Origin of the sequence: Bradyrhizobium sp. INPA03-11B (assembly GCF_040446015.1) — a bacterium.
Classification (GTDB): domain Bacteria; phylum Pseudomonadota; class Alphaproteobacteria; order Rhizobiales; family Xanthobacteraceae; genus Bradyrhizobium; species Bradyrhizobium macuxiense_A.
The window spans coordinates 57,086-105,297 of the sequence record NZ_JASGSR010000012.1 but is presented as its reverse complement, the minus strand read 5'-3'; the positions used below and the strand labels follow the sequence as shown (position 1 = coordinate 105,297).

General features: G+C 64.8%; 44 protein-coding genes. 20 read left to right on the top strand and 24 right to left on the bottom strand.

The window, feature by feature from the left end; all coding sequences use genetic code 11:
- Nucleotides 1-872 (top strand): IS4 family transposase (locus QMZ05_RS07525; protein ID WP_353700214.1); only part of this gene is annotated, 872 nt, incomplete at its 5' end.
- 139 nt (nt 873-1,011) lie between these two features.
- On the opposite strand, the gene QMZ05_RS07520 is transcribed toward QMZ05_RS07525, so the two are convergent.
- Nucleotides 1,012-2,556, bottom strand: a complete 1,545-nt coding sequence (locus tag QMZ05_RS07520) for an acyl-CoA synthetase (RefSeq protein WP_353700213.1) — start codon at nt 2,554-2,556, stop codon at nt 1,012-1,014.
- Nucleotides 2,557-2,687: 131 nt separating this feature from the next.
- Entirely contained in the window at nt 2,688-3,497 is an 810-nt protein-coding gene (locus QMZ05_RS07515) for a crotonase/enoyl-CoA hydratase family protein (RefSeq protein WP_353700212.1), read from the bottom strand.
- 101 nt (nt 3,498-3,598) lie between these two features.
- On the opposite strand from QMZ05_RS07515, the gene QMZ05_RS07510 reads away from it, so the two are divergent.
- Nucleotides 3,599-4,474 (top strand): SDR family oxidoreductase, encoded by an 876-nt coding sequence (locus tag QMZ05_RS07510; RefSeq protein WP_146985002.1) that lies wholly within the window; start codon nt 3,599-3,601, stop codon nt 4,472-4,474.
- A gap of 240 nt (nt 4,475-4,714) precedes the next feature.
- Nucleotides 4,715-6,295 carry a fatty acid--CoA ligase gene (locus tag QMZ05_RS07505; RefSeq protein ID WP_353700211.1) on the top strand — a complete coding sequence of 527 codons (1,581 nt, stop codon included), beginning with the start codon at nt 4,715-4,717 and terminating at the stop codon, nt 6,293-6,295.
- A gap of 158 nt (nt 6,296-6,453) precedes the next feature.
- Here QMZ05_RS07505 and QMZ05_RS07500 read toward each other — a convergent pair whose 3' ends face one another.
- Nucleotides 6,454-6,873, bottom strand: a complete 420-nt coding sequence (locus QMZ05_RS07500; RefSeq protein WP_353700210.1) for a GFA family protein — start codon at nt 6,871-6,873, stop codon at nt 6,454-6,456.
- 136 nt (nt 6,874-7,009) lie between these two features.
- Nucleotides 7,010-8,284 carry an acyl-CoA dehydrogenase family protein gene (locus tag QMZ05_RS07495; RefSeq protein ID WP_353700209.1) on the bottom strand — a complete coding sequence of 425 codons (1,275 nt, stop codon included), beginning with the start codon at nt 8,282-8,284 and terminating at the stop codon, nt 7,010-7,012.
- Nucleotides 8,285-8,505: 221 nt separating this feature from the next.
- Here QMZ05_RS07495 and QMZ05_RS07490 point away from each other — a divergent pair, with 221 nt between their 5' ends.
- Nucleotides 8,506-9,285 (top strand): enoyl-CoA hydratase-related protein, encoded by a 780-nt coding sequence (locus QMZ05_RS07490; RefSeq protein WP_353700208.1) that lies wholly within the window; start codon nt 8,506-8,508, stop codon nt 9,283-9,285.
- A 172-nt stretch (nt 9,286-9,457) separates the two neighbouring features.
- On the opposite strand, the gene QMZ05_RS07485 is transcribed toward QMZ05_RS07490, so the two are convergent.
- From QMZ05_RS07485 to QMZ05_RS07475, 3 genes are read right to left on the bottom strand one after another with little or no spacing between them, the layout of a single operon-like run.
- A complete protein-coding gene (locus QMZ05_RS07485; RefSeq protein ID WP_353700207.1) occupies nt 9,458-9,829 on the bottom strand; it encodes a DUF6285 domain-containing protein in 372 nt (123 codons plus the stop codon).
- A gap of 60 nt (nt 9,830-9,889) precedes the next feature.
- Nucleotides 9,890-10,873: a phosphotransferase family protein gene (locus tag QMZ05_RS07480; RefSeq protein WP_353700206.1), complete on the bottom strand. Its 984-nt coding sequence runs from the start codon at nt 10,871-10,873 to the stop codon at nt 9,890-9,892.
- Nucleotides 10,870-11,664, bottom strand: coding sequence for an enoyl-CoA hydratase/isomerase (locus QMZ05_RS07475; RefSeq protein WP_353700205.1), 795 nt, complete (start codon nt 11,662-11,664; stop codon nt 10,870-10,872). The genes QMZ05_RS07480 and QMZ05_RS07475 overlap by 4 nt, the downstream gene beginning before the upstream one ends.
- Before the next feature lie 151 nt (nt 11,665-11,815).
- Between QMZ05_RS07475 and QMZ05_RS07470 the strand changes: the two genes are divergently transcribed.
- The 5 genes from QMZ05_RS07470 (at nt 11,816) to QMZ05_RS07450 (ending at nt 15,964) form a co-directional block, all read left to right on the top strand.
- Nucleotides 11,816-12,598, top strand: coding sequence for an SDR family oxidoreductase (locus QMZ05_RS07470; RefSeq protein WP_050406764.1), 783 nt, complete (start codon nt 11,816-11,818; stop codon nt 12,596-12,598).
- Nucleotides 12,599-12,949: 351 nt separating this feature from the next.
- Complete coding sequence (locus tag QMZ05_RS07465; RefSeq protein WP_074125505.1) at nt 12,950-13,327, top strand: VOC family protein; 378 nt, start codon at nt 12,950-12,952, stop codon at nt 13,325-13,327.
- A 163-nt stretch (nt 13,328-13,490) separates the two neighbouring features.
- Nucleotides 13,491-14,765 carry an acyl-CoA dehydrogenase family protein gene (locus QMZ05_RS07460; RefSeq protein WP_018270539.1) on the top strand — a complete coding sequence of 425 codons (1,275 nt, stop codon included), beginning with the start codon at nt 13,491-13,493 and terminating at the stop codon, nt 14,763-14,765.
- 292 nt (nt 14,766-15,057) lie between these two features.
- Nucleotides 15,058-15,675: a flavin reductase family protein gene (locus tag QMZ05_RS07455; RefSeq protein ID WP_353700204.1), complete on the top strand. Its 618-nt coding sequence runs from the start codon at nt 15,058-15,060 to the stop codon at nt 15,673-15,675.
- 13 nt (nt 15,676-15,688) lie between these two features.
- Nucleotides 15,689-15,964, top strand: coding sequence for a GNAT family N-acetyltransferase (locus tag QMZ05_RS07450; protein WP_353700203.1), 276 nt, complete (start codon nt 15,689-15,691; stop codon nt 15,962-15,964).
- 216 nt (nt 15,965-16,180) lie between these two features.
- Here QMZ05_RS07450 and yghU read toward each other — a convergent pair whose 3' ends face one another.
- Nucleotides 16,181-17,062: a glutathione-dependent disulfide-bond oxidoreductase gene (gene yghU / locus QMZ05_RS07445; protein WP_353700202.1), complete on the bottom strand. Its 882-nt coding sequence runs from the start codon at nt 17,060-17,062 to the stop codon at nt 16,181-16,183.
- 277 nt (nt 17,063-17,339) lie between these two features.
- Here yghU and QMZ05_RS07440 point away from each other — a divergent pair, with 277 nt between their 5' ends.
- Both QMZ05_RS07440 and QMZ05_RS07435 read left to right on the top strand, forming a co-directional pair.
- Nucleotides 17,340-18,473, top strand: a complete 1,134-nt coding sequence (locus QMZ05_RS07440) for a nitronate monooxygenase (RefSeq protein ID WP_353700201.1) — start codon at nt 17,340-17,342, stop codon at nt 18,471-18,473.
- 142 nt (nt 18,474-18,615) lie between these two features.
- Entirely contained in the window at nt 18,616-20,127 is a 1,512-nt protein-coding gene (locus tag QMZ05_RS07435; protein WP_353700200.1) for an acetyl-CoA acetyltransferase, read from the top strand.
- A gap of 163 nt (nt 20,128-20,290) precedes the next feature.
- On the opposite strand, the gene QMZ05_RS07430 is transcribed toward QMZ05_RS07435, so the two are convergent.
- The 7 genes from QMZ05_RS07430 to ltnD all read right to left on the bottom strand — a co-directional run bounded on the left by QMZ05_RS07430 (nt 20,291) and on the right by ltnD (nt 31,812).
- Nucleotides 20,291-21,496 (bottom strand): efflux RND transporter periplasmic adaptor subunit, encoded by a 1,206-nt coding sequence (locus QMZ05_RS07430; protein ID WP_279705062.1) that lies wholly within the window; start codon nt 21,494-21,496, stop codon nt 20,291-20,293.
- The gene (locus tag QMZ05_RS07425) at nt 21,483-24,662 is read right to left on the bottom strand and encodes an efflux RND transporter permease subunit (RefSeq protein ID WP_353700199.1); all 3,180 of its coding nucleotides are present in this window, start codon (nt 24,660-24,662) and stop codon (nt 21,483-21,485) included. Before QMZ05_RS07425 ends, QMZ05_RS07430 begins: the two co-directional genes overlap by 14 nt.
- Nucleotides 24,663-25,042: 380 nt before the next feature.
- Nucleotides 25,043-26,749, bottom strand: a complete 1,707-nt coding sequence (locus QMZ05_RS07420; RefSeq protein ID WP_353700198.1) for a HAMP domain-containing methyl-accepting chemotaxis protein — start codon at nt 26,747-26,749, stop codon at nt 25,043-25,045.
- Nucleotides 26,750-26,949: 200 nt separating this feature from the next.
- Nucleotides 26,950-28,641: a methyl-accepting chemotaxis protein gene (locus QMZ05_RS07415; protein WP_353700197.1), complete on the bottom strand. Its 1,692-nt coding sequence runs from the start codon at nt 28,639-28,641 to the stop codon at nt 26,950-26,952.
- Between the two features lie 190 nt (nt 28,642-28,831).
- Nucleotides 28,832-30,109 carry a 3-oxo-tetronate kinase gene (gene otnK, locus QMZ05_RS07410; protein WP_353700196.1) on the bottom strand — a complete coding sequence of 426 codons (1,278 nt, stop codon included), beginning with the start codon at nt 30,107-30,109 and terminating at the stop codon, nt 28,832-28,834.
- Complete coding sequence (gene otnI, locus QMZ05_RS07405; RefSeq protein WP_353700195.1) at nt 30,106-30,888, bottom strand: 2-oxo-tetronate isomerase; 783 nt, start codon at nt 30,886-30,888, stop codon at nt 30,106-30,108. Before otnI ends, otnK begins: the two co-directional genes overlap by 4 nt.
- 12 nt (nt 30,889-30,900) lie before the next feature.
- Nucleotides 30,901-31,812, bottom strand: coding sequence for an L-threonate dehydrogenase (gene ltnD / locus QMZ05_RS07400; RefSeq protein WP_353700194.1), 912 nt, complete (start codon nt 31,810-31,812; stop codon nt 30,901-30,903).
- Here ltnD and QMZ05_RS07395 point away from each other — a divergent pair.
- The 4 genes from QMZ05_RS07395 to QMZ05_RS07380 all read left to right on the top strand — a co-directional run bounded on the left by QMZ05_RS07395 (nt 31,811) and on the right by QMZ05_RS07380 (nt 33,547).
- The gene (locus QMZ05_RS07395) at nt 31,811-32,017 is read left to right on the top strand and encodes a hypothetical protein (RefSeq protein ID WP_353700193.1); all 207 of its coding nucleotides are present in this window, start codon (nt 31,811-31,813) and stop codon (nt 32,015-32,017) included. The two genes, ltnD and QMZ05_RS07395, sit on opposite strands and share 2 nt — an antisense overlap.
- Nucleotides 31,995-32,660 carry an aldolase gene (locus tag QMZ05_RS07390; protein ID WP_353700192.1) on the top strand — a complete coding sequence of 222 codons (666 nt, stop codon included), beginning with the start codon at nt 31,995-31,997 and terminating at the stop codon, nt 32,658-32,660. Before QMZ05_RS07395 ends, QMZ05_RS07390 begins: the two co-directional genes overlap by 23 nt.
- Nucleotides 32,641-33,156 carry a GNAT family N-acetyltransferase gene (locus QMZ05_RS07385; protein ID WP_353700191.1) on the top strand — a complete coding sequence of 172 codons (516 nt, stop codon included), beginning with the start codon at nt 32,641-32,643 and terminating at the stop codon, nt 33,154-33,156. Before QMZ05_RS07390 ends, QMZ05_RS07385 begins: the two co-directional genes overlap by 20 nt.
- Before the next feature lie 103 nt (nt 33,157-33,259).
- On the top strand, nt 33,260-33,547 hold the full coding sequence (locus QMZ05_RS07380) for a hypothetical protein (RefSeq protein WP_353700190.1): 288 nt from the start codon (nt 33,260-33,262) through the stop codon (nt 33,545-33,547).
- Nucleotides 33,548-33,728: 181 nt separating this feature from the next.
- Here the strand turns inward: QMZ05_RS07380 and QMZ05_RS07375 are convergent, their stop codons facing one another.
- From QMZ05_RS07375 to QMZ05_RS07350, 6 genes are all read right to left on the bottom strand, one after another.
- A complete protein-coding gene (locus QMZ05_RS07375) occupies nt 33,729-34,433 on the bottom strand; it encodes an ABC transporter ATP-binding protein (protein ID WP_353700189.1) in 705 nt (234 codons plus the stop codon).
- Complete coding sequence (locus QMZ05_RS07370) at nt 34,417-35,148, bottom strand: ABC transporter ATP-binding protein (RefSeq protein ID WP_076862475.1); 732 nt, start codon at nt 35,146-35,148, stop codon at nt 34,417-34,419. The genes QMZ05_RS07375 and QMZ05_RS07370 overlap by 17 nt, the downstream gene beginning before the upstream one ends.
- The gene (locus QMZ05_RS07365; protein ID WP_353700188.1) at nt 35,145-36,122 is read right to left on the bottom strand and encodes a branched-chain amino acid ABC transporter permease; all 978 of its coding nucleotides are present in this window, start codon (nt 36,120-36,122) and stop codon (nt 35,145-35,147) included. The genes QMZ05_RS07370 and QMZ05_RS07365 overlap by 4 nt, the downstream gene beginning before the upstream one ends.
- The gene (locus QMZ05_RS07360) at nt 36,122-37,000 is read right to left on the bottom strand and encodes a branched-chain amino acid ABC transporter permease (protein ID WP_353700187.1); all 879 of its coding nucleotides are present in this window, start codon (nt 36,998-37,000) and stop codon (nt 36,122-36,124) included. Before QMZ05_RS07360 ends, QMZ05_RS07365 begins: the two co-directional genes overlap by 1 nt.
- A 191-nt stretch (nt 37,001-37,191) precedes the next feature.
- Nucleotides 37,192-38,439: an ABC transporter substrate-binding protein gene (locus tag QMZ05_RS07355; protein WP_353700186.1), complete on the bottom strand. Its 1,248-nt coding sequence runs from the start codon at nt 38,437-38,439 to the stop codon at nt 37,192-37,194.
- Nucleotides 38,440-38,524: 85 nt separating this feature from the next.
- A complete protein-coding gene (locus tag QMZ05_RS07350; protein WP_353700185.1) occupies nt 38,525-39,358 on the bottom strand; it encodes a putative hydro-lyase in 834 nt (277 codons plus the stop codon).
- A 119-nt stretch (nt 39,359-39,477) separates the two neighbouring features.
- Between QMZ05_RS07350 and QMZ05_RS07345 the strand changes: the two genes are divergently transcribed.
- From QMZ05_RS07345 to QMZ05_RS07335, 3 genes are all read left to right on the top strand, one after another.
- Complete coding sequence (locus QMZ05_RS07345) at nt 39,478-40,395, top strand: LysR family transcriptional regulator (RefSeq protein ID WP_095733565.1); 918 nt, start codon at nt 39,478-39,480, stop codon at nt 40,393-40,395.
- Between the two features lie 122 nt (nt 40,396-40,517).
- Complete coding sequence (locus tag QMZ05_RS07340) at nt 40,518-41,768, top strand: Zn-dependent hydrolase (protein ID WP_353700184.1); 1,251 nt, start codon at nt 40,518-40,520, stop codon at nt 41,766-41,768.
- A 31-nt stretch (nt 41,769-41,799) separates the two neighbouring features.
- A complete protein-coding gene (locus QMZ05_RS07335) occupies nt 41,800-42,711 on the top strand; it encodes an NAD(P)-dependent oxidoreductase (RefSeq protein ID WP_353700183.1) in 912 nt (303 codons plus the stop codon).
- 196 nt (nt 42,712-42,907) lie between these two features.
- Here QMZ05_RS07335 and QMZ05_RS07330 read toward each other — a convergent pair whose 3' ends face one another.
- Complete coding sequence (locus QMZ05_RS07330; RefSeq protein WP_353700182.1) at nt 42,908-43,981, bottom strand: tartrate dehydrogenase; 1,074 nt, start codon at nt 43,979-43,981, stop codon at nt 42,908-42,910.
- A 168-nt stretch (nt 43,982-44,149) separates the two neighbouring features.
- Between QMZ05_RS07330 and QMZ05_RS07325 the strand changes: the two genes are divergently transcribed.
- The gene (locus QMZ05_RS07325; protein ID WP_353700181.1) at nt 44,150-44,926 is read left to right on the top strand and encodes an SDR family oxidoreductase; all 777 of its coding nucleotides are present in this window, start codon (nt 44,150-44,152) and stop codon (nt 44,924-44,926) included.
- Between the two features lie 103 nt (nt 44,927-45,029).
- On the opposite strand, the gene QMZ05_RS07320 is transcribed toward QMZ05_RS07325, so the two are convergent.
- A complete protein-coding gene (locus tag QMZ05_RS07320) occupies nt 45,030-45,884 on the bottom strand; it encodes an alpha/beta hydrolase (protein WP_353700180.1) in 855 nt (284 codons plus the stop codon).
- A gap of 88 nt (nt 45,885-45,972) precedes the next feature.
- Here QMZ05_RS07320 and QMZ05_RS07315 point away from each other — a divergent pair, with 88 nt between their 5' ends.
- A complete protein-coding gene (locus QMZ05_RS07315) occupies nt 45,973-47,394 on the top strand; it encodes an amidase family protein (protein ID WP_353700179.1) in 1,422 nt (473 codons plus the stop codon).
- 6 nt (nt 47,395-47,400) lie between these two features.
- Here the strand turns inward: QMZ05_RS07315 and QMZ05_RS07310 are convergent, their stop codons facing one another.
- A complete protein-coding gene (locus QMZ05_RS07310) occupies nt 47,401-48,033 on the bottom strand; it encodes a TetR/AcrR family transcriptional regulator (protein WP_074125527.1) in 633 nt (210 codons plus the stop codon).
- Nucleotides 48,034-48,212 lie beyond the last annotated feature (179 nt).

The following is a 48,212-nucleotide window of genomic DNA, read 5'->3' as shown; positions in this document are numbered from 1 at the left end:
CCAAGCCGCTGCTCGCAGGCGCCGCAATGGTGACCTTGCTTGGTGACCGCGAGAGCGACATCTTTGCTCTTTATGCCAGCGCGGCCGAGCAAGACCTCCACGTGATCGCCCGCAGCATGCATGATCGCAAGTTGGCCGACGCGACCGGTCTGTACGGGGCCATCGACGCCATGGCGCCGGTGCAGCGTCGCACCATCCAATTGCCCGCGCGTGCGCAACGGCCTGCACGTCAGGTGGACCTCGAACTTCGCTTCGGCGCGATCGAGCTTGCCCGACCTCAGAGCAAGTTCCTCCGCCATTTGCCAGAAAGCTTGCCGTTGGCCATCGTCGACGTCCGCGAGATCAATGCCGGTCCCGACGTCGAGCCGCTGCACTGGCGTCTGATCACCTCGCATAAGGTCGCCAGTGCGGACGACGGTTGGCGCATCGTCGAGTGGTACAAGCAGCGCTGGATCATCGAGCAGTTCTTCCGCGTGCTCAAGACACAGGGCTTCAGGCTCGAAGACAGCCAAATCGGCATCGCCGAGCGGCTTCTCAAATTGGTCGCCATCGCAGCCAAGGCCGCGGTCATTACCATCCAGCTTCTGCAAGCGCGCAACGGTGGCCAGCAGAGCATCTCCACGGCCTTCACCAGCAATGAGATCGCCACCTTGACGGCCCTCAATCAGCAGCTCGAGGCCAAAACCAAGCGGCTGAAGAACCCGCACCCGCCCGACACCCTCGCTTGGGCCGCCTGGATCATCGGTCGCCTCGGCGGCTGGGACGGCTACCCGTCGTCCAAGCCGCCAGGCCCCATCACCTTCAAAACCGGCCTCGAACACTTCCACGCCGTCGCCGCAGGATGGAGCCTCAGAGATCTGTGCATGCCCTAGTGCGAAAGCAGGGACCCATAACCACAGACGACTGCGGTTGAAGCGAGCTGGGGCCACAGCCGTGGGCAGCTCGGAGATTTGTGGTTATGGGTCCCGGGTCGCGCTTCGCTTGCCCGGGACGACGGGTTTCTTTGCGGCCCTAGATCCTCCGCCCCGCCCGCTCCCAATAGGGGTCACGCAGCCGGCGCTTGAAGATTTTTCCGGAATCCTCGCGCGGCAGGTTGGTCTGGATCTCGATGTGCTTGGGCACCTTGTAGTCGGCAAGCGCGATCTTCAGCTGCGCCCGGACCGAGGCGATGTCGAGCGCGACGCCCGGTTGCGGCTCGACCACCGCCATCAGCGCCTCGCCGAATTCGGCGTCGGGAATGCCGAACACCGCGCAGTCGTGCACGCCGGGCACCGCATGCAGCACCGCCTCGATCTCGGCCGGATAGATGTTGACGCCGCCGGAGATCACCATGTCGCGCTTGCGGTCGCAGATGAAGACGTAGCCGTCCGCGTCGATATAGCCGACGTCGCCCGAGGTGATGAATCCCTGCCGGTCGATCTCGGCGCGCTTCTCGGACTTGTTGTGATAGGTGAAATCGGGATTGCCCGCGATCCGCGAATAGATCTCGCCGATCTCGCCCTGCGCCACCTCGCGGCCGTCGTCGCCGATGAAGCGAAGCTCGGCGCCGGGCGAGATCTTTCCGACCGTTCCCGGCTTCTTCAGCGCATCTTCCGACGTCGCGAACGTCACCGCGCCCGACTCGGTCGAGCCGTAGAATTCGTAGATCACTGGCCCCCACCATTCGATCATGGCGCGCTTGACATCGGCCGGGCATGGCGCGGCAGCGTGGATGATGTGGCGCAGCGACGACATGTCGTACTTCTTCCGCACGTCCTCGGGCAGTTTCATCAGGCGGATGAACATCGTCGGCACCATGAAGATGGTGTCGATCCTCTCGCGCTCGATCAGCGCCAGAAATTCCTCCGCGTCGAACCGCGGCATCAGCACCAGCGCGCCGCCAAGCTTGCCCGAGCGCAGCCCGAAGGAGTTCGGCGCCGAATGGTAGAGCGGTCCGGGCAGGATCGCGCGCGCACCCGGCTTCAGGCCGTAGATCATCGCGCGCATCGCTTCAGCATTCGCGGTCTGCTCCGGCGTCGGCGCGAAGCGGCGCACGCCCTTCGGATGGCCCGTGGTGCCCGAGGTGTAGATCATGTTCTGCGGCTGCGGCACCACGGGTCCGTCATAGCGCGGGAATTGCGCCAGCCAGGATTCGAAATCGATCGCGAAGTCGGGCGTCGCGAGGTGGTCGGGATTGATCTTGTAGCTGGCGAGGATTTCCGGCGGCGTCGGCACGCTGAGCAGGGTGACGTCGGCGGGGATTGCGCCGCGCAGCGGATGCAGCATGTCGGCGTGGCCGATCAGGACGCGCGTGCCGGAATCCGTCAGCACGTAGTTGATCTCCTCCGGCTTGAAGTGCCAGTTGATCGGCACGCCGTAAGCGCCGAGCCGCATTGCGGCATAGGCGGCCTCGATGAAGGCGATGTCGTTGCGCATCAGCATGCAGACACTGTCGCCCGGCCTGACGCCGAGTTTGTTCAGGCCGCTGGCGATGCGCTCGGTGCGCTCGGCCACCGCAGCGTGATCGCGCCGGCGCTCGCCACTGATGACGCCGAGGAAGGGTTTGGACGTTTCCATTGTCGTTGTCCGATCTTTCGTCGGTTCGAAGTTAAGTCGTCATTCCGGGGCGATGCGAAGCATCGAACCCGGAATCTCGAGATTCCGGGTCTGGTCCTTCGGACCATCCCGGAATGACGCTGCGGCCACTCTCACACATCCGCAAATTTCGGCGCGCGCTTCTCCAGATTGGCGCGCACGGATTCGGTCTGGTTCGGGCTGCCGAGCAACTTCTGCTGCTCGACGGACTCGGCGAGCAGTGCGGCGGCCGGATCGACCGACAGATTGTTCAGCATGCGCTTGGCGGCACGGATCGCATCCGGGCTCTTGCCGGCGATCTCGCGCGCGACGTCGAGCGCGGCGGCGCGCGGATCGTCACAGACGCGGGTGGCAAGGCCGTAGCTCTGGGCTTCCTGCGCCGAGAAGATGCGCCCGGTATAGGTGAGCTCGCGCAGGATGTCGTCGCGCACCAGGCTCGCGAGGATCGGCGTGCCCGCCATGTCGGGGATGAGACCCCATTTGATCTCCATGATCGACATCCGCGCATCGGCCGAGAGGAAGCGCATGTCGGCGCCGAGCGCGAGCTGGAAGCCGCCGCCGAACGCGACGCCATGGACCGCGGCGATGACAGGCACCGGGAGCTGGCGCCAGCCCCAGACTGCCTGCTGCGGAAAATTGGCCTTGCCGTGGGTCCGAATGGTGAGATCGCGCTTCTCGCCGCCCGGCACCCCGTTACCGCCATCCTTCATGGCGGCGAACCGGCCCATGTCGAGGCCGGCGCAAAATGCCCGGCCCTCGCCTGATAGCACGACCACCCGAACGGATTTTTCCTTGGAAAGACGGTCGGTTGCCGCGACCAATGCCTCGAACATCGCAGCATCGAGCGCGTTCATCTTGTCGGCCCGCACCAGGCGGACATCGGCGATACCGTCTGAAATCGATATCGAAACGCGATCTTCCATCATTCCCTCCGCTTTGTTCCTTGAGTTGACGCTTTACAGAAAGGCCGTTGTCCGCTTTTAGTCAATCGACCAATTAACTGACAACCCCCGTGGAGGAAACGATGTTCTCTGATCAGCTTCTTGCCGGGCGGCGCATCCTGGTAACCGGTGGTGGCACCGGCCTTGGCAAGGCCATGGCCGAGCGGTTCCTGCAACTCGGCGCCGAGGTGCATATCTGCGGCCGCCGCAAGAGCGTCTGCGACGAAACCGCCACCGAGCTGATGGCCGAGCATGGCGGACGCGTGGTCAGCCACGGCGTCGACATCCGCAACGCCATGGCGGTCGACGAGATGATCGACGCGATCTGGACCACCAGCGGTCCCCTCACCGATCTGATCAACAACGCCGCCGGCAATTTCATCTCGCGCTCGGAAGAGCTTTCCGCGCGGGGATTTGACGCGGTGGCCAACATCGTGATGCACGGCACCTTCTACGTCACTCACGCGGTCGGCCGGCGCTGGATCGCCGGCGGCCATCGCGGCAACGTGATTTCGATCACGACGACCTGGGTGCGCAACGGCTCGCCCTATGTGGTGCCGTCGGCGATGAGCAAATCGGCGATCCATGCGATGACCATGTCGCTCGCGGTCGAATGGGGCCGCCATGGCATCCGCCTCAACACCATCGCACCCGGCGAGATCCCGACCGAGGGCATGAGCAAGCGCATCAAGCCCGGCGACGAGGCCGGTGCGCGCACCAAGGCGATGAACCCGATGGGCCGCGTCGGCACCATGGAAGAGTTGCAGAACGTCGCGGTGTTCCTGATCTCCGGCGGCTGCGACTGGATCAACGGCGAGACCATCGCCATGGACGGCGCGCAGGCGCTCGCGATGGGCGGCAATTTCTACCAGCTCCGCGACTGGAGCGACGACGACTGGACCAAGGCGCGCGAGTCGATCAAGGCGCAGAACGAGAAGGACCGCGCGGCGCGGGGTTAAGGCCCGCGCTTGCGCTACAACCACTGCCGTCGTCCCTGCGAAAGCAGGGACCCATAACCACCGTTGCGCGTCGTTAAGCTCGCTGCGGCCCCAGCGTCGCGCCACATTAACATTCGTGGTTATGGGTCCCGGCTTTCGCCGGGACGACAATGTTGAAGCAGCGCGTGTACTTACCCCGTATTGTTTTTCCCGCGCGATGCCGTCACACTCCGCGCAAACAAAAAGCATCACGGGGGAAACGTGTCCGACGCGCCGAAACTGAACGACCTTGCCGACATGGTGCGCGACCGCGCGAGCAGCCGCGGCGCTGCGCTGGCCTATGAGTTCGAGGGCCGGCAAACAAGCTTCGCCGAGTTCGACATCAAAACCAACCGCGTCGCCAACGCACTGATCGCGATGGGTATCAAGAAGGGCGAGCGTATCGCCTATCTCGGCAAGAACAGCGATTTCTATTTCGAATTGCTGATGGGCGCGATGAAGGCCGGCGTGGTGATGGCGCCGGTGAACTGGCGGCTTGCGGGTCCCGAGGTCGCCTTCATCGTCGACGACTGCAGGGCACCGGTGCTGTTCGTCGGTCCCGAATTCATCACCCAGGCGCGCAACATCGCCGACAACCTGCCCAGCGTCCGCACCATCATCACCACCGAGCGCGGCGCGCCGGAATGGCCGGACTTCGCCGCCTGGCGCGATGCGCAGAGCGGCGACGACCCGCGAATTGCGATCGAGCCGAAGGACATCGCGATCCAGCTCTACACCTCGGGCACGACAGGCAAGCCGAAGGGCGCGATGCTGTCGCACGCCAACTTCCTCAACCTGGTGCAGAGCGGCAATGAGGCCGAGAAGCCGGAATGGAACCGGTGGACCACCGACGACGTCTCGCTGGTCGCGATGCCGATCTTCCACATCGGCGGCTCCGGCTGGGGCGTGATGGGGCTCTACCACGGCGCCCGCGGCGTGATCGCGCGCGAGTTCGATCCGACCAAGGTGCTCGACTTCTTCGAGCAGTCCGGCATCACCAAGCTGTTCATGGTGCCGGCGGCGATGCAGTTCGTGGTGCGGCAGCCGCGCGCGCGGCAGGTCGACTTCTCTCGCTTGAAGTACATGCTGTATGGCGCCTCCCCGATCCCGGCGGCGCTGCTGAAGGAGTGCATCGAGGTCTTCAAATGCGGCTTCGTGCAGATGTACGGCATGACCGAGACCACCGGCACCATCGTCGCGCTGCCGCCCGAGGATCATATCGAAGGGCTCGAGCGGATGCGCTCGGCCGGCAAGGCGCTACCCGGCGTCGAACTCGCAATTCTCGACGAGAACGGCAAGCCGCTGCCGCCGGGCGAGGTCGGCGAGATCGCCACCCGCTCCGGCTCCAACATGGCCGGCTACTGGAATCTGCCGGAGGCCACCGCGAAGACGATCGACAGCGATGGCTGGCTGCGCACCGGCGATGCCGGCTACATGGACAAGGACGGCTATCTCTACATCCACGACCGCATCAAGGACATGATCATCTCCGGCGGCGAGAACATCTATCCGGCCGAAGTCGAAAGTGCGTTGTGCGATCACCCCGATGTGGCGGAAGCCGCTGTGATCGGTATCCCCGACGACAAGTGGGGCGAGGCGGTGAAAGCGGTGGTGGTGATGAAGCCCGGCACGACGGCTAGCGCGACCGACATCATCAACTTCACCCGCGAACGGATCGCGGGCTACAAGACGCCGAAATCGGTCGACTTCATCCCCGCGCTGCCGCGCAACCCGTCGGGCAAGATTTTGCGGCGGAGCCTGCGTGAACCGTACTGGGTCGGCAAGGACCGGCAGGTGAATTAGCCTTCTCCGTCGTCCCGGCCAAGCGAAGCGCGAGCCGGGACCCATAACCACCGCTGTTGGTGGTGGTTACACGCTGGGGCCACAGCTTACCGCATCAACGATCTCTTGTGGTTATGGGTCCCGGCTTTCGCCGGGACGACGGTGGAGAGAGGGGCGCATCATTTCTGCTTCATCTTCTCCCGCAGTACCCGCCAGCGCTCCTGCGCCTCCTGCGGCCAGACCGCTCTCCGATCATAGTACTCGGCGAACACGCTGGCACCCGGCGGGAACGTCACCCAGGGCTGCTTCGACGAGGTGAAGATGTGGACGTCCGGCGGGCACTGGCTCGGATCGTCCAGCGTGCCGACGCGGACGAAGCGCACCGCGGGTCCCGAGCCCGGATAGTTGCTCCAGACCGCGACCTTGCAGCGCGGACAGCGGGCGATCTTCTGGCCCTTGCCGCTCGCCGACGGCGTGTCCACGATCTCGGGCTCGGCCGCGATGTGCGCGACCCGTTCGGCCTCGTACATCGCGTTGAGCGCGTGCACGGTGCCGGTCTCGCGTTGGCACCAAGTGCAGTGGCAGGCGTGCACGATCATCGGCCTGCCTTTGAGGCGGTAGCGGACGTTTCTGCAGGTGCATCCACCTTCCATGTCGTACCGCCTCTAGGTCCTCGTTTGACGCGTTTTCTTCACGCGAACCGGCATCCACTTCGCTCGAAAACGCTCTGGTGCCTCAATGCTTGCCGGCCCCCATGTAGCCGAACAGGAAACCCGCCACCTTGCGCTTCTGGATTTCCTCGCTGCCTTCAGTGATGCGGTAGCGGCGGTGATGGCGGTAGATGTGCTCGAACGGCTTGTGACGCGAATAGCCGATGCCGCCATGCACCTGCATGGCGCGGTCGGCGGCCTCGCAGCACAGCCGGTTTGCCCAGAAGTTGCACATCGAGACCCGGTCCGACAGCGTGTGCTCGACCTGGGCCTGGGTCAGCTGATCCATCTCCCAGGCCGTCTTGCGGATCAAGAGCCGCAGCATCTCGGCCTGGGTCGCGAGCTCGACCAGCGGCCACTGGATCGCCTGGTTCTCCGCCAGCGCCTTGCCGAACGGCTTGCGCTCGCGGGCATATTTCACGCTCTCATTGATGCAGTAGACCGCAGCGCCGAGCGAGCTCGCCGCCTGGCGGATGCGGTTCTCGTGCACGAAACATTGCGCCAGCGACAGGCCGCGGCCGACCTCACCGAACTGCGCATCCTCGGGCACGAACACGTCGGTGAAGCTGACGCGCGGATGATCGGTCGGCATATTGAAGGTCCACATATACTCCTCGACCTTCACGCCCGGCGATTTCGCCGGCACCAGGAAGCAGCTGATGCCGCGGGCATCGCCGTCATTGCCCGAGGTACGGGCAAACAGCGCGCAGTGCGTCGCGACATGCATGCCCGTCGTCCACATCTTCTCGCCGTTGATGGTCCAGCCCTTGACGTTGTCGCGGGTGGCCTGCACCGCCTTGGTCTCCATATGTGTCGCGTCCGAGCCGTGCTCGGGCTCTGTGAGACCAAACGTGATGCGGTACTTGCCGGTGATCGAGCCGTCGATCATCGCCTTCTGCTCGTCGCTGCCATAGCGGTCGAGCATGGTCACGATAGGGAGATTGCCGACGATCGAGTGCTCGTTCTGCAGATCGTTGTGCAGGCCAAGCCCCTTCGAGGCAAAATGCTCGCGGATCACAGCCATCCAGAGATTGGAGCCGTCCTTCCCGCCATAGCGCTTCGGGATCGCGAAGCGCAGATGGCCGGCAGCATCCGCCAGGTTCTTGGCCTTGCGGAGCAGAAGCTCCCATTCATGGCGCGGCAGGCCGCCCTTGTCGAAATCGGTACGCGCCCATTCGCGGCGATGATCGAAGAAGCGGATGTTGTCATCAGCTTCTTCCAGCGGCTTGATCTCGCGTTCGATGAAGCGATCGAGCTCGGCGAGATAGGCTGTCAGGTCAGCCGGCAGATTGAAATCCAAGGCGGTCTCTCCCGAAGATTTTGTTGTTTCTGGTTTTGCGTTTAGACGCTATCGCGTATCCGCGTTCGGATCGATTAAGGTGAGAAGCAGGCCGCCAAGTCAAGCAGGCGAGTGAGGCTTGCGCGCGCGGTCGCGTTGCGTAATTGGATGGCACGGAACGGCGCGCAGGCGCTAGGATATCAGCCAATATTCTTCGCCGCAGAAAATCGACGGGAGCAAACATGGATCTGAAATTCTCCAAGGTGACGCGCAAGGGTCCCATCACCATCGTGACGCTGTCGCGGCCCGAGGTTTACAACGCGCTGCACATCGACGCGCATTTCGAGCTCAACAAGGTGTTCGACGACTTCTCCGCCGATTCCGAGCAGTGGGTCGCGATCGTCACCGGCGCCGGCGACAAGGCGTTCTGCGCCGGCAACGACCTGAAGTGGCAGGCCGCCGGCGGCAAGCGTGGCTGGGACAAGGGCGGCTTCGCCGGCCTGACCACCCGCTTCGACTGCGACAAGCCGATCATCGCCGCCGTCAACGGCGTCGCGATGGGCGGCGGGTTCGAGGTCGCGCTGGCCTGCGACCTGATCATCGCTGCGGAAAATGCGACCTTCGCCCTGCCCGAGCCGCGCGTCGGCCTCGCCGCGCTCGCCGGCGGCCTGCAACGCCTGCCGCGCCAGATCGGGCTGAAGCGCGCCATGGGCATGATCCTGACCGCGCGCCATGTCAGCGCCAAGGAAGGCCTCGAGCTCGGCTTCGTCAACGAGGTGGTGCCGCAGGGCGAGGCCCTGGCCGCCGCCGAGCGCTGGGCCGAGACCATCACCAAGAACTCGCCGATGTCGATCCGCGCCTCCAAGCAGGCGATCCAGAAGGGCCTCGAGGTCTCGCTCGAGCAGGCCATGACCGAGCAGCGCGAATATCCGGCGGTGAAGGCGATGGCCGCCTCGCAGGATTACATCGAGGGTCCGAAGGCGTTTTCGGAGAAGCGGCCGCCGAAGTGGCTGGGGCGGTAACGGCTCCTTCGTCATTGCGAGCGAAGCGAAGCAATCCATCTCACGGTTTGCGGAGATATGGATTGCTTCGTCGCTTCGCTCCTCGCAATGACGGTGTAGGATGGGTAGAGCGAAGCAAAACCCATCAGCGCTTTCGCCGCGCCGTGATGGGTATCGCCTCGCTCCACCCATCCTACGTTTCCAGTTCCCTCTTGTAGGACGCGTAGTTCGGCTGATCGACGGCGAGCTTGTCCATCGTGGTCTGCCAGAGATGCTCCGGCAGGCCCGGGGTTTTCAGATCGACCTCACCGCTTGCGATCTTCTCCGACAGCGCGCGGTTCAGCTCCATCAGCGTGCCGTCCGCACCGAGCAGCGCCTTCAGCCGCGCGGCCTCGGTCGCATCGCCGGCCTCGGCGAGCGCGAGCTGCCGCGTCACCAGGTCGAGCGCGTTGATGCCGACGCGCAGCTTGAAGCCGTTGTGCCCCTTGATCGCGGGCGCGATCTCGGTGCGCAGGAAATCGGCGACAGCCTTGATCAGCTCGGTGGGTGTCGGTTCGTCCTGCATCTCATTTGCTCTCTTTTTTGCGCATGATCGATTCCGAAAACCGGACACCACTTTTCGGGATCATGCGCGCGGTGCTAGCAACCGCAACAGGTCGATCTCGGTCTCCGACGCGCGCCGCCCGATCATCGCACGCTCCATCGAGTGATCCGGGCCGGAGCGGAAGCGCTGCATCATGCCGCAGCACATCACGCCCCAGCGCAGCGTACCCATCACTTCCCAGAACATCACCCGATCAGGATCGGCCTTGCGGCCGGCTTCCTCATAGCCCGCGAACAGATCTTCGCGGGTGCCGAAGCCGCCGACCGGCTTGTCGATCTCGCCGAAGCGCCAGGAGTTGACGCAGATCCACCCGAGATCCTCCATCGGATCGCCGGTATGCGCGAGCTCCCAGTCGAGCACCGCACGCACGCCGTCGGGGCCGATGATCAGATTGCCATGGCGGAAATCGCCATGCACCAGCGTCACCTCGGACGACGGACCGGGATCGTGATCGCGCAGCCAGCGCAGCGCCAGCTCGAACACCGGCCGCGGCCAGTTGAAGCTGTGATATTCGCGGGCGAGATCCTCGATCTCCTTGGTCGAGGTCACGCTGCGCAGCTTCGGCAGTTTCGCCTGCGGCAGGCCATGGATGCCGGCGATGACGCGGCCGAGCTGGCGCGCCAGCATTGGCCGTGCCTTGGCATATTCCTCGTCGCGCAAAATTTTCCGCGCGATGGTCTCGCCCTCGACCCGCGCCATGATGAAGCCGCGGCCCAGGCCGTCCTCCGGCCTCAAGACATGCATCACCTTCGGCGACGGCAGGCCCGCGTCATGCGCGAGCTGCATCAGCGTCGCCTCGGCATCGAGGCCGGCGGCACGGCCGGGTGCGGCACCGTAACCCGGCGGCGCGCGGCGCAGGATGGCGCCGATAGTGCCGTTCGGGTGCACGATGTCGAACGTCCAGGTCTCCTGGCTGGCGCCACCGGAAAGCTTGGCAGCGCCGGTGACACCGGTCGCGCCGGGATGAAACGCGGCGACGCAGCGGCTGAGCTCGGTCTCGATCATTTGCCTTTGAACTTCGCGGGCCGCTTCTCGAGGAATGCGGTGACACCTTCCTTGAAATCCTCGGCGCGGCCCGCGATCCGCTGCGACTCGAATTCCAGATTGAGTTGATCCTCGAGGGTGTTTTCCGGGCTGTCCCAATAGAGCTTGCGGATCAGCGACAGCGCCACCGTCGGGCCGTTGGCGAGATCGTGCGCCATCTTCATCGTCTCTTCCATCAGCGCGGCGTCATCATAGACGCGGTTGACGAGGCCCCATTCCAGCGCCTTCTCGGCCGGCAGCCGCTCGCCGAGCAGCGACAGCTCGACCGAACGCGCCTTGCCGATCAGCCGCGGCAGCAGCCAGGTCGAGCCGCAATCCGGCACTAGGCCGATGCGGCGGAAGGCCTGCAGGAAATAGGACGAGCGCGCGCACAGGATGAGGTCGCCCATCAGCGCGAAGCTCATGCCGGCGCCGGCGGCCGGACCATTCACCGCCGTCACGATCGGACAGTGCAGCTTACGCAATCGGCGCAGGAACGGATGGAACGCGGTTTCCAGCGCCGCGCCGGCGTTGCTCTTGCCGGGCTTCTGCTGCTGGTTGCGGCCCTGCAGATTGGCGCCGGTGCAGAAGGCGCGGCCCGCGCCCGTGATCACCAGGCAGCGCACCTCGTCCCGCTTGTCGTCGATCGCATCGAGCGCCTCGGCAAGGCCGCCCAGCATGTCGATCGAGACCGCGTTCATGACTTCCTGATGGTCGAGCTTGAGGATCGCGACCGATCCGTCGAAGTCGAGCGTGACGTGCTTGAACTGCATGGTTTCCTCTTTACGTTGTCGCGGCGGTTGGTACCGCGGTAGGTCGATGTTTCGACCCATATTTGATTTTTGTGCCGGGCTTGTCCATGGTCGGCGGCAAGCCCATCCGTGAACGCGTGATTAGCGCGCACCAAACCAAATGGAAACCCCAATGAGTGGCATCTTCGATCTCACCGGCCGCGTCGCTGTCATCACCGGCGGCAATGGCGGCATTGGCCTTGGCATCGCGCAGGCGTTGAACGCCGCCGGCTGCAACGTCGCGATCTGGGGCCGCAACGCGGAAAAAAACGCCAACGCCGCGGCCTCGATGAAGGCCGGGCCCGGCAAGGTCGCGACGCAATTCTGCGACGTCAGCGATCCCGGCTCGGTCAAGACCGCGATGAAGGCGACGCTCGACACCTTCGGCCGCGTCGACGGCTGCTTCGCCAATGCCGGCATCGGCGGCGGCGGACGCCGCTCCTTCATCGACCGCACCGAGGAGGAATGGCGCAAGATGTTCGCGACCAATCTCGACGGCGTCTTTCACGTATTCCAGGCTGCGGCACGCCACATGACCGAGCGCTCCGAGGCCGGCGACAAGTTCGGCCGGCTGGTCGCAACCTCGAGCCTCGCCTCGCTGTTCGGCACCGCGCGCAACGAGCACTATGCCGGCACCAAGGCCGCGCTGAACGCGCTGTGCCGCGCACTCGGCGTCGAGCTGGCCCGCCACGGCGTCACCGCGAACGCGATCCTGCCCGGCTGGATCAAGAGCGACATGACCGCCGGCATCATGGCCAACGACAAGTTCGTCGCCAACGTGATGCCGCGCATCCCGGTGCGCCGCTTCGGCGAACCGAGCGACTTCGGCGGCATCGCCGTCTACCTCATGAGCAAGGCGTCGTCCTATCATACGGCGGATTGCTTCGTGATCGACGGCGGGTACACGGCGTTCTGATCTTTTGCGGCCGCATCTCCAACTGTCGTCCCGGCGAAAGCCGGGAGCCATAACCACAGGGTTGAGTTGTTGAAGCACGCTGCGGCCCCAGCGTCGCGCAACAATGAGCATTTGGGGTTATGGGTCCCGGCCTTCGCCGGGACGACACTGCATTTGTTGCACAGGCTGCGAAACATACATCCGCATCCTCGTGGCGCTGGTGCGTCCGAGTCTTGCGTTTGCCCGACCTCATCTTGAGCCGGGTGCCGCGCGACGCAGCGTCGCTTCCGTCGCGACAAAACTGCTGCTAAGCGTTCCGGCTGCAAGGGCGCAACAAGGCAGCTTTCGTAACCAAGAGGGAGGATATTTCAGATGTTTTCACACGTGATGGTTGGCACCAACGATCTGGACAAGGCCAAGGCGTTCTATGATGCGCTGCTCGGCACGCTCGATGTCCGGCCGGCCCGGGTCGACGGACACCGCATTATGTACCTCACCAAGGCCGGCATTTTCATGGTTTCCAAGCCGATCGACGGCGAACCGGCGACGCACGCCAATGGCGGCACGATCGGCTTTGCCTGCTCTTCGCCGGAGCAGGTCGAGGCCTGGCACGCGGCCGGCATCGCCAATGGCGGCAAGCCTATCGAGGATCCGCCGGGCGTGCGCGAAGGAGGCGGCATCAAGCTCTACCTCGCTTACTTGCGCGACCTCGACGGCAACAAGATCTGTGCAATGCATCGGATGGTCTGACGATCCGGCACGCATCGTGCGCGGCGGCGTTCAAACAACGTTTGAAACGCCGCCGCTAAATTCCGCGATGCGGTAGAGATCCTGCGAAAATCGGTGCTCGCGCTTCGCGCCGCACGCGTCTATTGTCCGCCGCGAAACGCGCCTTCGCGAGGGAGAAAAGACAATGAAGCATGCCTATGTGCCGCGCACCACGAACTACACACTCAATCCGGGCGACGAGCTCAACGACCTCCGGATGTCGGACAAGGTCCGCCCGCTCTACGACCATGTGAAGCAGTTCATCCGCGACACCGTCGACCCGATGTCGGTCGAGTTCTATCGCGCCGGCGAGAAGAAGACCAACCGCTGGAGCTTCACCGACGAGCAGCTCGCGATCCTGCAGAAGGCCAAGGACAAGGCCAAGGAAGTCGGCCTCTGGAACTTCTTCCTGCCCGACGCCGAGACCGGCGAAGGCCTCAACAACCTCGACTACGCCTATATCGCCGCCGAGCTCGGCAAGAGCCCGCTGGCCTCCGAGACGATGAACTGCTCGGCGCCCGACACCGGCAACATGGAGGTGCTGGAGCGCGTCGGCACCAAGGCGCAGAAGGAAAAATGGCTGAAGCCGCTGCTCAACGGCGAGATCCGCTCGGCCTATGCGATGACCGAGCCGAACGTCGCCTCCTCCGACGCCAAGAACATCTCGACCACCGCCAAGCTGGTCGGCGACGAGTGGGTGATCAACGGCGAGAAGTATTACATCTCCGGTGCCGGCGATCCGCGCTGCAAGATCATGATCGTGATGGTGAAGACCAATCCGGACGCCGCGCCGAGCAAGCAGCAGTCGCAGATCCTGGTACCGATCGACACCCCCGGCGTCGAGATCCTCGGCCCGATGCACGTGTTCGGCCATGACCATGCGCCGCGTGGCCACATGCATCTGCGCTTCAACAATTGCAAGGTGCCGAAGGAGAACATGCTGCTCGGCGAAGGCCGCGGCTTCGAGATCTCGCAGGTCCGGCTCGGCCCCGGCCGCATCCATCACTGCATGCGCACCATCGGCAAGGCCGAGAAGGCGCTCGATATGATGGTGCAGCGTGGTTTGACCCGCGAAGCGTTCGGCAAGAAGATCGCCCATCTCGGCGGCAACATGCAGATCATCGCCCAAGCCCGCTGCGAGATCGAGGCAATGCGCCTGATGGTGCTGAAGGCCGCCAAGGCGATGGACGTGCTCGGCAACAAGGAAGCCCGCGTCTGGGTTTCGATGGTCAAGGCCATGGTGCCCGAGCGCGCCTGCAAGGTGATCGACCAGGCGATCCAGATGCACGGCGCCACCGGCATCTCGCAGTGGTCGCCGCTCGGCGAAATGTACCAGGACGTCCGCCATCTCCGCTTCGCCGACGGTCCGGACGAGGTGCACTGGATGGTGGTCGGCCGCCACGAACTGAGCATGCCGTAACCTATCTTCCCCTTCTCCCCGCTTGCGGGGTCGAGACGAGCGAAGCTCGCTCTTGGAAGGTCGGGATGAGGGGGAGTCTCCACAAGGACGGTGAAAAACGCACTCGCGGAGACTCCCCCCATATCGCATCTAACGATGCGATATGACCTCTCCCCGCAAGCGGGGCGAGGTAAGAAAGCAAGAGCAGGTCTGCAAGGCGGGTTCGCGCAAGCGTAGCCCGCCTTTTGCTTTTCGAACTGCCGGCGCCGGGTTACGCTTCGTTCACCCGCTCACCGAAATTCCGGACGGCCCCATGGAATATGCCGCAAGCGACCTCAGCCAGCGCGAACGCTACAAGGTGCTGACCTCCTTCGTGCTGCCGCGGCCGATCGCCTGGGTGACGAGCACGAGCGCGGACGGCGTAGTCAATGCGGCACCGTTCTCGTTCTTCAACGTGTTCTGCGAGGACCCGCCGCTCTGCATGTTCGCGGTCAACCGACGGCCTGACGGCCGCGAAAAGGACACGCTGGCCAACATCCAGCGCCTCGGTGAATTCGTGGTCAATCTCACCGACGAGCCGCTAGCGCGCGCGATGCACGAGACGTCGGGCGACTTCCCGCCCGAGATCGGCGAGCCCGATTATCTCGGTTTGAAGCTTGCGCCCTCGCGCAAGATCGCGGTACCCAGGCTCGCGGACGCGCCATTCGCGATGGAGTGCAGGACCTGGAAGCTGATCGACGTCAATGGCGACCGGCAGCTGATCATGGGCGAAGGCATCCATTTCCACATCCGCGACGAATTGTGGGACCGTGAGGCGATGCGCGTTCATATGGAGCGCTATCACCCGATCGGCCGTATGTTCGCCGATCGCTACTGTCGCACCGACGACCGCGTGGTGTTTCCCGCGGCTGAAGGCGCGAAGCAAAAATAACGAGGACCAGACAATGAGTGAAGCATTCCGCGACAACGCCGCGCAGAGCCGGTTCGAGCTCGCCGTCGACGGCCACACCGCCTTCGTGGTCTACCGCAAGACGCCGGACACGATCACGCTGGTACACACCGAGGTGCCGCCGGAGCTCGGCGGCCGTGGCATCGGCTCAAAACTCGCCCGCGCCACGCTCGACGCCGTGCGCGCGCAGAAGATCAAGCTCGTCGTGACGTGCGAGTTCATCCAGGGCTTCATGAAGAAGCACCCGGAGTATGATGATTTACTGGCATGATGCATGGTGAGGAGCGCGGAACGCGTTCCTCATGACGGATCTATCATCGTCATTGCGAGCGAAGCGACTTGTCCGCCGAAGCCTCGGCGAAGGCGGAAGCAATCCATCGCGCCGCATACGCGGAAGCATGCATTGTTTCGTCGCTTCGCTCCTCGCAATGACGACGGTGAAAGCTTCAGAACCTCTCAGGATGACGGGTCAAATTGATCGCGCAGACTACGACGCCGCCGGCTCGCCGATCTTGTCCTGCGTCTTGGTCTCGAAATCGATGGCGTCGTGGCGCTCGTGCAGCTGGCTCGACGGCTCGCCCCAGGTGCGGTTGACCATGCGGCCGCGCTTCACCGCGGGCCGTGCCGCGATCGCGTCGGTCCAGCGCTGCACGTTCTTGTAGTCCTGCACCGAGAGGAATTCGCCGCCACCGTAGAGCAGGCCCTTGGCCAAGCTGCCGTACCACGGCCACACCGCCATGTCGGCGATCGTATAGACGTCGCCCGCGAGATACTCGTTGTCGGCGAGCCGGCGATCGAGCACGTCGAGCTGGCGCTTCACCTCCATCGCAAAGCGATCGATGGCATATTCGATCTTGGTCGGCGCATAGGCGTAGAAGTGCCCGAAGCCGCCGCCGAGATACGGCGCAGCGCCCATCTGCCAGAACAGCCAGGAGAAGGTTTCGGCACGGGTCTTGACGTCGGTCGGCAGGAACGCGCCGAATTTTTCGGCGAGGTAAACCAGGATCGAGCCCGACTCGAACACTCTGATCGGCTCCTTGCCGCTGCGGTCCATCAGCGCCGGGATCTTCGAATTCGGATTGACCGCGACAAAGCCGCTGCCGAACTGGTTGCCGTCGATCTTGATCAGCCAGGCGTCGTACTCAGCGCCCTTGTGGCCCGCCGCGAGCAGCTCTTCCAGCATCACGGTGACCTTCACGCCGTTCGGCGTCGCCAGCGAATAGAGTTGCAGCGGATGACGGCCGACCGGCAATTCCTTGTCATGGGTCGGGCCGGCGATCGGCCGGTTGATGCTGGCGAAGCGCCCGCCGCTCTCCTTGTTCCAGGTCCAGACTTTCGGCGGCTCGTAGGCAGAGGTGTCGTCAGTCACGTCGTTGGCTCCCGGGTTTTACGTTTTTCCATGGCGCGGCAACCGCCGTGCCGATCCGCATATCCGCACTAGATGGTGGGCACACTACGCTTTGCCCACCCCGCTGGATCGCATTTTCTATCCAGCGGAATGCGCTGCAAGCGAAGCTGCCAAGCAGCGCCTGCACGCAAGATCGCCGCGGCCGAAACCCGCTTGGCTTCGCGGACCGTGATGCGCTAGCGTTGCAGGGGCTGATGCCAACAAGCACAAGAATCGGCCGGCGGGAGAAAACCAACCCATGAAATCACCGATCTGCGACATGCTGGGGATCGAATTCCCCCTGCTCGCTTTCAGCCATTGCCGCGACGTGGTGGCGGCGGTCAGCCGCGCCGGCGGCTTCGGCGTGCTCGGCGCGACCGCGCATTCGCCGGAGACGCTGGAGCAGGAGCTGAAATGGATCGACGCGCATGTCGACGGCAAGCCCTATGGCATCGACGTGCTGATCCCGGAAAACATCTCGACTGCCGGCGAGAAGAACGTCACCTGGAAGAGCCTTGAGGCGCGCGTCTCGCAGGAGCATCGCGACTTCACCCGCAATCTCTTGAAGAAGTACGACATCGAGCTGACCAGCCGGAATGTCGCCGACAACCAGCCACAGCCGTTCGATGCCGAAACCGCGCTGCAACTGCTGGAAGTCTCGTTCCGCCATCCGATCCGGTTGATCGCCAACGCGCTCGGCGTGCCGCCGAAGGCGATGATCGAGATGGGCCGCCAGCACGGCGTGCCGGTGGCGGCGCTGGTCGGCTCCAAGGAACACGCTCTGCGCCAGGTCGCGGCCGGCGTCGACATCCTGGTCGCGCAGGGCACCGAGGCCGGCGGCCATTGCGGCGAGGTCTCGACCATGGTGCTGGTGCCCGAGGTGATCAAGGCGGTCAAGAAAATCCGCGACGTGCCGGTGCTCGCCGCCGGCGGCATCATGACCGGCAGCCAGATGGCGGCGTGCATGGCGATGGGCGCGGCCGGCGCCTGGACCGGCTCGGTGTGGCTTGCCACCGTGGAATCGGAGACCTCGGAAATCTTCCGCGAGAAGATGATCGCAGCCTCCTCGCGCGACGCGATCCGCTCCAAGGGCCGCACCGGCAAGCCCGCGCGGCAATTGCGCTCAGTATGGACCGACGCCTGGGACCGCTCGCCCGACAGCCCCGGCGCGCTGCCGATGCCGCTGCAAAGCATCATCAGCCGCGACGCCTTCAACGCCATCGACCGCGCCGCCGCGGCCGGCAACGAGAAGGCGCGCGATCTCGTCAGCTATTTTGTGGGCCAGGGTGTCGGCCTGGTCGACAGCGTCAAGTCCGCGGGCGCCGTGGTGCAGGAGTTCAAGGAAGAATTCGTCGAGGCCGTCGAGCACATGAACGCGCTGGTGGCGGAGTAGTACGCCCACCGTCGTCATTGCGAGGAGCGAAGCGACGAAGCAATCCATCTATCCCCGAGTCGAGAAATGGATTGCTTCGCTTCGCTCGCAATGACGCCCAGAACAAACATCGAGTCCAATACCGCAGAGTGAACCAACAAGAATGTCGAACAGTATCCCCGAAGACCGCATTCCCGTCATCGTCGGCGTCGGCGAGATCGTCGATCGTCCGAAGGACATCGCCGCCGGCCTCGAGCCGCTCACCTTGCTGGAGGAGGCGCTGAAGCGCGCCGAGGCGGACAGCGGAGCAAAGCTGCTCGCCGACGTGCAGTCGCTCGATATCGTCAACTTCCTGAGCTGGCGCTACCGCGATCCCGAGAAGCAGCTGGCGCAGCGGCTCGGCATTGCGCCCGCGCATCTCTATTACGGTCCGGTCGGCGGCGAGAGCCCGATCCGCTATCTGCACGAGGCGGCGCAGCGCATCGCACGCGGCGAATGCAGCGTTGCCGCGGTGTGCGGAGCGGAGGCGCAGTCGACCGCGACCAAGGCGCAGCGCGCCGGCGTCGAATTGCCGTGGACGCCGTTCGCGCATGACGTCGAGGAGCCGAAGCGCGGCGCCGCATTCCAGAAGCCGATGGCGGTGACGCTCGGCGTGTTCAGGCCGATCACGGTCTATCCGCTCTATGAGTCCGCAACCTCGGCGCATTGGGGCCAGACCCCGCGCGAGGCGCTGAAGGAATCCGGCGACCTGTGGTCGACCTACGCGCGCGTTGCCGTCGACAATCCGAACTCCTGGCTGAAGAAGAAGTTCACCGGCGACGAGATCACCACCGCGACGCCCGACAACCGGATGATCGCCTGGCCGTATACAAAACTGATGGTGGCGAACCCGACGGTGAACATGGGCGGCGCGCTGATCCTGACCAGCCTCGCCAAGGCGCGCGCGGCCGGCGTACCGGAGGAGAAGCTGATCTATCCGCTCGGCGGCGCCTCCGCAGAAGAGCCGCGCGACTATCTGACCCGCGACCAGTTCGTCGAAAGCCACGCGCAGACCGCGGTGCTGAAGGCGGTGATGGATCTAGTCGGCGGCGACGGCAAAAAGTTCGACGCGATCGAGCTCTATAGCTGCTTCCCCTGCGTGCCGAAGATGGCGCGCCGGACGCTCGGCCTGGGCGCCGACGTGCAGCCGACCGTGACCGGTGGCCTGACGTTCTTCGGCGCGCCGCTCAACACCTACATGACGCATTCGGCCTGCGCGATGGTGCGCAAGCTGCGCAGCGGCGGCACGCTCGGCCTGCTCTACGGCCAGGGCGGCTTCGTCACCAAGCATCACGGCCTCGTGCTGTCGCGCGCGGCGCCGACAACGGCGCTCAAGCAGGAGACCTCCGTACAGGCGGCGGCCGACCGCAACAGGCGCGATGTGCCCGAGTTCACCGACAAGGCCGGTGGCAAGGGCAAGATCGAGGCCTTCACCGTGATCTACCGCGCCAATGGCGAGGTCGAGCACGGCGTCACCATGCTGCGCACCGAGGATGGCTGCCGTACGCTCGGCCGCATCCCGGCAAGCGACACGGCGACACTGGCGTATCTGCAGAACCTCGACCGTACGCCGGTCGGCAGCACCGGCAACATCGTCACCGCCGCCGACGGCATGCTGGAATGGCGGGTGGGATAGGTCTCTAAGCTCCCTCGCCCCGCCCTTGCGGGGAGAGGGTTGGGGTGAGGGGCCGCTTCCGCGAGTTCTGTACGCCGAGAGACCTGTACCCCCTCACCCGGATCGCATCTACCGATGCGATCCGACCTCTCCCCGCAAGCGGGGCGAGGTAAGAAAGGACGCCCTACCCCTTCACGTCCTGCTTTTCGGACGCCGTCGTCGGCTTGCCCTTGGTGGCGCCGGCGCCGGTGACGCGGACATGGTCGCCGTCGGCGAGACCGTCCGGCGGGGCGGTGATGATGCGGTCGTCGGGTGCGAGGCCTGAGGCGAGCTCGATCTCCTTGCCGAGGTCGCGGCCGATCTTCACGGTCTTGAACAAAACCTTGTCGTCCGGGGTCACGGTCGCGACCCGCAGGCCGTTGCCGTTGAAGATCAGCGCGCTGGCGGGAATGCTGAGCGGCGTTGCGTCGCGCTGCAGGTTCAGCTTCACGCTGGCATAGCTGCCCGGCATCAATTCGCCGGAGGAGTTGTCGAGCCCGAGCTGCATCCGCGTCGTGCCGGAGGCGACATCGACCGCCTGCGAGGAGGCTTCCACCGTCGCCTGGAAGCTGCGGTTCGGGTAATCCGGCAGCGACAGCGTGGCCTTGGCGCCGATCTTGATCGCCGGAACGTAGTTCTGCGGCACGTTGACATAGACACGCAGCTTGGTGATGTCGGAGACCGTGAACATCGCCGGACCCGAGTTGCCGCCGGCATTGATCAGCGCGCCGACGTCGGTGTCGCGCGAGGTCACCACACCGTCGAACGGTGCCGTGATCTTCTTGTAACCGGCGAGCGCTTCCAGCCGCTCGACATTGGCCTGGCCGGCCTTGACCGCGCCGTTCTTGTTGGAGAGGTCGGCGGTGCGCTCGTCGATCTCCTGCGCCGAGACGAAGTTCGAGGCCACCAGCGTCTTGCGCCGGGCGAGCGTCGCCTCGGAGAGCTTGGCCGAGGCCTGGGCGCTGGCGAGATCGGCGCGCGCCTGCAGCAATTGCTGGTCGAGGTCGGGCGCCTCGATCTCGGCGATCACCTGGCCGGCCTTGACACGGGCGCCGATGTCGGCGTCCCAGTTCTTCAGATAGCCGGACACCCGGGCATAGATCGGCGCGCGGGAATAGGCCTCGAGCCGGCCCGGCAGATCGATCGTGGGGCTCAGCGCCTTGGCGTTGGGCAGCGCCACCGCGACGGTCGGAATGGCCTGGTCGTCGGTCCATTCCTTCAGCCGGTTGTCCTGCTCCTCGCGGGCACGGATGCCGGTGCCGACGATCAGCCCCGCGCCGACCAATGCAACCACGCCGAATATGCCCAATCTCCGGCCGGACACCGGTGGGCGCTGTTCAGTGGGCTGCATGCGGAATCTCCGATGAGGCGGCGGCTTTGGCGCCTTGCTTCTTGTGTACCATACTGAATACCACGGGAACAAACATCAGGGTCGCGAAGGTGGCGAAGATCAGGCCGCCGATCACGGCCCGGCCGAGCGGCGCGTTCTGCTCGCCGCCCTCGCCGAGCCCCAGCGCCATCGGCGCCATGCCGATGATCATGGCGAGCGCGGTCATCAGCACCGGACGGAACCGGACGAAGCCGGCCTCCAGCGCCGCCGCGACGGGATCGCCGAGCTCCTCATAGCGCTCGCGGGCGAAGCTGATCACCAGCACGCTGTTGGCGGTCGCGACGCCCATGCACATGATGGCGCCGGTGAGCGCCGGAACCGACAGCGTGGTCTGGGTCGTGAACAGCATCCAGACGATCCCGGCAAGCGCCGCCGGCAGCGCCGTGATGATCACGAACGGATCCGACCAGGACTGGAAGTTCACCACGATCAGGAAGTAGATCAAGACGACCGCGCCAAGCAGGCCGAACAACAGGCCGGTGAAGGCCGAGTTCATGGTCTGGACCTGGCCGAGCAGCACCACGGACGAGCCCTTCGGCACCTCCTTGGCGGTGTCTGATATCAGCTGGCGCACATCGGTCGCGACGCCGCCGAGATCGCGGCCCTGCGTCGTGGCGTAGATCTGCACCAGCGACTGGATGTCGTATTGCGAGACCACCGCGCTCGAGGTCGCGCGCTTGATGTCGGCGATGCCGCCGAGGATCGGCGCCTGGGTGTTGCCGGTCGCGGTGATCGGCAAGGTCTGCAACGCGCTCAGCGAGTCGATCTGGTATTGCGGCGTCTGCATCACGATCGAATAGGACACGCCGTTATCGGGATTGAGAAAATAGGTCGGCGCCACCTGCGAGGAGCCGGCGAGGTTGACGACCAGCGAATTGGTGACGTCGCGCTCGGTCAGGCCGACATATTGCGCGCGGGTGCGGTCGACATCGATGTTGAAGGTCGGATTGTTCGGCGACTGCTGGATCCGCGCATCGGCGATGCCGGGAATGCGCTTGATCTTCGCCAGCAGCCTGTTGGCATAGGCGTAGTTGGCCTCGAGATTGGCCCCGCGGATCTGCAAATCGATCGGCGCCGGCGCGCCGAAGTTCAGGATCTGGCTGACGATGTCGGCCGGCAGGAAGGAGAAGCTGGTGCCCGGGAACAGCCGCGGCAACTGCTCACGCAGCGCGCGCACATGCTCCTCGGTCGGCTTGTGACCTTCCCTGAGCTTGATCTGGATGTCGGCATCCTGCGGGCCGATCACGCCGGTGTTGTTGTAGGTCAAATTGATGCTGGAGATCGGCATGCCGATGTTGTCGGTCATGGTCTCGATCTCGCCCGGGATCAATTTGCGGATCGCCTTCTGGACATCCGCCATCTGGTTGGCGGTCTCCTCGACGCGGGTGCCGACCTGGGTGCGGACATGCATCAGGATGTTGCCGGCATCGACCGACGGGAAGAAGTTGCGGCCGAGGAACGGCACCAGCAGGAACGACGCGGCGACCACGGCGAGGAAGCCGCCGACGAACACCTTGCGGTGGCCGAGCGCCATCGCAAGCAGGCCATGGTAGCCGCCGCGGATGCGCTCGAACCGCGCTTCGAAGCCGCGCTGGAACCAGACGAAAGGATTGCGCGACTTCGGCGGCGCGCCCTCGTGATGGACATGCGCCTGCAACAGATAGTTCGCCATCGTCGGCACCAAAGTGCGCGACAGGATGAACGACCAGATCATCGCGAACATGACAGCTTCGGCCATCGGCACAAACAGGAAGCGCGCGACGCCGGTGAGGAAGAACATCGGCACGAACACGATGCAGATACAGAGCAGCGAGACGAAGGCCGGCGTCACGATCTGGTTGGCGCCGTCGAGGATCGATTGTTCGACCGGCTTGCCCTGCTCGAGATGGTAATTGATGTTCTCGATCGTCACCGTGGCGTCGTCGACCAGGATGCCGACCGCGAGCGCAAGGCCGCCGAGCGTCATGATGTTGAGCGTCTCGCCGATCAGGGACAGCATGATGATGGCGCCCAGCACCGACAGCGGGATCGACACCGCGATGATCACGGTCGAGCGCCAGCTGCCGAGGAACAGCAGGATCATCACGCTGGTCAGCAGCGCCGCGATCACACCCTCGAAGGCGACACCGGTAATTGCACCGCGGACGAACACCGACTGGTCGCCGACGAAGCCGATCTTGAGCGCGTCCGGCATCTGGTCCTTGACGTCGATCACCTTCTGCTTGATGCCGGCGATGATATCGAGGGTCGACACCGCACCGGCCTTCAGCACCATCATCAGCACCGAGCGGTTGCCGTCGACATGGACGATGTTGGTCTGCGGCGGGTTGCCGTCGCGGACGGTAGCGACATCGCGCACATAGACCATCGCGCCGTTAACGGTCTTGATCGGCAGGTCGCCGAGCTCCTCGATCTTGAGCGGCGAGTTGTTCAGGTTGATGGTGTATTCGAAATTGCCGATCTTCTGGGTACCGACCGGCGTGATCAGGTTCTGCGCGGCGAGCGCATTGGCGACGTCCTGGCCCGACAGGCCGCGCGCCTGCAGCGCGGTCGAATTGAGGTCGATCTGGATCTGGCGCTGCTTGCCGCCGTACGGATAGGGGATCGCGGCGCCGGGCACCGTGACCAGCGGCGTGCGCAACTGGTTGATGCCGATGTCGGCGAGGTTCTGCTCGGTCAGGCCGTCACCCGACAGCGCGACCTGGACGATCGGGACCGTCGAGGCGCTGTAGTTGAGGATCAGCGGCGGCGTCGCGCCCGGCGGCAGCTGCTTGAGCAGGGTCTGGGCGATCGCCGTGACCTGCGCGTTGGCGGTGCGGATGTCGACGTTCGGCTGGAAGAAGATCTTGACGATGCCGATGCCGTTATAGGAGTTCGCAACGATGTGCTCGATGTCGTTGACTGTCGTGGTCAACACACGCTCGAACGGAGTTGTGATACGCCCCGACATCTGGTCGGGAGGCAGACCGGTGTACGACCAGGCCACGCCGATCACGGGGATGCGGATTTCGGGAAAGATGTCGGTCGGCGTGCGCAGCGCCGCCAGCGGTCCGATAATCAGCAGCAGGATCGCGAGCACGACGAAAGTATACGGCCGGCTCAGCGCGATACGGACCAGTGCGATCATAAAAACAGCATTCCCGAAATGAAGCCCGCCCAGGCAGAGGAATCGACAGTGCAAAAGCCGTTCCGCAGCGGCCGATTTACCTGATGCAGCGCAAAACGCCAACCCGCGGAGCCGCCGCGGCCTTCACTTCCTTGGCATAGTCCGTTGAAGCGACGCGCGCGGATCGACCGCGCCGGGTGCAGCGCCGCCGATCGCGCACGGATCATCGTCAAAAAGAGACGGCTCTGCTGCGAATGCGAGCAAGCCGAGGATGCCGTTTCGGCTGACGAGACGCTAGCGCATCGCTGCTCTGCAAAAATGCAAAACGTGGCGAGCCGGCCGGCCCACCACGCTTGTGTTTCGTTGCCCGAAACGACGCGGATCGTTCGGGCGGCGCCGGATCAGGCGGCGCGGACGGCGTTGAGGAACTTGCCGACCTCGAGCTTGAGGCGGCTGCTGTCACCCGAGAGCGACTGCGCTGCCGACAGCACCTGGGTCGATGCCGAGCCGGTCTCGTTGGCGCCGTGCTGCACGTCGGTGATATTGGCCGAGACCTGCTGGGTGCCCTGCGCCGCCTGCTGCACGTTTCGGGATATTTCCTGGGTCGCTGCGCCCTGCTCCTCGATCGCTGCGGCGATCGCGGACGAGATCTCCGACAGCCGCTCGATGGTTGAGCCGATGGCGCGGATCGCGTTCACGGAATCGTTGGTCGCGGCCTGGATGCCGGAAACCTGCTGGCCGATCTCGCCGGTCGCCTTTGCGGTCTGCTCCGCGAGCGCCTTCACCTCGGACGCAACCACGGCAAAGCCACGTCCGGCCTCGCCGGCACGCGCCGCCTCGATGGTCGCATTCAGCGCCAGCAGATTGGTCTGGCCGGCGATGGTGTTGATCAGCTCGACCACGTCGCCGATCCGGGCGGCGGCCTTCGACAGCTCCCCGACCCGGTCATTGGTGGCCCGGGCCTGGCTGACGGCATCGCCCGCCATCCGCGCGGACTCCTGCACCTGCCGACTGATCTCGTTGACCGAGGATGACAGTTCCTCTGTTGCGGACGCCACCGACTGAACGTTGGTGGTGGCTTCCTCCGAAGCGGCGGCAACGGTCGTCGCAAGATTCTGCGAGCGCTCGGCGGTCGAGGTCAGCGTGGTCGCGGACGCTTCGAGCTCGTGCGAGGCGGATGCGACGGTTTCGACGATCTCGCCGACCGCGCGCTCAAAACCATCGGCCAACTGAAGCATGTCGGTGCGGCGCTGCGCGGCGGCGCGCGCCTCCATTTCCCTCTGCTCGCGCTCCATCCGGAGCTTGGCAAGGCCGTTGTCCTTGAACACAAGCGCGGTCTTGGCGACGTCGCCGACCTCGTCGCGGCGATCGGTGCCGTGCACCGCGATGTCGTAATGGCCATCGGCAAGCTGCTGCAACATCTCGACGACGGCGCGGATCGGCTTCGCGACACCGTATTGTCCGACGACGAAGCCAAACAGCAGCCCAAGCAGGACCCCCGAAGCCGCGAGCAGGACCAGCAGCTCCGAGGTCGAGGCATATTCCTGCTCGTTGGCCTTCACGTTGTCTCTGACCCGCTGATCCTGGCGATCGGCGACGGCACGAACCTTGGCCTGCAGCTCTTCCGCTGCCGCGCGGCTCTTCATCGCGGCATCCCGCAACGTCGCGGCCGAGTGAGTGAGATCGGCGGCCCGGGCGCCATCGACCGCATCGAGCGTCTGCTTCAGCTGCGCCTGGTAGGCGGACTGCGCGGAGCGTACGCCGGCCAGCAGCGCGATGGTCTGCGGATCCTGCGTCTTGCCGATCTCAACGAGACGCTCGTCGAGCAATTTGAGCTGTTCGTCGATCACACTGCGCGCCGCGAGCCGGTTCTCGTCACGAGGGTCGAGCGCGCTGCGAAACTCGGCGCGATTGATCGCGAGCACGTTCTGGTTGGCGCGCGCCGACAGCAAGGCGCGTTCCGCGGCCCGCGCCGTGACGACGCCGCGCTCGCTCAGCGACTTCAGCGAGGAAATCCCGAGATAAGCGAGCACACCGGCGATGATCGAGAGACCGCCCACAATCGCCAGTATCTTCGTGAGAATGCGGAATCTCGCCAGAAACATCATCCGGGTGCCTCGTTTGGATTGGGAATGGAATTCGCGATTTCTGTGCGGGTGGTCGCGTCGCTTAGCGGCACGTTACTGCGCGTGGAACTACGGTTCGTTAATCATGACTTCCGTGGAACTACTGAGTGCAGCATCGATGCAAAGAAAAATGCCCGGTCTCTCGACCGGGCATCGTTCGATGATCGGAGGTCAGGTCAGCGTCAGGCCGCGCGGACGGCCTCGAGGAACTTGCCGACTTCGAGCTTGAGGCGGTTGCTGTCACCTGAGAGCGACTGTGCTGCCGACAACACCTGACTCGAAGCCGAGCCGGTTTCATTGGCGCCATGCTGCACATCGGTGATGTTGGCCGTGACCTGCTGGGTGCCTTGCGCCGCCTGCTGCACGTTGCGGGAGATTTCCTGCGTCGCTGCGCCCTGTTCCTCGACCGCGGCGGCAATGGTGGACGAGATCTCCGACAGCCGCTCGATGGTCGACGAGATCTCCTTGATCGCGCCGACCGACTCCTGGGTCGCGGTCTGGATGCCGGCGATCTGCTGGCCGATCTCGCCGGTTGCCTTGGCGGTCTGCTCGGCCAGCGCCTTCACCTCGGAGGCCACGACCGCGAAGCCGCGGCCGGCCTCACCGGCGCGCGCCGCCTCGATGGTCGCGTTCAGCGCCAAGAGATTGGTCTGCCCGGCGATGGTGTTGATCAGCTCGACGACGTCGCCGATGCGCGCGGCGGCCTTCGACAGCTCGCTGACGCGATCGTTGGTGGTGCGCGCCTGGCCGACGGCGTCGCCCGCCATCCGTGCCGATTCCTGCACCTGGCGGCTGATCTCGGTGACCGACGACGACAGCTCTTCGGTCGCCGACGCCACCGACTGCACGTTGGTCGACGCCTCCTCGGACGCCGCGGCGACCGAGGTGGTCAGTTCCTGCGAGCGCCGCGCCGTCGACGACAGCGTGCTGGCGGAAGCTTCGAGCTGGGTCGAGGCCGACGACACGGTCTGCACGATCTCGCCGATCATCTGCTCGAAATTGCGGGTGATGGTGTCGACCCGGCGGCCGCGCTCGATCTTGGCTTCGGCATCGGCAGCCGCGGCTTCATCGGCGGCCTTCTTGGCGACCAGGGCTTCCTTGAACACCTGCAGCGTATCGGCCATCGCGCCGATCTCGGTCTTCTCGCCCCGGTGCGGCACGACGGCGGTCAGATCGCCACGGCCCAGCGCCTGCATCGGGCTCACGATCGAGGCAATGCCGGCCGAGATGTCGCGAACGGTGTAGAAGCTGACGCCGACACTGATCAGGATAGCGAGGCCGAGGATCACCGCCACCATCATCAGAGCCGCGCCGTAGTTGCTGGCGGCTTCCTGGCCGGCCTTTTCAGCACCGACGTTGTTGAGCTCGATGTCCTTGTTCAGGATTTCGTCCGCTTCGAGACCGATCTTGTTGACAACCTTGGTGTTGAGCTCGTGCGCCTCATGCGGAAGCTTGCCCGCTTCCTTGCGCGAGATCGCCATCACCTCCTCGGTGCCCTTCCTGTACTTGTCCCAGGTCTCGGACCACTGCCGGTAGAGCGCCCGCTCCTCCGCGGAAGCGATCATGGGCTCATACCTCGCGCGCGCCTTTGTGTTCATCTCGACGACGCTGGCGAGCGTCTTTTCCGCCGCCAGCTTCTCTTCGAGCGTTTCCGAAAGCATGTGTTCGCGGATCACGTTGCGATAGGTGATGACCCCGGCGCGCAGCTCACCCAGCACGCGCACGCTCGGCAACCAGTTGGCCGTGATGTCAGCCGTGCTGGCGTTGATCGCCCGCATATTCCACACGGCAAGCAGGCCCATGCCAGTCAGCGCGACAAGCAGGAACGCAACCGCGGCAATGATCTTGGCGCGGATCGAGAATTTGGCGAACATCGTGGGGTCTCTTGGGTATCGGGCTCGCGAAGCCCAATCGAATGGCTGGGGGCGCGGCGGTGCGCCACAGACATCAAAGCCAGCCCCCCTCCTTAAGTAGGGTTAATTTGCGTACCCGTTGAACTACGGAGATACCCGTCATTCCCGCGACATGATGCGCAAGAGAGCATCAGGATGCGCGGGAGGCGCATCAAGGCATCAATGCCAGCGCATCCGAGAAAAACTCCGGCCCGCCGAAATTGCCCGATTTCAGGGCAAGCACCATCCCGCCCGTGCTGCCACCGACCGCGCGCAGAACCGGCACGCCTGCGGCAATTTCCGCACCAACCAGGAATCCCGGGATGCCCAGGCGATCGACCACGGCGCCAGACGTTTCACCACCGGCAACCACCAGTCTGCGCACGCCCGACTGCACCAACCCCTCCGCGAGGTCGGCCATGGCCTGCTCGATGGCATGTCCAGCCGCATCGCGGCCATGACGCGACTGAAGAGCCGCGACCTGATCCGGGGTCGAACTGCTCGCAATCAGGACCGGCCCCTTCGCAAGCCGCTCCCTGGTCCAGGCGAGCGCGCGCTGCGCCTCGTCCTTGCCCGCGATCACCCGCTCGGGGTCGAGGTGCAGGACCGGCATCACCTTCTCGGCGCTGGCGATCTGGCGCAGGGTCGCCTGCGAACAACTGCCGGCGAGGCACGCCGCCGGCCCGCCGATCGCGGCCGTGGAGATTGCATTTTCGGCAGCCGATCTGGCCTTGCCCGCGGCGACCAGCGCCCGGGCCAGTCCGAGCCCGATCCCCGACGCGCCGACCGAGAGACGGTGATCCAGCGCCACCTGCCCGATGGTCTCGAGGTCGCGGTCGAACACCGCATCGATAATGGCGGCGCCGACGCCGCTACCCGCGAGGTCGGCTAGCTTCGCCCGAACGGCCTCCACGCCGCGCGCGAGCGTCGCGAGATCGACCAGGCCGACCTTGGTCTTGCTCTGGCGCGCCAGCACGCGGACCAGGTTGGAATCATGCATCGGGTTGAGCGGATGGTCCTTCAGCGGGCTCTCGTTCAGCGGCACCGGGCCGACGAACAGATTGCCCTGGTAGACGGTGCGGCCGGTTTCCGGGAAAGCCGGCGTCACCAGCACGATGCTGTCCTTGGAGTCGGCGCGCAATGCGTCCATCACCGGACCGATATTGCCGGCGTCGGTGGAATCGAAGGTCGAGCAGATCTTGAACAGGATGTGGGAAGCGCCGCGGCCGCGCAGCCAGGCCTCCGCCGCGCGCGAGCGCGTCACGGCCAAACTCGCCTCGATCGAGCGGCTCTTCAGCGACACCACGACGGCATCGACCTCGGGCAGCGCGAGATCGTCCGCGGGCACGCCGATGGTCTGCACCGTGCGCAGGCCGGCGCGGGTCAGCGTGTTGGCGAGGTCGGAGGCGCCGGTATAGTCGTCGGCGATGCAGCCTAGTGCGAGCGTCACGATTTTGCTCCGGCATAGGGCTTGAACCAGGCGAGACCATCTGACGTCTTGCCGCGCGGATTGTATTCGCAGCCGACGAAGCCGCCATAGCCGAGCCGGTCCAGTTCGTTGAACAGGAAGGGATAATTCAGCTCCTCGCCGTCAGGCTCGTTGCGCGAGGGGATCGAGGCGATCTGGATGTGGCCGATGATCGGCATCATCTCGCGCAGCCGCACGGTGACGTCGCCATGGATGATCTGGCAGTGATAGATGTCGAATTGCAGCTTGAGGTTCGGGATACCAAGCTCATTGATGACATCGCGCGCGAAGATGAAGTCGTTGAGGAAGTAGCCGGGCACGTTGCGCGGATTGATCGGCTCGATCACGACGTCGAGGCCGTGCGGCGCGAAGAACTCGGCGGCATAGGCGACCGATTTGCGAAACGCCGCAACCGCTTTGGCATCGCTGCGATCGGCAATCCCGGCCATCAGGTGCACCCGCTTGACGCCGGTCGCCTGCGCATAGGGCAGCGCGGTGTTCAGGCTCGCTTGCAAATCGGCGAAGCGATCCGGCAGCGCAGCAAAGCCCTTCTCGCCGGCGTTCCAGTCGCCCGGCGGCAGGTTGAACAGCGCCTGCGTCAGCCCGGCGCCTTTCAGCCGCTTGCCGACCTCCTCGGCCGGATGGTCGTACGGAAACAGGAATTCGACCGCGGTGAAGCCCGCCTTCGCCGCGGCGTCGAAGCGGTCGAGGAACGGGACCTCGTTGAACATCATGGTGAGGTTGGCAGCAAAGCGGGGCATTGCAGGATCCTCTTATTTCGCGCCGGGAAGCTTGGTGCCGGTGACCTGCGCATACATCCGCGCCACCGATGCGTCGTCGTCACGGCCCATGCCGGCCGCCGCCGTCATCAGGAACATCTGCAGCGCCGCGGCCGACACCGGCACCGGGAAGCGCGCACTGCGCGCCATGTCCTGGATGATGCCGAGGTCTTTCACGAAAATCTCCACCGCGCTGCGCGGCGCGTAGTCGCCGTCGAGCACATGCGGCATGCGGTTCTCGAACATCCAGGAATTGCCGGCGGAGGCCGTGATCACCTCATAGACCTTGCGGATGTCGAGGCCCTGCTTGGCGGCGAAGGCGATCGCCTCCGAGGCGGCCGCGATGTGCACGCCGGCCAGCAGCTGATTGATCATCTTGAACGCGGCGCCTTGGCCTGCGGCATCGCCGAGCTCGTAGAGTTTTGCCGCCATTGCATCCAGCGCCGGCCGCGCCTTCGCGAACGCCGCAGCGCTACCGGAGGCGAGGATCGTCAATTCACCCTCCGCCGCGCGTTGCGCACCGCCGGAGATCGGGGCATCGAGATAATGCCGGCCGGTCGTCTCCAGCTGTTTTGCGAGACGCCGCGCGATATCGGGATCCATGGTCGCGGAGGAAATGAAAACCGCGTCCTTGGCCAGGGTCTCGGCGGCGCCGTCCTTACCGAACAGGATCGCTTCGGTCTGCGCCGCATTGACCACCACGCTGACGACGATATCGGCATCCCGGGCCGCTTCGGCCGGCGTTTTCGCGCCCTTGCCGCCGTCGGCCACGAAGCGCGCGACGGTATCGGCCGAAACGTCGCAGCCGGTCACGACAAAGCCGGCGCGCTTGAGCGAGGTCGCCATGCCGTATCCCATCGAGCCCAGCCCGATGACGGCGACGTGTGGTGTTGCGGAACTGGACATGCCGGCGATCCCTGAACATTTTTGGTTGTTTGAGCATTTTCGGAAAACCGGCTTTCACCCTTCCCGATCATGCGCGTTGTTGCTTGCCTATCACGGCTTGGCCGCGCTGCCAAAGCATGAGACAAAGCTGAAAACGGATGGCGGCAAAGTTGGCGCCAAGAGCGACCGGAAGAGCGAACCGGATGAGCGAAACAAAGCTTCGTGAAGACATCTGCCGCTTCGGCCGCTCGCTGTTCGAGCGCGGGCTGACGCCGGGCTCCTCGGGCAATATCAGCGTCCGGCTCGACGACGGCGGCTGGCTGGTGACGCCGACCAATGCCTCGCTCGGCTTCCTCGATCCGGCGAAAATGTCGCGGCTCGACGGCAACGGCCGGCTGGTCTCCGGCGATGCCCCGACCAAGGAAGTGCCGTTGCACACCGCGCTCTACCAGACGCGCGCGAGCGCCGGCGCCGTGGTGCACCTGCACTCGACCCATTCGGTCGCGCTGTCGATGCTGCCCGAGATCGACCCGCGCGCCGCACTGCCGGCGATGACGGCCTATTACGTCATGAAATGCGGCCAAACCGCGCTGGTGCCCTATTATCGCCCCGGCGACCCCGCCGTGGCCGATGCGATCAGGGGGCTGGCCGGGAAATATTCATCGGTACTGCTCGCCAATCACGGCCCCGTCGTCTCCGGCGACACGCTGGAAGCGGCCGTGTTCGCGACCGAGGAGCTGGAAGAAACCGCCAAACTCTATCTGCTGCTGCGCGGGCTGAACCCGCGCTATCTCTCGCCCGAACAGGTGGCGGATTTGACCAGAACGTTCGGGCTCGTACTGCCGGATCATGGGCACGATCATGATTGAGGAATCGATCAAAGGAACGAAGATCGCCATCGAATATCTGGCAGATCACCCCCATTTCCTGCCAACCGTCGCGGCTTGGCAGCAAGCCGAGTTTGGCTATCTCACTCCCGCCGCCACATTCGAAGACCGAACCGAGAGGCTTCGCCGATCGCTCCAACACGACGCCCTGCCGATGGCGTTCATCGCGTTGTCCGGGACCGGAACACTGCTCGGATCGGCCGGTATTCTTGCCGCGACTATCACTCACAAGCATCTGACGCCTTGGCTGTCCTCGGTCTACGTGCCTGACGAACACCGAGGGCAAGGTATCGCATCCGTATTGAGCATGCGCGCCATCGACGAAGCGGCAAGGCTCGGATTTGACCGGCTCTACCTATTCACGCCGCGCAGCGAGACGATGTACGCCCGGCTGGGCTGGAGAACGTTCGAACGGATTGAGTACAACGGCACTCCCCTCGCTCTCATGGAAAGAAACGTATCGTCGCAGCTACCGTAGCGGGGGATACGGGCCCCGGATGTCGCTTCGCTCATCCGGGCTACGGGAGCTACCGGGTCGCCCTCACTAGATTAGGCAAAGGTGAGATATGCGGAGGAAAGTCATGATGAGGTTCTTGAGCGTGACGTTCGTGGTTCTGCTCATCGACGGTATGGCAGGATCGACTGCACGGGCCGAGCAGTCCTTGCAGGACCTGCTGGCGATCCAACTGCGCGCACAGGGCTATACCTGCGACAAGCCGCTCAAGGCCGAGAGAGACGACAAGCTCTCGAAGCCCGATAACGAGGCCTGGACGCTGACATGCAGCAACGCGACCTACCGCGTCACCCGCGTGCCCGACCTTGCCGCGAAGGTCGAAAAGGTCGAAGAGGGTAAGGAACAGGGCAAGTAGGCTGTTGGCTGCAACAGCGGCTCGTTCGAGCTACACGCCACACGCACCGGCGTCATCCTGAGGTGCGAGCGAAGCGAGCCTCGAAGGATGGGCCACAAGTGCTTGCGGCCATCCTTCGAGGCGCGCCGAAGTGGGCGCGCACCTCAGGATGACGCCTGCGTACGTGGAGGCGTTGCAAAAGCTACAGCCCCAGATACGCCTTGCGCACGTCGGGATTGCCGCTGATCTCGGCCGCGGTGCCCTGCATCAAGACGCGGCCGGTTTGCAGGATGTAGGCGCGGTCGGCGATCTCGAGGCATTCGGCCATACGCTGCTCGACGATCAGGACCGTCATGCCGGCGTCGCGGATGCGCTTCACGGCCTGGAAGATCTCATCCACCAGTTTCGGCATGATGCCCTGCGACGGCTCGTCGAGCATCAGGAGCCGCGGCCGCGTCATCAGCGCGCGGCCGATCGCGAGCATCTGCTGCTCGCCGCCGGACAGGGTCTCGGCACGCTGCTCGAGCCGCTCGCCGAGCCGCGGGAACAGCTTGAAGACCAGATCGAGCGGCGCATCGCGGTCGGACTGGCTGCGATAGAGATAGCTGCCGAGCCGCAGATTGTCGCTCACCGAGAGCCGCGGAAACAGCCGCCGGTTCTCCGGCACGAAGGCGATGCCTTCAGCCGTGATGACGTGCTGCGGCTGGCCGTCGATGCGCTTGCCGTCGAAGGTGACGGTGCCGGCGCGCGGGCGCTCGGCGCCGGCGATCGATTTCAAAAGCGTCGACTTGCCCGCGCCGTTGGCGCCGGCGACGCAGACGATCTCGCCCTTGGTGACGTCGATCGACACCGAGGAGATCGCGACCAGGCCCTGATAGGCGGTGGTGACTTCACGCACCGACAGCATGACGATCCCCGAGATAGGCGGAAATGACTTCCGGATTGCGGACGACCTCGTTGGGCTTGCCCTCGACCAGCACCTTGCCGAGATTGAGCACGATGGCGCGGTCGACCAGCGGCATCACGATTTCCATCACATGCTCGACCATCAGCACGGTGACGCCGGTGGCGCGCACCTTGCGCACCAGCTCGACGCCGGTCTGTGCCTCGACCGGCGTCAGGCCGGTGAGGACTTCGTCGAGCAGCAAGAGCTTCGGCTCGGTCGCCAGCGCACGCGCGACTTCGAGCCGGCGCTTCTCCGACGGCACGAGATCGGCGGCAAGCTTGTCGGCCCGCGCGGCAAGGCCGCAGAATTCGAGCACCTCATAGGCCTTCTGCCGCGCGATCCGCATCTTGGTGTTGCGGATCAGCGCGCCCACGATGACGTTGTCGATCACGGTCATGGTCTCGAAGCTCTTGACCACCTGGAAGGTGCGCCCGACGCCGCGCTGGCAGCGTTCCGCCGCCGGCAGCCTTGTGACGTCCTCGCCGTCGAAGATGATCGAGCCCTGGGTCGGCGGCAGCACGCCCGCGATCAGGTTGAACAGCGTCGACTTGCCGGCACCGTTCGGGCCGATCAGGCCGACGATCTCGCCGCGCCCGACCGAGATCGAGACGTCGCTGTTGGCGACGAGGCCGCCGAAGCGCTGCCAGACGCCGCGCGTTTCAAGCAGCGCCGTCATCGCGCGGCCTCCTTGCGCCAAGAGAACATGCTGACCAGACCACGCGGCAGCGCCAGCGAGATCGCGACGATCAGCGCGCCATAGACGATGAGGTCGACGCCGCGGCCGGACCCGCCGATGAACGAGCGCGTCAGCTCGGTGAGCGGGATCAGGATCACCGCCCCCAGGACCGGGCCCCACAAGGTGCCGATGCCCCCGAGCACGGCAGGCAGTGCCATCAACAGGGAGAACTGAAAGCCCATCACGCTCTCGGGATCGATATAGGACACGAACTGGGCGTAGAAGCTGCCGCCGACCGCGACCAGGAAGGCCGAGACCGCCGCCGCGCCCATCTTGGAGTTGAACACGACCACCCCGAGGCTTTCGGCGGCATCGGGATTGTCCTTCACCGCACGCCACCAATAGCCCCATTTGGAATCTTCCAGCCACCAGGTGACGAACCAGGCGATGCAGGCCAGCGCCAGCGCAAAATAGAAGTACGGCAGTTTCGAGCGGGTGAACTGGAACTTCAGCCAGCTGTCGCCGCGCACCGGAATGTCGATGCCGAGGGCTGCGCCCGCCCAATCCCAGTTCTGGATCAAAACCAGCGCAATCTCGGCGATCACGATGGTCGCGATCACGAAGTAATGCCCGCGCAGGCGGAAGCAGGGATAGCCGAGCGCCATCGCGATCACGGCCGAGATCGCCCCGCCCGCCAGCATGCCGAACCACGGCAATACGCCGAACTTGGTGAACAGGAGCGCGGTGGTGTAGGCCCCGAGCCCAAAATACAGTGCATGGCCGAGCGAGATCTGCCCGCAATAGCCGGACAGGATGTTCCAGCTCTGCGACAGCGCGGCATACATCAGGGTCAGCACCATGATGTTCTGGACGTAGACGTCCTTGACGAACAGCGGCACCAGCGCGGCGATCACCGCAAGGCAGGCCGCCATGATCAGGTCACGCCTGCGGCGTTGGGCGAAGTGGGTGTCCATCACATCGATCCGAACAGGCCACGCGGGCGGATGAAGACGACCAGCAGATAGACGGCGTAGATGCCGACCGATTTCAGCGACGGCGGCAGGATCAGCGCGGTGGTCGCCTCCACCAGGCCGACGATGATGCCGCCGGCAAAGGCACCGAACACGCTGCCGAAGCCGCCGAGCGCCACGGTGACGTAGGCGATCAGGGCAAACGACGCGCCGACGTCGGGATAGATGTAGAAGAAGATCGCCATGATGGCGCCGGCAAGTCCGACCAAAGCCGCGCCGAGCCCCCAGCCGAGCGCGAACACCCGGTTCTTGTCGATGCCGACGAGGGCCACCGCGCCGGCATCCTCGCGGGTTGCCTCGAGCGCGCGGCCGAAATCGGTGCGATTGATGAAGAAATAGAGCGCGACGAAGGCCGCGATCGACAGCAGCGCGCCGATCAACTGCGGCTCCGGCAGATAGATGCCGGCGATCGACACCGTCTTGCCGCCGAGCCAGGAGTTGGTGACGCTGCGGTAGTCGGGCGTGAAGAAGAACTGGGCGAGGCCCCGCATCACGATCGCAAGGCCGAAGGTCGAGAAGATCTGCACCATGCCGGCATTGGCCTTGGCGCGCATCGCGAAGCGGACCACCAGCAGATAGACCACCGCGCCGAACACGAACAATGCCGCGGCGACCAGCGGCGCCGCGAGCAAGGGATCGATCGCGAAGAACGCGAACAGGAAGAAGGTCACGTACATCGCGATCATCAGGAACTCGCCGTGCGCGAAGTTCACGACGTCCATCAATCCGAAGATCAATGCGAGGCCCGCGGCGATCAATCCGTAGAGCAACCCCATCAGCAGGCCGCTCGCCAAACTCTGGATAATGGTCTCGGCTGTCACCGCTGACGCTCCGTGCGGAACTCGCTATCGCCATCCGCCGTCATTGCGAGCGAAGCGAAGCAATCCATCGCACCGCAACAGGAAAGAATGGATTGCTTCGTCGCTTCGCTCCTCGCAATGACGGAACTAGCGCCTCTCTTTGTGATCGTCTCAGCTGTCACCGTCGTCTGCCCCCTCTAGCGTCCGACCGATCAGCTGTTCATCGGCCAGATCGCCTCGGAGACGGCGGCCTGTTCCGGGAAGATCGTCACGAAATTCTTCGCGGAATATTGCAGCAGCACCGGATCGGCGAAGTTGTTCTGCCCCATCTCGTCGAACTTGACGCGCCGCCACGGCATGATGGTGACATCGCCCGGCATGTCGGTCGCGACCAGCGCCTCGCGGATCTTTTCGCCGTCGGTCGACTTGGCGCGGTTGATGGCATCGGCCATGATGATGAGACCCATGAACTGGCGCGACGAATAGTCGTTGAAGTCCTTGCCCGACTTGGCGCGGAACATCTCATTGATCAGACCGACCATCGGCCGCTTCTGCGCCAGGTCGAGCGAGAAGCTGCCGCGCGAGATCACGCCCTCGAGCTTGTCGCCGACCGCATCATAGGTCGCCTTTTCCGAGAAGCCGGCGTCCTGCGCCATGATGTTCTTCGGCTTGTAGCCGAGCTCGGCCATGGTCTTGACCAGGAGGATCGCGTCGGTGGTGTAGCTCGACGGCATCAGCACGTCGGCATTCGCCGCCTTGAGCTGCTGCACCTCGGCGGTCAGCGACGGCGAGTTGGCGCGATACTTGATGTCGCTGACGATCTTGTAGCCGCGCTCATTGGCGAGCTTGGTCTGGGCGTTCGCCGAATCGGTGCCGAAGATGGTGTCCTCGTGGAACAGCGCCAGCGTCTCGATCTTCTGGCCCTTCTTCTTCATCGCATCGAAGAAATCGAACATCGCGGCCGAGAACATCTCGTCATGCGGCGAGGCGCGGAAATAATACTTCAGGCCGCGGCGATGCAGGCTCGGCGAGGAATTGTCGGCCGAGATGAACGGGACGCCGTAGCGCTCGCAGGTCTGGCTGACGGTGACGGCGACCGCGCTCTGATAGGTGCCGACGACGGCGCAGACCTTCTCCTGGGTGATCAGGCGCTCGGTCTCGGCGCGGCCCTTCTGCGGATCGGCCTGGTGGTCGGCGAACACCAGCTTGACCTTGGCGCCGCCGAGGCCGGACAGGCCCTCGCCCTTGGCGAGCGGCAGCGCGAAATCGTAGTTCTTGTTGATGATGTCGGCCGCGGTGTTGAAGGCATGCTGCGCGTCGACGCCGATCGCGGCGCTGGAGCCGGACAGCGGATAGATCACGCCGATTGCCACTTCGCTTGTTTGCGCGCGTGCGGCCATCGGACCGAGCGCAGCGGCGGCAGTGGCACCCAGCAATACGTTACGGCGAGAGATCGTCATCGAAATTTCCCCTTCAGCTTTGTTCTTATCGATGTGATGCTTGTAGCGCGCAGTAAAGCCTCAATGAATTGCACGAATTGCCTATTCAGAGCACAGCGAGCTGCTTGTTCCTGAGATCGGTCACCAGCATCAGCCCCGGCGCATGCGTGATGGCGAACGGCACCTTCGCAGCTGCGATCACCGATTGCGGCGTCACGCCACAGGCCCAGAACACCGGGATCTCGTCATCGGCCACCGGCACCGCATCGCCATAATCGGGCTTGGCGATATCCTTGATGCCGATCGCATGCGGATGGCCGAGATGCACCGGTGCGCCGTGCACCGACGGGAAGCGCGAGGTGATCTGCACCGCGCGGATCGCATCCGCCGGCTTGAACGGGCGCATCGACACCACCATCGGTCCCGCGAACGGCCCGGACGGCTTGCAGGCGATATTGGTCCGGTACATTGGCACACGCAGATTGCGCTCAATGTGACGGATCGGCAGCCCCTCTTCCAGCAGCGCCTCCTCGAACGAATAGGAGCATCCGAGCACGAAGGTGACGAGATCGTCGCGCCAGTATTTGGTGATGTCGGTCGGCTCGTCCGCCACCTCGCCGTCGCGCCAGACCCGGTAGCGCGGCACGTCGGTGCGGATGTCGAGGTCGGGGCCGAGCGCCGGGATGCGGGGATCGCCGACGTCGGACATGCCGATGATCGGGCACGGCTTCGGATTGAGCTGGCAGAACCGGTGGAAGGCGCCGGCGAGCTTCTCCGGCAGGATCGCCAGATTGCCCTGGACGAAGCCGTTGGCGAGACCGGCCGTCGTGGCCGACGCCTCGCCGTCACGGCAGGCGCGCCGCGCTTCGACGCTCGCCAGCCCTGGCTCCCCCAGCCTTGGCTCCCCTTGAGATCGCTGCACTGCCGCAAAAACAGTCATGGGGTTCTCCTGCCCATAATCTCGACAAGGACAAACCAACACTAAGCGTGATATAATGTCTAATCGTCCTTTCTAATCAAAATCGATAAAGCAAATTTATCGATCGGGAACTTGCTTCCATGACGGACTTCCGCTCGATCGAAACATTTCTCTGGGTGGTCAAGCTCGGCAGCTTCCGCGGCGCCGCCCAGCGGCTCAACACCACCCAACCGGCGATCTCCCAGCGCATTGCCCAGCTCGAGCGCGAGATGGGCGTCAAGCTGCTCAACCGCGACCACCGGGTGGCCTCGCCGACGCCGAGCGGGCGGCTGATGCTGATCTATGCCGAGAAACTGATCGGCCTGCGTTCGGAGATGATGGCCGAGGTCGGCGACCGTTCGGCGATGCGCGGCGCGCTGCGGCTCGGTGTCGCGGAGACCATCGTGCACACCTGGCTGCCGCGGCTGGTGAAGAGCGTCAACGAGATCTACCCGAACCTGTCGCTGGAGATCGAGGTCGACATCACGCCGAATTTGACACCGCGGCTGCTGGCGCAGGAGATCGAACTCGCCTTCGTGCTCGGACCGGTCTCCGCCTCCGGCGCGCACAACCATGTGCTGTGCGATTATCCGATCGGTTTCCTGGCGAGCCCGTCGCTCGGCCTCGGCTCTGGCCCGGTTGCGCGGCAGGACCTGGCGCGGTTTCCGATCATCACTTTTCCGCGCAAGACCCAGCCTTACGAGACCGTGCGCGCACTGTTCAATGCACCCGATCTGCCGCCGATCCGGCTGCACGCCTCCACCTCGCTCGCGACCGTGATCCACATGGCCAATGAAGGGCTTGGCATTGCGGTGATTCCGTCGGCGATCGTCGAGAACGAGCTTGCCGACGGGCGCTTGCAGCTGCTCGACACCGACCTCAAGCTGCCGCCCCTCACCTTCACCGCGAGCTGGCTCGCCTCCCCCGATGCGGTCGCCATCGAGCGCGTCGCCAATCTCGCCAGGCAGATCGCGCAGACCAGCGTGGCGGTTGACGGCGCGAGAGTGGCGCGTCATTGACGATTGCCGGACAATCAACCGTCATTCCGGGGCGGCTCGAAGAGCCGAACCCGGAATCTCGAGATTCCGGGTTCGATGCTGACGCATCGCCCCGGAATGACAGATGGAATGGACTGACTGACATGAGCCGAGCCGCAACCAACCTGCAGATCGATTCCGCCCGCCTCTGGGGCACCATCCATGAAACCGCGCAGTTCGGTGCAACGCCAAAGGGCGGCGTGCGGCGGCTGACCTTGAGCGCCGAGGACAAGCAGGTGCGCGACTGGTTCCGCAAGGCCTGCGAGGACGCCGGCCTGGACGTGCATGTCGATGCGCTCGGCTCGATGTTCGGCCTGCGCAAGGGCCGGGACATGTCGAAGCCGCCGATCGGCGTCGGCTCGCATCTCGACACCCAGCCGACCGGCGGCAAATATGACGGCATCCTCGGCACACTGGCCGCGCTCGAAATGGTGCGCACGCTGAACGACGCAGGGATCGAGACCGAGTTGCCGATCTGCATCTGCAACTGGACCAACGAGGAAGGCTCGCGCTTCGCGCCGGCGATGATGGCCTCGGCCGCCTATGTCGGCGATTTCACCACCGACGACATCCTGTCGCGCAAGGACGCCGAGGGCGTCACGGTGGCACAGGCGCTGGACTCGATCGGCTATCGCGGCGATGCCCCGGTCGGCCGCCAGAAGTTCTCAGGCTTCGTCGAGTTGCATATCGAGCAGGGTCCGATCCTGGAGGCCGAGGGCAAGACCATCGGCGTGGTCGATTCCGGCCAGGGCGTGCTGTGGTACGACGGCAAGATCGTGGGCTTCGAGAGCCATGCGGGATCGACCCCGATGCCGCTGCGCCGCGATGCGCTGGCAACGCTGTCGGAGATCGTGCTGGCGATGGAAAGCATCGCCAGGAAGCACGGCCCGAAGGCGGTCGGCACCATCGGCGAGGCTGTCATCGCCGCGCCCTCGCGCAACGTCATCCCCGGCGAGATCGCCTTCACGGTGGATTGCCGCAGCGCCGATGCCGCGATCATGGACGCGCTGGATCGCGACCTGCGCGCCGCGGTCGCCGAGATCGCAGCAAAGCGCAAGGTCGAGGTCCAGCTCGACCTGGTCTGGCGCAAGGCGCCGACGCATTTCGATCCGAAGCTGGTCGACGCGGTCGAGAACGCGGCCAATCAGCTCGGCTATTCGCATCGCCGGATCACCTCCGGCGCCGGCCACGACGCCTGCAACCTCAACACGGTGATGCCGGCCGCGATGGTGTTCGTGCCCTGCAAGGACGGCATCAGCCATAACGAGCTGGAAGATGCTACGCAGACCGACTGCGCCGCCGGCGCCAACGTCCTGATGCATACGGTGCTGGCGCTCGCCGGCGTCGCATCCTGATCTTCATATCTCCCCTTCGATGGAGGCTTTCGTGCGCGCAGTGTTTGTCGACGCCAATGAATCGCTCGCTGTCATCACCGAGCGCCTGGAGAAACCCGGCGATCCCAGGATGCGGATCAACCGCAACCCGGACATCAAGCCCGAGGACTATCCGGCGGTGCTCGACGGCGCCGAGATCGCGGTGGTCGATCACACGGCTTTGCCGACCGATGTCGCAAAGAAATGCACCGGCCTGAAGCACGTCGTGTTCCTCGGCACCGGCGCGCGCAGCTACATGAACCCGGAAGAGCTCGCCGAGCTCGGCATCTCCGTGCATTTGATCAAGGGCTATGGCGACACCGCGGTCGCGGAATCCGCGATCGCGCTGATGTGGTCGTCGGCGCGGGTGATCGCGCAGATGGACCGCGAGATGCGCGCGGGCAACTGGCTGCGCGAGGACGGCATGCAGCTCACCGGCAAGACGCTTGGCCTCGTCGGCTTCGGCGGCATCGCCGCCGAGGTCGCCCGCATCGCGCTCGGCAGCGGCATGAAGGTGATCGCCTGGAACCGGTCGCCGAAGGGCCATCCCGGCGTCGAATTCACCGAGCTCGACACGGTGCTGGCGAGCAGCGACGTGGTCTCGCTCCATCTGCTGCTCAACGACGAGACCCGCGGCCTGATCACGCGCGACAAGATCGCGAAGATGAAAAAGGGCGTGGTGCTGATCAACACCGCCCGCGGCGCCATCGTCGACGAGCAGGCGATGATCGATGCGCTCAATTCCGGCCACATCCGCCACGCCGGCCTCGACGTCTACAACATCGAGCCGCTGCCGAAGGATCATCCGCTGACAAAAATCCCGAACGTGACGCTGTCGGCGCACTCCGCGTTCCGCACGCCCGAGGCGAGCGAGAATTTGATCCACGCGGCATGGGAGCATTGCCGCAGGATCGTGAAGGGATAATCTCCACCGTCGTCCCGGCCAAGCGAAGCGCGAGCCGGGACCCATAACCACCGCTTCGCGTTGTGGCGACGGCCTGGGGCCACAGCGAGCCCTAACAACAAGGCCCGGTGGTTATGGGTCCCTGCTTCCGCAGGGACGACAGCGCAGGGTTGGGCAACGAGCTACCCTCTCCCACAAGGGGAGAGAGTGAGACCAATCAATCCACCATCTCCGCGACCGCCTTGCCGCACGCCGTGGTGTCGGCATTGCCGCCGAGATCGCGGGTGCGCAGCGTACGTTCGCCGAGGGTGCGTTCGATCGCGCCGACGATGGCATCCGCGGCCTGCTTCTCGCCGAGATGCTCGAGCATCATCGCGCCCGACCAGATCATGCCGATCGGGTTGGCGATGCCTTGGCCCGCGATGTCAGGCGCCGAGCCGTGGACCGGCTCGAACACCGAGGGGAAGTCGCCTTCCGGATTGATGTTGCCCGACGGCGCGATGCCGATCGTGCCGGTGCAGGCCGGGCCGAGGTCGGAGAGGATGTCCCCGAACAGGTTGGAGCCGACCACGACGTCGAACCAGTCCGGATGCAGCACGAAGTTCGCGGTCAGGATGTCGATGTGGTACTTGTCCCACTTCACGCCGGGATACTTCTTGGCCATCGCCTCCACCCGCTCGTCCCAATAGGGCATGGTGATGGAGATGCCGTTCGACTTGGTCGCCGAGGTCAGGTGCTTCTTCGGCCGCGACTGCGCCAGGTCGAACGCGAATTTCAGGATGCGGTCGACGCCGGTGCGGGTCATCACGGTCTGCTGGGTGACGAATTCGCGGTCGGTGTCCGGGAACATGCGGCCGCCGACCGAGGAATATTCACCCTCGGTGTTCTCGCGCACCACCCAGAAATCGATGTCGCCGGGCTTGCGGTTCGCCAGCGGCGACGGCACGCCGGGCATCAGCCGCACCGGGCGCAAATTGACGTACTGGTCGAACTCGCGGCGGAACTTAATCAGCGAGCCCCAGAGCGAGACATGATCCGGGATCTTGGCAGGCCAGCCGACCGCGCCGAAATAGATCGCGTCATGCTTGCCGATCTGGCCCTTCCAGTCGGCGGGCATCATCTCGCCGTGCTTCTCGTAATAGTCGTAGGAGGCGAAGTCGAAATGGTCGAACTTCACGTCGACGCCGTGCTTCTTCGCCGCCGCCTCGATGACGCGCAGGCCCTCCGGCATCACTTCCTTGCCGATGCCGTCGCCGGGAATGACCGCAATCCGATATTGCTTCTTGCTCATCGAGAACACCCTTGTGATTTGCCCGGCCGGCAATGCCGCCTATCCTGATGGCCCTGCAATGGACCAAACTTCGCGCGAGCGCAACGCTGCAGTGCAGTGTTGACCGCCGCGCGACCCTGCCCCACCAAATTCGCCGACATTCGTTCCTTCCAACCAGCGAGACATCCCATGGATCTACATCTGCGCGGCAAGCGTGTCCTGATCACCGGCGCCTCCAAGGGCATTGGCGCGGCCGCCGCCGAAGCCTTTGCCGAGGAAGGCGCCAATCTGCTGCTCGCGGCCCGCAACGGCGACCAGCTCAAGGCGCTCGCCGAGCGGCTGCGCTCCGCGCACCAGATCGATGCCGCGATCAGCGTGGTGGACCTGCGCAAATCCGAGGACCTCGCGCGGCTGGCCAGGGAGGCCGCCGACATCGACATCCTCGTCAACAATGCCGGCGACATCCCCGGCGGCTCGATCGACAAGATCGACGAGGCGACCTGGCGGCACGCCTGGGAGCTCAAGGTGTTCGGCTACGTCAATTTGACGCGCGCGATCTATGCCCAGATGAAGGCGCGCGGCGGCGGCGTTGTTGTCAACGACATCGGCGCGGCCGGCGAGAAGTTCGACGCCAACTACATCTGCGGCAGCGCCGGCAATGCGGCGCTGATGTCGTTCACCCGCGCGCTCGGCGGCAAGAGCCTCGCCGACAATATCCGCGTCGTCGGCATCAATCCCGGCCCTGTCGGTACCGACCGCCACATCACGCTGCTCAAGACCCGCGCCAAGAACCAGTTCGGCGACGAGAACCGCTACAAGGAATTCCAGAAGGGCCTGCCGCTCGGCCGTCCCGCGCATGCGCGCGAGATCGGCGACCTGATGGCGTTCCTGGCCTCTGATCGCGCGGGGTATACGTCGGGCGTGATCTACACGGTGGATGGCGGGCTGACGTCGGGGTGGGGCTAACGTCACCACTTGCCGCGACGTCATCCTGAGGAGCCGCGAAGCGGCGTCTCGAAGGATGGGCCACGGGCTGCGTCATCCTTCGAGGCTCGCAAGAGCTCGCACCTCAGGATGACGCGGTCCGCTCAAACAACTGCCGGATCAGCGTCGTGATCCGGCCCTGCGGCGCCAGCATCTGGTTCATGATCGAGAAATGATCGGCGCCGGGGACCTCCTCATAGGTCACCGGCAAGCCGTAGCGGGCGCGATGACCGGCGAAATCGGCGGTCTGCTTGCGCAGCAACGGCAGTTCGGCACTGCCGACCACCAGCGACAGCGGCTTTGCCGTGCCGCCTTGCTGCATCATGGGCGAATTGCGCCGTGAGGCGGCTTCGTCGAGTCTGAGCTTCTCGTTGAGGTAGGAATGCCTGATCGGCTCGAGGTCATAGATGCCCGAGATCGCCATCCCGGCCCGGACATGGGCATTCGACAAAGCCATCGATGTCAGATGGCCGCCGGCTGACCAGCCGGACACGACGATGCCATCGGCAGCGGCACCGAGTCCGGGCGACTGCCCGGCAAGAAAATCGATGCCCGCGTGAATCTCGGCGACGATCTCATCGAGCGTCGCATCGGGCGCCAGCGTGTAGCCGATCAGGGCGACATTGATGCCGTGCGCCATCGGCCCTTCGGCAAAGACCGTGAACACCTCCTTGGCGCGGGTCTGCCAATAGCCGCCGTGGATGAACAACAGCGTCGGCGCGCCGTCGCGGACTTTGAGGAAATCGATCCGGTTGCGCTCGCGCGGCCCGTACCGGAGGTCGAGATAATCGGGATGCTTCTGCCGCAGCGCGGCGGAACGCTGCTCCCAGCCGGCGGCAATCTCGGCACTGCCCTTGACGGCGACGCCATTGTTCAAGCCGAGGTCGCGCTCCTGCTGGCTCATCGCGCGCCAGTCCAGCGCGGAAAACAACGCTGCCATCCCTGCCTCTTCGGTTCTCGTCGCATTGCCACGACGGCAGGAAATGTTCTACAGCACAAGGAAACAGAAGACATAGGAGCAACGGCGCATGGCTGGTCAGGGCTTGGTGAAGGAAACGGCGTGTGCCGTCGTCGAGAAACTGAAAGCCGGCGAGGTCACGCCGCTCGATCTGCTCGACGTGCTGGAACAGCGCATCGCCGAGGTTGACGGCAAGGTCAACGCGCTGCCAATCCTCTGCTTCGACCGCGCCCGCAGCCACGCCAAGGCGCTGATGCAGAAACCGGCCGGCGAGCGCGGCCTGCTCGCGGGCCTTCCTGTTCCGATCAAGGATCTCACCGCCGTCTCCGGCGTGCTGACCACGCTGGGTTCGCCGATCTTCAAGGACAACGTCCCGGCGAAGTCCGACATCCTGGTCGAGCGCCTCGAACAGAACGGCGGCGTGATCTACGCCAAGTCGAACACGCCGGAATTCGGCGCCGGCGCCAACACCTTTAACGAGGTGTTCGGCCCGACCCGCAATCCCTGGGACACCTCGCGCTCGGCGGCCGGCTCGTCCGGCGGCGCGGCAGCAGCATTGGCGAGCGGCACCGCATGGCTCGCGCACGGCTCCGACATGGGCGGCAGCCTGCGCAATCCGGCGAGCTTCTGCGGCATCGTCGGCCTCCGGCCATCGATCGGCCGCGTCGCGCAGACGCCGAAATTCGGCGTCGACCGCACGCTCGGCCAGCAGGGGCCGATGGCGCGCAATGTCGAGGACCTCGCATTGCTGCTCGACGCGATGAGCGGCGAGCACGCCGCCGATCCGCTGTCGCTCCCCTCACTGCCGACGTCGTTCCTGTCGGCGGCGCGCTCGAACCAGAAGCCCAAGCGCATCGCCTACTCGCCCGATTTCGGCATCACGCCCGTCGATCCCGAGGTCAAGGCCGTGACACGCAAGGCGGCGGAGCGTTTCGCGGAAGCCGGCGCAATCGTCGAAGAGGCATCTCCCGATTTCAGCGAAGCCCATGAGTGCTTCCACGTGCTGCGCGCATTCGATTTCGCGATCACCAAGGCCGAACTGCTGCGCACCAAGCGCGATCTGCTGAAGCCCGAGGTGATCTGGAACATCGAGGAAGGACTGAAGCTCACGGTCGAGAAGCTCGAACGCGCCGAGGCGCAGCGCGTCGCGATAACGCAGCGCGCGCTCGAATTCTTCGACAAGTATGACCTGCTGCTTGCACCCGCGACCATCGTGCCGCCGTTCCCGGTCGAGCACCGCTATGTCGCCGAGTGCGACGGCAAGAAGTTCGACAATTACGTCGAATGGCTCGGCATCGTCTATGCGATCACGCTGGCCTGCTGCCCGGCGCTGTCGCTGCCCTGCGGCTTCACTGCATCAGGCCTGCCGATCGGCCTGCAGATGGTGGCGAAGCCCCGCGCCGAGGCGCAGCTTCTGGCCGGCGCGAAAGTGCTCGAGGATATTCTGGGCGTGCGCGACACCACCCCGATCGATCCGCGGCCGCCGCGATAAGGCGGCCTACGCCTGGTCTTCCGTCGCCTGCAGCGCGACTGACAGTGCGAGCTTGGTCTGCTCGACGATCTCGTCCATCAGCTCCTCGCGGCTGATCTGGGCGACCTCGCCGGTGAGCAGGCCCTGCTCGGCAAGCATCACGATGCCGTGCAGACCAGCCCAGATCTTCAACGCCTGCCGCTCGCGCAACAGCCCGACGGCCGGCGCCTCGAACGACTCGATCAACAGCGCCAGCGTTTCCATCGCCGCAACGTGCAACTCGCTGCCGACAGGCGCGCAGGCCATCGTGCGTGATGCGAACATCAGCCGGTAGATGCCGTGGCGCTCGAGCCCGAAGGCCAGCGCAGCCTGGGCAAAGCGCGACAGTTTCGAGCCCTTGCCGGGCAGCTCGATCGCCTCGCGCATGATCACGTTGAACTGCCGGAACGCTTCCGCGGTTACCGCCTCCAGCAGCGCCTCGCGGTCGGCGAAATGCCGGTACGGCGCCGGCTGCGAAACGCCGAGCTGCTTGGCCAGCGCCTTGATGCTGATCGCCTCGGGACCGCCGAGCTCGACCTCGCGCAACGCGGCCTGAATCAGGGCTTCGCGGAGGTCGCCATGGTGGTAGGTCTTGAACGGCTTACGTACGATTTGTCCCATCGAGATGCTGATCACCGGTCGGTCAGGCCACGGCGGAGACCGCCACAATAGCGACATCGGTCACTTTCGCGAACACGACATCCGCTGGGCTATTAACCGCGAAACCGGCAAGCGCGTCTATTGGAAAGTCTATCAAATCAGCCGTGGATTCCGATTTGCTTAACGGGTTCCCTGCCTCG

Coding starts and splice junctions, on each gene's coding strand:
- QMZ05_RS07520 (WP_353700213.1), bottom strand. CDS start 2,556: ATGGAAACGTCCAAACCCTTCCTCGGCGTCATCAGTGGCGAGCGCCGG.
- QMZ05_RS07515 (WP_353700212.1), bottom strand. CDS start 3,497: ATGGAAGATCGCGTTTCGATATCGATTTCAGACGGTATCGCCGATGTC.
- QMZ05_RS07510 (WP_146985002.1), top strand. CDS start 3,599: ATGTTCTCTGATCAGCTTCTTGCCGGGCGGCGCATCCTGGTAACCGGT.
- QMZ05_RS07500 (WP_353700210.1), bottom strand. CDS start 6,873: ATGATCGTGCACGCCTGCCACTGCACTTGGTGCCAACGCGAGACCGGC.
- QMZ05_RS07490 (WP_353700208.1), top strand. CDS start 8,506: ATGGATCTGAAATTCTCCAAGGTGACGCGCAAGGGTCCCATCACCATC.
- QMZ05_RS07485 (WP_353700207.1), bottom strand. CDS start 9,829: ATGCAGGACGAACCGACACCCACCGAGCTGATCAAGGCTGTCGCCGAT.
- QMZ05_RS07480 (WP_353700206.1), bottom strand. CDS start 10,873: ATGATCGAGACCGAGCTCAGCCGCTGCGTCGCCGCGTTTCATCCCGGC.
- QMZ05_RS07475 (WP_353700205.1), bottom strand. CDS start 11,664: ATGCAGTTCAAGCACGTCACGCTCGACTTCGACGGATCGGTCGCGATC.
- QMZ05_RS07470 (WP_050406764.1), top strand. CDS start 11,816: ATGAGTGGCATCTTCGATCTCACCGGCCGCGTCGCTGTCATCACCGGC.
- QMZ05_RS07465 (WP_074125505.1), top strand. CDS start 12,950: ATGTTTTCACACGTGATGGTTGGCACCAACGATCTGGACAAGGCCAAG.
- QMZ05_RS07460 (WP_018270539.1), top strand. CDS start 13,491: ATGAAGCATGCCTATGTGCCGCGCACCACGAACTACACACTCAATCCG.
- QMZ05_RS07455 (WP_353700204.1), top strand. CDS start 15,058: ATGGAATATGCCGCAAGCGACCTCAGCCAGCGCGAACGCTACAAGGTG.
- QMZ05_RS07450 (WP_353700203.1), top strand. CDS start 15,689: ATGAGTGAAGCATTCCGCGACAACGCCGCGCAGAGCCGGTTCGAGCTC.
- QMZ05_RS07440 (WP_353700201.1), top strand. CDS start 17,340: ATGAAATCACCGATCTGCGACATGCTGGGGATCGAATTCCCCCTGCTC.
- QMZ05_RS07435 (WP_353700200.1), top strand. CDS start 18,616: ATGTCGAACAGTATCCCCGAAGACCGCATTCCCGTCATCGTCGGCGTC.
- QMZ05_RS07430 (WP_279705062.1), bottom strand. CDS start 21,496: ATGCAGCCCACTGAACAGCGCCCACCGGTGTCCGGCCGGAGATTGGGC.
- QMZ05_RS07425 (WP_353700199.1), bottom strand. CDS start 24,662: ATGATCGCACTGGTCCGTATCGCGCTGAGCCGGCCGTATACTTTCGTC.
- QMZ05_RS07420 (WP_353700198.1), bottom strand. CDS start 26,749: ATGATGTTTCTGGCGAGATTCCGCATTCTCACGAAGATACTGGCGATT.
- QMZ05_RS07415 (WP_353700197.1), bottom strand. CDS start 28,641: ATGTTCGCCAAATTCTCGATCCGCGCCAAGATCATTGCCGCGGTTGCG.
- otnI (WP_353700195.1), bottom strand. CDS start 30,888: ATGCCCCGCTTTGCTGCCAACCTCACCATGATGTTCAACGAGGTCCCG.
- QMZ05_RS07395 (WP_353700193.1), top strand. CDS start 31,811: ATGCCGGCGATCCCTGAACATTTTTGGTTGTTTGAGCATTTTCGGAAA.
- ltnD (WP_353700194.1), bottom strand. CDS start 31,812: ATGTCCAGTTCCGCAACACCACACGTCGCCGTCATCGGGCTGGGCTCG.
- QMZ05_RS07390 (WP_353700192.1), top strand. CDS start 31,995: ATGAGCGAAACAAAGCTTCGTGAAGACATCTGCCGCTTCGGCCGCTCG.
- QMZ05_RS07385 (WP_353700191.1), top strand. CDS start 32,641: ATGGGCACGATCATGATTGAGGAATCGATCAAAGGAACGAAGATCGCC.
- QMZ05_RS07380 (WP_353700190.1), top strand. CDS start 33,260: ATGATGAGGTTCTTGAGCGTGACGTTCGTGGTTCTGCTCATCGACGGT.
- QMZ05_RS07375 (WP_353700189.1), bottom strand. CDS start 34,433: ATGCTGTCGGTGCGTGAAGTCACCACCGCCTATCAGGGCCTGGTCGCG.
- QMZ05_RS07370 (WP_076862475.1), bottom strand. CDS start 35,148: ATGACGGCGCTGCTTGAAACGCGCGGCGTCTGGCAGCGCTTCGGCGGC.
- QMZ05_RS07365 (WP_353700188.1), bottom strand. CDS start 36,122: ATGGACACCCACTTCGCCCAACGCCGCAGGCGTGACCTGATCATGGCG.
- QMZ05_RS07355 (WP_353700186.1), bottom strand. CDS start 38,439: ATGACGATCTCTCGCCGTAACGTATTGCTGGGTGCCACTGCCGCCGCT.
- QMZ05_RS07350 (WP_353700185.1), bottom strand. CDS start 39,358: ATGACTGTTTTTGCGGCAGTGCAGCGATCTCAAGGGGAGCCAAGGCTG.
- QMZ05_RS07345 (WP_095733565.1), top strand. CDS start 39,478: ATGACGGACTTCCGCTCGATCGAAACATTTCTCTGGGTGGTCAAGCTC.
- QMZ05_RS07340 (WP_353700184.1), top strand. CDS start 40,518: ATGAGCCGAGCCGCAACCAACCTGCAGATCGATTCCGCCCGCCTCTGG.
- QMZ05_RS07330 (WP_353700182.1), bottom strand. CDS start 43,981: ATGAGCAAGAAGCAATATCGGATTGCGGTCATTCCCGGCGACGGCATC.
- QMZ05_RS07325 (WP_353700181.1), top strand. CDS start 44,150: ATGGATCTACATCTGCGCGGCAAGCGTGTCCTGATCACCGGCGCCTCC.
- QMZ05_RS07320 (WP_353700180.1), bottom strand. CDS start 45,884: ATGGCAGCGTTGTTTTCCGCGCTGGACTGGCGCGCGATGAGCCAGCAG.
- QMZ05_RS07315 (WP_353700179.1), top strand. CDS start 45,973: ATGGCTGGTCAGGGCTTGGTGAAGGAAACGGCGTGTGCCGTCGTCGAG.
- QMZ05_RS07310 (WP_074125527.1), bottom strand. CDS start 48,033: ATGGGACAAATCGTACGTAAGCCGTTCAAGACCTACCACCATGGCGAC.